The organism is Candidatus Sysuiplasma acidicola (assembly GCA_019721035.1).
GTDB classification, from domain to species: Archaea; Thermoplasmatota; Thermoplasmata; order Sysuiplasmatales; family Sysuiplasmataceae; genus Sysuiplasma; species Sysuiplasma acidicola.
The window spans coordinates 114,961-172,631 of record JAHEAA010000001.1 but is presented as its reverse complement, the minus strand read 5'-3'; the positions used below and the strand labels follow the sequence as shown (position 1 = coordinate 172,631).

Here is a 57,671-nt window from a genome sequence, read left to right as displayed (position 1 = left end):
TTGACGGCTATGCAGTCAGGAGCGCAGATTTGAACAAACGGGGCACGAAAACACTCAGGCTGGATGGAAGTGTACATGCAGGCGAGGTTTCAGGCATAAAAGTGAGGAAAGGAGGTTGTGTGGCTATTGCCACCGGAGCGCCGGTACCCGACGGAGCAGATGCTGTTGTAATGATGGAATTTGCGGAAGTCCGTGGAGACAGCGTTGCAATCTCAGGCGACGTGGAGAAGTGGGAGAACATATCCAGAATGGGCGTGGATATTGTCAAGGGAAGCGTAGCGGCGGAAAAGGGAAAACGCCTCACTGCCGGCATGATCGGCAGTCTGGCTTCACAGGGTATCAGGGATGTCCCTGTGATGAAGAGACCCGAAGTTGCGATTATTCCCGGTGGCGACGAGATTGCACCCCACGGAAGTGAGGCCAGACAGGGGCAGATCTATGATGTCAATTCCCATGTTGTAGCGGCAGTTGTTTCGGATGCAGGCGGCACACCATCAATTCACGATCCGGTAGGCGACACACCCGGAGACGTTGACAGTGCGCTTTCATGGGGACTGAAAAAGGATATCTGTGTATTTGTTTCCGGAAGTTCGGTTGGTGAGCGTGATCTGACGGCGTCCGCGATAGCAGGCAGTGGCAGACTGCTCTTTCACGGTGTCAGAATGAGACCGGGACGTCCAACTATGTTCGGTATTGTGGACGGGAAGCCCGTATTCGGGCTGCCCGGTTATCCTGTTTCCTCATTTGTCGGAGCGCACCTGCTGCTGAGGAGATGCATCATGCGCATGACCGGGGAGCATCCTTCGAATAACAATGTTGTCAGAACAGCATACCGTGGAAGAGAGAGTGCTGCACCTGGATTCATGAGTATCATTCCGGTACGAGTGACAGCGAACGGCGCTTATCCTGTTTTCAAAGAATCCGGGGCGATAACCAGCATAGCAGCGGCATCCGGACTCGTAATGCTTGGCGCAGGGAAGAGAATAAGAAACGGGCAGGTTGTCGAAGTCCGTCTTCTCTGACAGACCGGAGCTACACCTCGATAAGCCTGAGATCCTCTCCAGCCTCACAGTTGACTGCACCCGCGTCCCGAAGTACCTTATGCTTGGGTTTACGGTAACCCGCGGGAAAGCAGAATCTGTAATTGGGACACCTGACAAAGTCACATTTGCGCTGGTCCGGAGATATTATCGAGCCGACAACCGCCTGACGCCTCCTGACTGCAATAAAGTGACTCTTCTCCTCGACACGGACTATCCGGACGCCGTCTTCGTGCACAACGCATTCATCATGGTGCTTCGGCCTTACTTCAACAACGGTGTAATGCTGCCCGGGTTCCAGATTCAGGCAAGCCACTTTGAGCTTGCATTCCCTGCACTCCGGCGCACCGCCGTTGAAGATGAAATTCATTCCTTCTTTCGCTATGTGCTCTCCTATGAGTGTAATGCCAGGCATCCGCTCCACCGACCTTTCCGGCAATGACTGAGCGGCTTCAAGTAATCTTCCAAGGCACGGTCGATGTAACACTGCCGGAGCATTGTCATATTACCAGTGTCCTGCGGGCCAGCCTTCCTGCCGAGACGGGTGTAAGTTTTTTCACATCCAGTATTGTGTACCGATCCCGGCGAATTGTTCGCGCTTTGACCAGCGCCCGTATTATGTCTGTTTCGCTGACACCGAGTCCTTCTGCAGTAACCGGGCATTTCAACCTCATCAACGACAGCCGAATTGACTTCCAGTCGCCACCCTGCAGGGCGGTCATCATAATGGCTCCGACTCCGCATTGCTCTCCATGAAACGCGGAGCCTGAAGACATGGCATCCAGCGCGTGTGAAAACAGATGCTCTGAGCCGCTGGCCGGTCTCGAAGATCCAGCAGCACCCATCGCCAGGCCGGAAGCTATGATCGGCCTGACAGCTAGCCATGCAGATGATTCATCATTCCTGCTGATTTTCGAGGCTGAGGACATTACCGACTCGGCAGCGTATCTTGACAGCGAAGCGGCGGTCGTGCTGAAGAAATCCCGTCCTGCTCTCACGGCTATTTCCCAATCCCTCAGAGCGGTGGAATTGCTTATCACGTCGGCGCAGCCCGAAGCGAGCATTCTGTAAGGTGCCTTGGAGATAAGCTGAGTGTCCGCCACGATTGCCACAGGCATGGAGCCTTCCATTGAAAGCGGAGAGTCGCCGTTCTTGATGGATGCTCTGGGTGACGCTATGCCGTCATGGGAAGCGGAGGTTGGTATACTCACGAAACCGGCATGGCAGTTCTTTGCGACCATCTTGCCCAGATCAATCTTGCTGCCTCCGCCTACACCCAGAACGGCTTCGGGCTTCCATGATGCTGCCACGACATTCAAGCGATTTAGATTTTCTATACTTGCCTCGCTGGTAATCTCCATGCGTACATCCATGCCTAGCTTTTCGAGCAGAGAGCAGACCCTCTTACCTGCTATTGATGAAGTGCGGCCGCCGGTGACGATGAGGCTCCTTCCGGAATAACCCAGCTCATCGACGACAGAGGGCAGGCTCCGAAGAACACCATGTCCTGCGAGCACCAGTCTCGGGAATATCATTGCCTTTGACTTCTTGAACTGTTCACCGATCATTGTAATCAACAATCAAATGCCTGCATCAGCGCATCCTGTACTTGAGCAGTGCCTCATCAATTCTCGCTGCCAGTTCGAAGTCGAGGCTGCTTATGGCACCTACTTCATGAGTGACAAGCGCAATCTTAACTTTGCTATAAACGTTGAACCATTCCGGATGATGATTCATCTTTTCCGCCTCAAGCGCCACTCTTGTCATGAATGAGAAAGCGTCTGCAAAGTTCATGAAGTTCAGAGACCTGGAAAGTTTCCCGTCTTCGACCTTCCATTCCGGATGGGCCGACAGCCAGTCGGCGATCTCACTGTCAGTCATCTTTCTGATTTCAGACATATTGCTTCGATCCCTGTGCTACATCTCACTGACCTATATCGTAAATTAGTATTGCATTCGCAGGCCAATCAGCCGTAGAATGCCGGTTTCTCCTCTTTGGAATCCTTCCTGTTATCCTTCTCCTGTTTTAACACATCAATATAGAATACGGAATTGCAGGGCACTATGCGTACCGTTCCCTTCTGTTCTCCGGCCGTCAGCCTGACCGAAAGAGCGCTTTCATCACCGAACGGGACATACCCGAGGAATGTGCCTTCCGTTTCAAACTGCGCGTCTGAACTGCCGGCACTAACAATCTTGTATACTGACCCCTTGATTAGCGAATATGTCTCCCCTTCCTCCTTCTTCATTTTTTCAACTCCGTAAGTTTCTGTATGTGGTCCACTGTTTTCCTGTATGATTCCATCGCCGCCTGAATGTTGGATTCGGTAAAGTTCCACGCTTTGCTGATATTGCCGTATCTTATTCTATATCCCTTCTTCCTCTGGCCCTCTCTCTCGATATAAACCTCTTCCAGTATGTCAAGACCCTTAAGCTTGTTTATATGCCTGTACACGGTGGCTTTTGTCGCTCCGATGTCCACTGCTATTTCATCCACAATCCATGGACGCCCTGCTCTCAGGAGAAAGTAATCGCGGAATATCCTGAATGGAATGCTGCTCTCGACGTCCGCTGCATCATTTCTGGGTGTATAACCGGGAGAAATATAGCCTATCTCTGCAAGGAAAATTGATAACACTTCGTCCAGATCATTTAACGGAGTAAGGGGTGTGTTTGAGACGACCGAAATTTCAAATGACATCTATAATGGCTAAAGCATTTAGATATAAAAATTTAATAATCGAGAACGGTACCGGTGAACGGAGTGAGCATATGTCCTCAGACCTCTCCTCGGGACAACCGATCGTCGCTGCCTTGACAAAGCACAGTGTTGCGCTTTCGTGCGGAAAAGCCAGAGTGGATAATCATTCTTCCCATAAGTTGTCAGTGGGAACAGATGGTGGCGCTGCATGCACTTCGCGCCGATCCTGTGCGCCTCATTCTTAAAAGTGTGCGATTCATTGTTTCACCGTTCAGAGTGTTGTTGATTCGTCAGACAAATGGTAGACGATCGCCGAAATCTTCCAATGCTCTTATAAACAAGAAATGCATTCACCGGTAGCGGGATGCACTTTGATGGCAATCAAGGGTAAAGGGGACGAGTGGGTCTATGTCTATGCGATAAGGTCCGACGGACCGTCGAGAGTAAGGACCGTAAGCATAGTGCGCGACAGAATATTCTGCGACTGTCAGGCATTTGACAGAATGGGCACGTGCGAACACCTGGAGAAGGCATGGCAGGTGCACTCCAGACAGGAATCGAGAAACAAGTATCTCGGACTGGAAACGATCCCCAAGAAGGAATGATCCGCGAGCGGCATTGAAGGGTAATACATTACTTCATGTGCCGCTCTATCGCCGATTTGATCACTGGTTTCGGAACCGCTCCGATTATGGCGTCCACCTGCTTGCCGCCCTTGAATATAAGCAGTGTGGGAATACTCATTATGCCGTATTCTGAAGGTACAGCACTATTGCTGTCGACATCAAGCTTACCGAAGACTACTTTTCCCTTAAGTTCCTTCGCGAGTTCCTCAACTGTAGGTGCGATCATCTTGCACGGCTGGCACCAGTCTGCCCAGCAGTCCACCACAACCAGCGGATGCTTGCTTATTGTTTCCTTGAAGCTGGCATCGGTCACAACTATTGGCTTGTCAATCGTACCGTTCTCGACCAATTGTTTCACTCCTTTATTGCACGTTTAACCCCGGATGCCATTAATTAACCTTTACGTTGCTACAATACCTACGAAAGTGTCAGTTTCCCGTTTCTTTCCCATTTAAACTTCAGCCTCCTGCGTCCTCTGTAAAGTTTACGCTGAATGACATAGGAAGCTATCAGCGGCAGGCTGACGCTCGCTTCAACGTATGCCGTTGCAGTCGTTGCTTTCTTCTGAATCTTGCCCCATGAGCGCGCCTCATCCAGCGTACTGCCGCTGAGTCCTCCCCAATGTGGGACATCCGTAGTGAGCTGCAGGGCATAGCTGTGACCCTGAATGTCCGTGTTGAATGCATAGCCGGCCATGACCTCTGCGTCGTTGATCCAGTTCTTGGGCGTTCCGCCGCCGATGTACAGGACGCCTGTCTTCTTTGACCTGAGTATCACCTCAACAATCTCGAAATTGTCTTTTATGGAATCGAGGATGAAATGATCCTTTCTGCCTTTCTGCTTCACATGGAGGAGCGTGAGACCTATGCCGATCGAGCTGTCATTCAGCGCAGGGCTGAAGACGGGTATGCCGCGTCTGTATGCCGTGCGCAGGATGGACTCGTCATCGGACAGTTTGGAGGAAAGCGTCTCGATAACTTCTCTTGATGAATAAGAACCGGGCTGCATTTTTTCCACCACGTCGGAAATATAACGATCAGTTTCCTCAAACTTCAGCTCATCTACATATGTGTCGTATATCCTGTCAATAGCCAAATCGCGCAGGACGGCATCATCCGCAAACGGACTGCCGGCATAATGCCTGTAACCCCTCGCCTGGTACATGTCCTGATAGAGCACCGCTCCCGTGGATACGATGACATCTACCAGGCCAAGATCTACAAGGTCGCGTATTACCTTGCGCAGGCCAGCTGCAATAAGAGGACCGGACAGACCCAGGATCACGGTTGGCCTGTCTGTATCTGTGAGCATGTTTTCATAAACCTGTGCTGCCAGCCCTATGTTCCTTGCCTGTATGGAAGTGCCTTTGAATGCTTCAACCAGATCACTCACTGACTTTATGCTGGTCAAGTCCACATTGGACACTGGTTTTGACAGAAGCGCCCTTCTTGAAATTTTCTCTTTAGCCATCTTATCCGTCACCGCATATCGCAGATAAATAAGTGACATCCTCCACCGTATAAATACGGTGGCTTACTACAGAACACATTGTGCTGTCAGCGTGTTCTGCGGCGGTTCCTGCTTCTTCGACCGGACTCGCCTGCCCATGCGGGCAGGTGGAGGTCCAGTTTCCACAGGCGTGAATTCGGGCATGTCCTGCCCTGAATGCTATAGGAGAAGCAACCTATATTCCTGAGGGATAACGGAGACCGGTATCCTCGAAGTAGGGAGGGGCGGCGTTGGCAGCATGCGGGATTGGTCCCGCCAAGCCCTGAATCCGCCCTGAACCACACACGCCGATAGGCATTCTCTGGCCTCTGGGGCCAGCAATAGGTGCATGCGATGCGGTGCGTTACTCCCTGCAAGGGATATGGAAAGGAGATGAAATAAAATGCTGTCCGTAGGGATAGATACGCATCAGAAGATGCATGAAGTGGAGGTGCAGGATGAGGAAGAGAAGACAATGTGGAAGGGAAGGATAGGGAACGACAAACAGGGCCTGGCTTCGCTTGCAGAGAAGCTCGCTGTGATTGAGAGGAGCAACAATCAGAAGATTGTTGGTGTTTACATCAATCCTACGGGCAATTACCATGTGCCGCTGCAGCGTTTCCTTCAGTCGAAGGGATACCGTGTTGTTGCCGTCAACCCCATAATGAGCGCCCATGCAAGGAATATGGACAACATGGGCAGGACAAAGAGCGACAGTGCCGACGCTGCAACGCTTGCTTCCATTCCATGGAAGAAGAGGGGCATGAAGGAAGCACGTTCTCACGAGAGGGACGAGCTCTCCGAACTGACAAGGATGCATGAGGCGGTCGACAGGAACATAACCAGGATTTTGAACACCATCTGGAGCGACCTTGCCGCGGTATTCCCCGAATTTGCACAGCTCATCGATGATCTGAAGTCGAAGACTGCGCTCACTCTGCTCGAGCGGTATGCCGTTCCCGCCAACATTGTGAAGGCATCTGTGAAAGAGCTCACAAGGGTTGTGAGCAATGCAAGCAGGAATCACCTCGGAAGAGAGTTTGCTGAAGAACTCAGGAAGAAGGCGTCGGAGACCATCGGCATTCCAGACACCGGCGGCATATTCGCATTCAAAATCAGGGAGAACGTGAAACGTCTCAGGTCCGAGATGCAGGAGCTGAAGCGGATAGATGATGAAATCAGGAAAAAAGCAGAAGGACGGAAGGACGTGAGGCTCCTGGACGACATGAAGGGTGTGAGCACAGTTGCTGCAGCCTCGGCTGTCTCTGAGATTGGCGACATAAATCAGTTTGAGACTGCAGAAAAGCTGCAGACATACGGTGGCAGATCTCCGAAGACTGAGGGGTCAGGAGGCAAAACGCGTTCATACGGTGTCGACAAAGGGAGAAACAGCCATCTCGCTCACACCGCATACACGGTTGCTGCCTCGCTTGTGAAACACAATGTTCCCGAGTTCAGGGCAATATATGACAGGGAGATTGCCAGAGGGAAGGCGGGCACACAGGCACTGTTCATTGTTTCCAAACGATGGCTATATCATACACACAGCATGTTGAAGAACGGCAAACCGTACCGTGAGAGAATGCCTCTGGGCTCAAGGAGAGGGAATAGAGAGTCCTTCAGTTCCAGTGGAATGGAGTGAAACAGCAGCACAACTCATGGTGTCAGACATAGGAGAAATACTGTTCCCCCTGCACCCCCTGTGATCCAGATAATCTCTTATAGGTACTGCTGCCAAAGCACGGGCGACCACATTCCTGGCCGCATTGATGTCCCTGTCTTCCACATGCCCGTTCGGGCACCGGAAGACACGGTCTTTCAGTTCGAGCGGAGGGTAGGCATACTCTCCGCACGTTGAACATGTCTGAGTCGTGTTCCTTGCAGAGACTTCGACATATCTATGACTCCGCTTGAGCTGTTTGTACTCTGACATCTGTCTGAGCATTCCCCATCCTGCATCGGATATGGATTTGGCGTTGTTGAGTCCCCGTATCATTGACTGCACGTTCAGGTCTTCGAATGCTATGAGGTCATAACCGCTGGTCCACCGTGTTGTGAGTTTGTGTGCAAAGTCCCTTCTCCTGTCACGTATCTTGGCAAAGTATCTTGCCCGTCGCAGCTTTGCCTTCTCCCTGTTGTGCGAGTGTTTGACCTTACGTGACACTTCACGGTCGAGACGCTTGAGTCGCTTCTCCGCTTTGCGAAGGAATCTGGGTGGATCGACAGTTTCGCCTGTCGATAGTGTTGCAATGCGATTGAGACCGAGGTCTATGCCCACGGGATTGACAGGAGACGTGGCAGGTGGCGTGGGAGCATCCGGTATCTCGACGGTCAGGACGGCATACCATCTGTCGCCTTCCCTCTTCACGGTGCATGTCTTGATGCGCCCATCGACAGGCTGTCTGTGGAGTTCGATGGGCACATCGCCGATCTTCGACAGGTGCAGTCGCTTTGTGCCCATTCTGCCTTCAGTGATGGTTACGGCACTGTATGCCTGTGGATATGTCAGTGAAGTTACTTCACTCCTGAAGTGCGGGAAGCCGGGCCTTGTGCCTTCCTTCAGCCGCCTGAAGAAATGTTTGTATGAGTCGGCTATGCGCTGAAGGCACTCCTGTGCCACCTGTGAATGTACACGTCCTATACCGTTCCTGTCATAGTTTCTCCATTGAGTGAGAGAGGCAGCCTGTTCAGTATATCCCACAGACCTCTTCTCAGTGCGCCATGCATCTATACGCTGTTCGAGTGCATAGTTATGAAGGAACTTCAGTTCATCCAGCTGGCGTAATAGCTCCATCTCCTGACTGCGGAATGGATAGAGACGGTATTTGAAAGACTGATACATGGATCACAGCACCGTTACTGAAGGCACACGACTGTTAAGCCACTACACTGCCTGAACACTGTCAGTTCTCACTGAAGATCATGAGGCTGTAACGGCAACGTGCCATGTGCATGCACCAATCCAGTCAAGCGCATTATTTAAACGGCGACAGGGAGAGGTCGCCGAAACATGCTACTTCCGAACAACATTGACAGCGTCAGCTGTACCGCAATCAGGACACTGTCCGCAACTGGCGACTGCAGGTCTGACTGCAGCGGGCAGAGTACGCGGAAGTTGTGAAGCAGCCGGAACATCGGTGAAAACCTGACATGGTGACTGCCCGCTTTCATCCCCTCAATGAATTGAGGGGTCTTTTCGATCGTTTTTATAAGCGCATCTTCCGCGGGTTGACATTTCGACTGCACTCCAGTTCAGATGACAGGAAGACTTAATATATTGCTTGACTGAAGCGTGAGTGAGGAGTTTTTTGAAGAAAGCACGGGCAGAGAAGGCCATCAGAGGTGCATCGAAGAGACCCGATGAGAAGACGAAACCAATCAGCAGGATTACAGAGGCAAAGTTCCCCACGAAATACGGTCGCTTCAAAATAATCGCCTATGAAGATTCAAGAGACAGAAAACTGCATCTCGCTCTGGTAAAAGGGAACGTCGCGGGACAGGAAAAGGTGCTTGTCAGGGTACATTCGGAATGCCTAACCGGGGATGCTCTGTCCTCCATGAGGTGCGATTGCGGAGAACAGCTGCAGACAGCGATGAGCATTATTGAGAGGAGGAAAAAGGGCGTCGTGCTGTATCTGAGACAGGAAGGAAGGGGCATAGGTTTACTGAACAAGATGATTGCCTATCATATGCAGGATATGGGAGCCGATACCGTTGAGGCAAACGTGATGCTCGGATTCGATCCGGACGAGAGAAGTTACGACATCGCTGCATTCATGCTCGGCGACCTTGGCGTGCGGTCCGTCGTGTTGCTCACCAATAATCCGGACAAGATTGAAGGACTGAAGGCAATGGGCATCAGCGTGAGCGGAAGAAAACCGCTCGTTGTCGGACTCAACAGAGCCAATCTGAAGTATATGATTACAAAAAAGAGAAAGTTAAACCATATGCTTGACCTGGACAGAGTAGAGTGAGACGAGAGGAAGTACCTCTCTCTTCAAAGGAACTGCATTATCTCTTTTCCATGTCCGTCTGGCTTGACCGTAGGGAATACCTTTGCGATCATCCCCTTCTCGTCTATAATGAATGTACTTCTCTGGATGCCTATGCTCTTCCTGCCATACATGTTCTTCTCCCTGAGAACACCGTACTTCCCGCATATATCCGAGTCCTCGTCTGAAAGCAGCAGGAAGTTGAGACCGTACTTTGACTTGAATTTTCTGTGATCGTCAATACCGTCCCTGCTTACGCCTATTATGACCGCGTTGCGGCCGCTGATATCCGGCAGCGAGTCCCTGAAACTGCAAGCCTCAGTAGTGCAGCCGGGAGTGTCATCCTTTGGATAGAAATAGAGCACGACCTTCTTTCCGCTGAAATCACTCAAACGGTATTGCCTGCCGTCGTCGCCTTTGACACTGAAGTCCGGGGCGCGGACTCCTTCTTCGAGCATAATTGTAGCAAGGACTCCTTCATAATTAACCCTATCTTTTTTGTATCGCCGGCACGACATATTCACTGTTGTCTATGGGGGAACGTGATAGGACCGTGGAATGCTATCGGATTTCTCACCCGCACGGCAGCTTTGATGCAGCATCTTTTTTAGACCCGGAGACCTTCAGACATCAACGGACGTCGGAAAGAGGCCCGTATGCAGCACAATCTAAATCACAGGAGTATGAGGATTTGACGCTTCTGCGGTCGAATGAAATAGAGGAGAACTGGCAGAGCAGAAAGGTGCATCTGGAGGGCAGCATAAAGGGAAAAATCGCCGACAGCATCATTGAACGCACTATGTATGCCACCAATGCTGGAAATTTTGAACTTGCTCCAGTCGCAGTAGTCATACCGGAAAACGAGGAAGACGTTCTTACGACAACTGCATTCTGCAGAACGTACGGCATACCGCTGACTCCTCGCGGCGCGGGGACTAGCGTTACGGATGCTGCGCTCGGAAGCGGCATTGTGCTTGATTTGAGCAGAAACATGAATTCCATTATTTCGCTGGATGTTTCGAATAACGTGGCGGAAGTTCAACCCGGGATAACGATTGAGGTGCTCAATGCAGCGCTTGCGAAGTATGGAAAGATGCTGCCCCTGTATCCTTTCAAGGGACTCACATGCACGGTTGGAGGGTGCGTTGCAGTCAACGCCGGAGGCATCCTTTCCGGAAAATACGGCAGGTCCGGGGATATGGTTCACTCGCTCAGAGCGATTCTGGCGGACGGAACCGTGTACGAATATAATCCGGAAAAAACCGTGTTACCGGGACAGCAGGCGGAAATGCCGGGACAAACTGCCGCTGAGGCGGGTGCCGGAAACATATTCGCGGGCTCGGAAGGAAAACTAGGAACAATTACGGCGGTAAAGATCCGAGTTGCCGACGTGCCGCATCAGACGAAAGCGAAAGTCTACCACTTCAGACATATTGAAGATGCATTGTCGACCGCTTCGGGCAGTTCGTTCGATTTTGCACTGTCATCTGTAATTGCAGATTCACTTCTGTTGAGCGCCATCTCTTACAGGCTCAAAGGATTCTCCTATCCAAGGGATGCTGAAGCCTCTCTGATCGTGACAGCTGCGGGTGATGTGACGTGGCCAGATCTGAACAGCACAAAGGCAGAATCGGTTGATGACGTAAACGCATCGATGCCGGTGCTCTTCTCTGCCATAGTTGACAGCATACACACGCTGTCCAGACCTGTTCCAAACGGCAAATACACGGTATGTGTTGAAGGATTTTGTGTCGGCAGGAACGCATTGCCATCCTTTGCCGTCAGGCTTGATCGGGAAGCGATGGCATCCGGAACAAGATTCATATTGTTTGCCGAGACGCTCGGCGGGACGGTCTATTTTCGCCCGTTCCTGAATATGAGAAGGGATGAGGACAGGGAGAAGCACAGAAGACTGCTGGCGAAGGCTGTGAGGTTTGCCGTGGAGGGCGGAGGCACACTTTCCACCGAAAACGGTTTCGGAATGCAAATTAATTCGCTAATTGACGGTGTTAAAAAAATGAACGATCTGACGCAGACTGATGCCGAGCGGACCATTGAGCGGTGGAGTTTATCCGGCAGCCTCGATTCGGCGCAATCGGAGCTAGAAACGCTGTACAGGATGCACCAGTCTGATTCTCTTTTTATTGAGAAGCCGATGCTCAACTGGAATACACCCGACCTCCTTTCGGTGGCCGGAAGAGGTGCGCTGGAATTTCAGGATGAAATGGAGGCATGCCACGGGTGCGGTGAATGCAGGACGCTTTCGTTCATGGAAACACAGTGTCCTGTGTACAAGGCTATGGGCGGCGAGGTGACATCCCCAAGGGGAAGAAACAACATAGTCAGGCTGATCAGCAAGGTAAGCGAAGTACCGACGGTCACAGTCTATTCAGAGGATTACAGACGAACCATTTACGACTACTGTGTGCAGTGCAAGATGTGTGTGCTGGAATGCCCGAGCAACGTTAACACAGCGAAACTTATGATGGAAGCCAGGGCACAGTATGTGAGAAAAACTGGCGTCAAGGCAATTGGAAGGGCATCCAAATTTTTCTCCGATTATGAGTTTTACACTGTCGTCGCCTCCAGCATTGCGAGTCTCATCAACAGGCTCATCAGGTCCGGGAAGGCCAGATCCGTGCTGGAACATTCATTCGGAGTGGACAGGAGGAGGAGAATACCAGAGTTCGATCTTCAGACGTTCTCAGAGTGGTTTGACAAACACGACTCGATGTCAGGCAGAAAGGGCGATCTGGTGTATTTTTCAGACGTTTACGCGAACTACTTTGATTCGAGAGTGGGCATATCCGCCGTTCTGCTGCTCGAGGAACTCGGTTACGGGGTGCAGTATCCGAAACAGCGGTTTACCGGCCTGCCACTGATATATCTCGGTATGCTGCGTGAGGCGAAGCGTTACATTCTGGACAATGTGAGCTTTCTATACTCTTATACATCAAAGGGGACGAAGGTGGTATGCACTTCGCCGTCTGCCGTAATGGCGCTGAGGCATGATTATCTGAGCGTTGTGGATGATGAAAGATCGAAAGCTCTTTCCAGCTCAGTCGTGGACATAACAGAGCTGCTGTTTGACACGATGAAGAAAGGAGAGCTGAGACTCAAGCTTGAGCCATTTCGTGGAACGATCTATTATTTTCCCTCCTGCCATTCGAGGGCTCTCGGAAATGACGTGAAGATGCTTGAACTTCTGCGGCTCATACCCGAAGCGGAGGTAAAAATACTTGGCGGAGGATGCTGCGGCGCCGGAGGCAGTTACAGTTTTGCCAAGGAGACTTTCGCGATGTCGATGGAAATGGGAGGACACGTATTCGGCGAAGTGCGTTCACTGGACAAGGATAACAGCATTGTAGTCACGGACGGCGAGGAGTGCGCCCTCCAGATTTTGCAGGGAACCGGGGTGGAGGCGGAATTGCCGATTACGTTGCTTTCCAGGCTGGCCGGTTTCAAAATTGTCCGCATAATGAGGAAGAGTAAGTGAGGACATGCAGCATATTGCACCCGACGTCTTGAAGTGGCAAAGAAGCTCTAGTGTTTCACTGTGAGGAGGATGACAAATGGCCAACATTGCAGTATTCATAGACAGAGACGACACGATAATCCAGGACGTTCCCTACTGCAGTTCTCGTGACGATGTCAGGCTCATGAAGGGAGCGGCCGAGGGTATACGGAAACTCAACGATTCAGGGATACGGGTCATTGTCATTACCAATCAGTCCGGAATAGGCAGGGGATACTTCACGGTTGAGCAGATGGAGGAAGTGAACATGGAGATGGAACGTCAGCTTGCAGTGGACGGGGCCCATATCGACGCGCTGTTCTTCTGCCCTCATAAACCTGAAGACGGTTGCGCCTGCCGGAAACCTGCGACGGGACTCATTGACGCTGCAAGGAATAAACTCCATACGGAAAATGAATTTGTAATCGGAGACAGGGATGACATTGACGGTGAGCTTGCCAGACGCGCCGGGTTGAAATACGCACTCGTTGGAGAGAGGACATTGCTTGAAGTTGTGGAAGAGTACCTGAAAGACATGCAGAATGGGAATTACTGAACATCCCATCAGGGGGTGGTGCTGCCAGACTTGCCGCGGTCCTTCCTGAATTGTGACTCCGGAATGCTGATTTCAAAACGTGCGCCGCTTCCAAACTGCCCCTTTTCGGAGATCGTGCACCCGTGAAGGAACAGAATCTGCCTGATCAGGAAGAGTGCATGCAGCTTCCCGCCTTTTGCCGGTGGAGCAAACAGCCTGGGCCTTACCGAAGGGCTAATGCCCGGGCCGTCATCCCTGTATATTACTCTGAGTGTGTCCCCTTCGTGCTCACAATGCACGCTTATTGCCCGTACATGTTTTCCGTGACAGAGCGAGTTATAGGCGAGATTGTAAAAAACCCTGGAGAGCAGAGGAGTATACGGCATTTCAAAATCATTACAGTCGATGCTTACTTTCACACCTTCCATTGCAATATCGGACAGTCCAGAGCGGACAATATCATCGATCCTGCGCCATTCGACTTTCACGCTGCTCGGTGTGGCTGCCCCCATATTTCGGATGTATTTTGTCATGTCCTGTACTATCGCCGATATTCTGGCAAGATACTGATTCCTCACCTCGGTGCTTTCATCCCTGAAGCATAATTCAAGATAGGAAGAAATGGCTGCGATGTGATTCTGAATGTCATGTTTGGTCATATTATAAGAGAGTTCAAAACGTTGCAGCATTGCTGGATAGCTCCTGAGTATTTCCTCATCAATACCCCTCCTGTCTATAACCATGAATGCAATGCTTCCTGCTTTGCGTGAATCCAGACGTTTCAGAACGATTTCGGCCTGATCGTTTTCCTGAAGTCGCAGCTGAACCCTTCCGCGAAATTCGCCTTTTTCAAAAAAAATACTGAGTATATCAGCCGCATTGGACTCGCCAAACAGTTTTGAAGCAAGAATGGTAATGTCTAAGCCTTCACCAATTTTTTCCATACCTTCAAAGAGACTGACGGCAGCCCGGTTCATGTAAGAAAGCGCGGGAGAAGTCATTAGTTCGTTCTTGACAAAGAACATTACCGGAAAATTGTATGAATCGGCTAATATCTTCAGCGTATCAGGCTGAAGTTCAAAGTCATTACCGATGCTATTGAGTTCTCCCGTCGACACCAAACGTCTCAACCTCCACCATTGCCAACACCACCTTAGTCAGAAACCAAGGGGCTAATGTAATTTTTCATCCGGGAATGCCCGTTTCGCCAGAATCATGAAAGCGTTCCTGGCGTTGGAACCACGCGAGCACAGGGCATAAGCCGGGTCCGCCTGTATGCGGGGCCAAAGAAGTTTTAGCAGGACCCTTCATTATGAGCGTGTGGACGAGGAGCGGAAAAGGCTGCGTATGTCGTTCGATGTAGACCCGTCGACATATGACTTGGCGAGGCCGGGTTATCCCGACCAGCTGTATGATGATATCGTGTTCGCGTGCAGCCTTGAGAAACAGTCCAGACTCCTGGAGATAGGATGCGGGACCGGAAAAGCAACGATGGCTTTTGCAAGAAGAGGATATTCCATAGACGCAGTTGAGATTGGAGAACGCATGGCGAAATTCGCAGTGGAAAAGGCGGCAGGCTACGACGTGAATGTCATGAATACATCCTTCGAAGAATGGCAGACGACAGATAACCATTATGATCTTGCCTTTGCCGCCACATCGTTTCACTGGATTGACAGCCGAACATCGCTGGCAAAGGTTAACAGAGCGTTGAAAGAGGGTGGCCACATTGCGGTGTTCTGGCATTCGCATGTCATGACGGAGAGAACAGCGGACGCATTCGACAGACTGCAACGTGCATATGAGGAAGAGGCGCCCGCAATAGCACATGAGACATTTCGCAAACAGGTGGAAAATTCTTCAATGGAATTCCACGACAAACTGCAGAAATCCGGCCTGTTTGGAGAAATACGGCGAAGCAGTTACTACTTTACCGAATCTTACGATGCAAATGCATACGTGAGGCTCCTCTCCACATATTCCGATCACATCATGCTTGACGAAGAGACAAGGAGCAATCTCTTCAGAGAGATAAGAAAACTGATCTGCAAAATGCCCGGCGGAAGCATCACAAAAGAGTATGAAACAGTGCTGTTCACTGCAAGGAAGACAGGAAAGGTGTGAAAGTGCTTTCAGGCAAAGGGGATGAAGTGCGTATCTCGGACGGAGACAGTGCTGCGATCGTCGACTCTACAGGGGCATGGATAAGAAAACTGGTCCTGAATCGTGAAGAAATACTGAAAGAGAGCACGGACGGGAAAGCGACGCATGGAGGAGCCTGCTCCCTGATACCGTTCGCGGGAAGAGTGAGAAACGCAACGTACAGCGTGGACGACGAGCTGTATACGCTTCCACGGAATGACGGCAACAACAGCATACATGGCTTTACCCGAAATGCGCTCTTCAGCTTCGTACCCGGAAACAGTACGGGCGATGCTGCATTTCATGCAATCGCTGCAAACATCGGATATCCGTCCAGTCTTGATGTAACCATAACCATGCACATAGAATCGGCGCGATTTACTGCAGGCTACGCCGTGAAAAATGCCGGTGCAAAGCGCGCACCCCTTGTAATAGGATGCCACCCGTACTTTCTGTGCAAGAGACCTTGGAAGCTTTTTCACGAGGAACACCTGGAAAGACTCGTGATGACAGACACATATTTTCCTGATGGAACAACGAAGACTGCGGATTTCAACACTGTCCAGGACATGGGAAGCACTGCATTTGACGACTGCTTCCGTGGCGGAGGCATGCTCACGATACGTGATGATGAAACAGAGATACGTCTCAAACGCAACAACATGGATTATTTTCTGCTCTACAACGGGAGATACTGCGAAAACGCATCGGTTGCAATTGAGCCCATGACAGGAGCGCCGGACGCCTTCAACAACGGCATCGGACTGCGTATGCTGGATCCGGGAGAGACGTTCGGGTGCTCATTTGAAATCGAATTGAGAAAGAGATGATTTTAAGCGATGCCGCATTCTCCTTTTCCGCTTACTGGGTATTTGTCATGAGTGCCGCGGAATATAGAAGCGTTTTGGACGAAAACGGGAAGCCGTGCATGCTAAGCAGCAGATGCATGGCGTCTGCAGGAGTCCCTGTTGCCTTTGACTGCGACGGTGTCCTGGTTGACACAAGCTGTTCATACGATGTGGCGATAGCGAAGACAGTTGAAACGCTTCTCGGCATGAGATACGGACGACACAAGTCGATCGGCAATGCTGCCGGAAGGATGATATTTCAGCTGAGGAAAACCGGGGCATTCAACAACGACTGGGACAGCACATTTGCAATCATGCTCTTCACCTCGCTCGCACTGCTGGAGGAGGAAAACGGTTCTGCGAAGGAGATGGACATTGCCGGAAGGACGGAAGAGCTTGTCGGCATGTTCACTTCAAAACCAGTGACGGATGCGTGCCGCGATGTAGTCGCATATGTCGGGGAAATTGCCGGTGGACCGATGGCAACGTATGTGACCCAGCTGGTGGAGTGGCTTTCTTATCCAGGCTCACCTCCTGAAAGCCTCCTGGCGACAGTTTTCGATGAACTCTATTACGGGGAGGAGGGGTTTGCGGAATTCTACGGCAGGCCGGCGAGATACCACAGCGGTGAAGGACTTAGCGGGACGGAAAAACTTCTGTTCGACCGTGACCTGATAGAGGACTTGACCAGGCTGTCAGGCAGGAAACCTGCGATTATAACTGGAAGGCCCGCAAAAGGGACGCGGATGACGCTGGGAAAACTGCTCGACTTGTTTGACCTGGACAGTTCGGTGTTCATTGGAGACGGCGACGCAGATCCGAAAAGCAGAAGCTCTGCTGAAGCGAGTGAACTGAGGAAGCCCGGACCCGGCGCACTGCTCAAATGCATGAAGTCGATGCGTTGCAGATCGCTGATATATGTTGGAAACTCGGCGGAAGACCTGCAGATGTCCGTGGCCGCCAGAAAACTGGGATACACTGTGTGGTTTGCCGCCGTCTGCGGACAGGGTCCCGATGCACAGCCGGCGCTGGATTATTTCAGGAGTGAGGGTGCAGACATGATTATGCAGGACATCTCCCAGCTGCCTTACATGCTCAGACGGGCAGACTCACACGGCCGCTGACTTGCGCGTAGCTGCCTTCAGTCCTGCCACAAATGCTGACAGATCGTCCGGATGTTCCCTTCTGCCTATTCTTGCCACAATGGCGCTTCCTACGACCACGCCGTCGGCTCCGGCCGATGTGACTGCACTAACATGTTCTGGCGTAGCGATCCCGAAACCCACCGATATCGGAAGGCTGGAAATTTCCCTGCAGGACGAAATAAGCGATGCAACCCGGGCTGAAAGTTCTTTACTCTCCCCTGTAACGCCATACCTGCTGACCACATACAGAAATCCCCTGGATCGCGAAGCGATATCCCTGGCCCTCGCCGGATGTGTGGCCGGAGAGATTAACAGCACTCCGTCAATACCGGCTGATCTGCATCTCCTGAAGAGTGCGGCACCTTCCTCAAACGGGAGGTCCGGTACAATTACGCCGCTGACGCCCGCCGCAGACAGCTGCGAAACAAACTCCTTCTCACCCATTCTGTGTATGGTGTTGTAATAACACATGATGACTACTGGCAACCGTCCGGATAGCGAAGAGCACGCTTCGATGACTCCCCTGACGCTGGCAGCTCTTTCCAGCGCCCTCACTGAAGCCGCCTGTATAGTTGGTCCATCAGCAATCGGGTCAGAGAAGGGAATGCCCACTTCCAGTATGTCAGAATGCGCCGAAACTGCAGCTGCATACTCCAGAAAGGACTCCGGGTCAGGGTCGGCACCCATCACATAGGATATGAGAGCCGAACGTCCCTCCGAGGATGCTTTTTCAAACGCTTCCGCTATTGCAGTCAGAATTTCAACCCCAGGTATGATGCGGCAGTCTCGACGTCCTTGTCTCCCCTGCCACTCAGATTTGCCACTATCACTGCGTCGTGCGGCATGTGTTTTGCCTCCTCGAATGCCGCATAGACAGCATGAGCAGATTCGAGTGCCGGTATTATTCCCTCGGTGCGGGACAGCAGCCTGAATGCCTCCATCGCCTGTGCGTCCGTGACAGCAACGTACCGTGCACGTCCGATCTGCTGGAGATATGCATGTTCCGGGCCGACGGAAGGGTAATCGAGGCCCGCACTGATGCTCGAAGTCTCCAGTATCTGACCGTCATCATCCTGCAATATTCTGCTCCTGGATCCGTGCAGCACGCCAGCGGTGCCGGCGATGAGCGGTGCGGAGTGCTTTCCCGTCTCTATGCCCTGTCCGCCTGCCTGGGCGCCGAGAAACGCCACGCTCCTGTTCTTCAGAAACGGATGAAATGCGCCTATCGCATTGCTTCCGCCGCCGACGCAGGCGACGATGAGGTCCGGCAGCCTGCCCTCAGCGGCTACTGTCTGTTTCCTTATTTCTTTCCCAATGATGCTCTGAAAGTCTCTGACGATCGACGGATAAGGGTGCGGACCGACGGCGCTTCCGAGCAGGTAGTATGTGTTCTCGGCGTTTGTCACCCAGTCCCTGAGCGCCTCGTTTATCGCATCCTTCAGCGTCCTGGAACCGGAGTCGACCGGATGAACGGTGGCACCGAGCAGTTCCATCCGTATAAGATTGAGACGCTGCCGTTCGGTGTCCTTCCGTCCCATGTATATCTCTGTCTGCAGGCCCAGTGCCGCACCAGCTATGGCAGTGGCAACACCGTGCTGGCCTGCACCTGTTTCGGCAATTATGCGCTGCTTGCCCATCATGGAAGCGAGTAGAGCCTGACCCATGACGTTATTGAATTTGTGAGCGCCGCCATGCACAAGGTCCTCACGCTTCAGATAGATGCGGGCTCCACCAGCCAATTCAGTGAGCCTGCGGGCAAAATACAGTGGGGTTGGTCTGCCGCCGAAGTAACGGTTATAATAATTCAGTTTTGATCTGAATTCGCCGTCCTTTCTCAGTTTCCTGTATGCCGTTTCAAGTTCCTCGAGCACGCCGACCAGCGTTTCGGGCACGTATCTTCCGCCGAACTCACCAAACCATCCTCTGCTCACATTGAACACCTCGCCTTCCTGATGAACGCCTGAACAAGCTCTATGGACTTTAGCCCGTCTGATTCGACGCCGCCGGAAACATCGACAATCGCCGGCTCTACCGTCGTGATTGCCTCTTCCACATTGGCTGGATTCAGACCGCCTGAAAGCATCAGTTTTGCCGGGTATATCGCTTCCCTGAGCACTCTGCTGGCGGACCAGTCATGAACGGCTCCGGTGCCGCCGCTCGTTTCATTGCGAAACGTATCGACCATGAGAATGTCTGCAAGCGATGCGATGTCCCTCGCTGCCTCTGCGAATGAGCGTTCGGGCTTTGCAAGCGCAATGATGCCTGACGACACTGTTTCCGCTGCGTCGGCTATTTCGGCGGCACTCAGCAGGATGTGTAGCTGGATATAATCGGGTTCAAGCTCACTTGAGACCCTTTCGAGGAAACCGGACTCCGCATCCGTCACGACTGCGACCGTTTTTGCGTATTGCGACGCTTCCCTGAACAGCGGAACGGCATCTCTGATTTCCAGAGATCTACGTGAGCGCGGTGTGCAGATGACGAAACCGAGATAATCGGCATCTCTGGCTAGCAGGATGTCCCCGGAGCTCCTGTTGCCGCATATCTTTACTTCCGTCGTTTAAGCACCGCCTCCTTTATACCGTCCAGCAACGCCGTGCTGCCGCCCATGAGCGATGTCCCTACGAGCACCGCGTCCGCACCGGCATCGAGCATTGACATGACCTGAAGCGGGCTCGTGACGCCGCTCATTCCGATGACCGGCCTGTCTTTTGCAGCACCCGCAAGCACCTTCTCCACCCTCCTCTCTTCCAGCGTGAGGTCGGAGAGGTTCCTGTTGTTGATGCCGATTATATCCGCTTCCGTCTCCATGGCGGCTGCAAACTGCTCTGAGGAATTTACTTCAAGAACAGCCTCCATGCCGGCCGTATGAATATCCTCCATCAGTACATCGATATTGAAACGGCTCCGTTCGAATATGTCCATTATAAGCAGGACTGCGTCCGCGCCCAGCCTGTAAGCGGCATCCACCTGATCCGTTGCTATTATGAAGTCCTTCATAATCACAGGAAGACCGAATGCAGATGCAGCTGAAATGTTTGCCAGCGATCCATCAAACCTGTGCGGTTCGGTGAGTATCGAAAAGCCGCATATACCCGCATTGGCAAAAGCAGTGAGTCGTTCGGTAATGTCTGCGTCCGAGGAAATGTCCCTCACCGAAGGCGTTCTCCTCTTGAATTCAGCAATGACGGGTATCCTGTCCGCAGAAGCAATCGATGACGTGAGTGATTTCACAGGCACTGTCCTCTTCTGCCCTGTCGCATAGTATCCGGACATGACAAGAGAAAACGCGTTTTCGATGAAGCTGTCGAGTTCGTCCATTCAGGCACCACCCTTCAAATGTCCTCCACTCATCGATACGAAATCGTCGAGCTTTGACATGGCTTTTCCGCTCTCTATGGCATCAAGCGCTCTGTCCATTCCCTGTTCGATAGTGCCACACTTTCCTGCGATGTAGAGCGCAGCCCCTGCATTCAGCAGGACTATGCTCCTTTCACCCTCTGTCGCGCTGTTTCCGAGTACGCGCAGGGCATACGATGCGCTTTCTCCCGGGCCCGATACCTGCTGTTCCTTCCATTCGCGCGTTCCGTAACCGGCAAAATCCGAACCATCGATCTCATACCGCTCAGTTCCGCCGTTTTTCACCTCTTCGACCAGTGTCCTCCCCGCCGGGGAAATTTCATCCATTCCTGCCGATGCGTGGACGACGATCGCCCTCTCAGTTCCGAGCAGCGTAAGCGCGCTGGCAACGCGTTCAACATACGCTTCGGAGAAGACGCCGATCAGCTGGTGCCTGACGCCGGCGGGATTCGATATCGGGCCAAGCAGGTTGAATATCGTCCTGAAGCCAAGTGCTCTTCTTACGCCGGCCACATGCTTCATAGCCGGGTGGTAGAGTGGCGCAAATAGGAATGTTATGCCCGCACTGTTGAGCATCTCTGAAGCCTGTTCTGGTTCGATAGACAGATTTACGCCCAGATGCTCGAGCAGGTCGGCACTTCCGCTCCTGCTCGTGAACGATCTGTTCCCGTGTTTGGCAACGGGAACACCGGCTGCAGCAACAACAATAGAACTGACTGTGGACACATTGAATGTCTTGACGCTTGCGCCGCCTGTTCCGCACACGTCCATTGTGCCAGGCGGGGAAGCGACGGCTCTGCACTTCTCCCTCATCACGGATGCCATGGATGCTATCTCCTCGGCTGTTTCGCCCTTCATCCTGAGGGCAGTGAGGAAGGAGGCGGTTTCTGCTTCGCTGCACTTGCCGTCCATCAGCTCGTACGCGGCTTCCGATGCTTCCCGGCTCGAAAGATTTGTGCCCGATGCGAGCTTTTTCAGTATCTCCTTCATAATTCACCCCTCACGATCCTCTTGAAGTTGAGTAGCATCTGCATGCCCGACGGCGTTAGTATGGATTCTGGATGGAACTGTATCCCGTGTATCTGATGCTTCGTGTGCCTGAGCGCCATTATTTCACCGTATTCGCTCATCGCGGTGATTCTCAGTGAGGAGGGGAGCGATTCGTGCTCAACGACAAGCGAGTGGTAACGTCCGCCAATCGTTGGTGAATCTATACCCTCAAACAGCCCTTCGCAGTCGTGCGATACGAGCGATGTTTTTCCATGCATAACCCTCTCCGCATGGACAATATTACCGCCAAACGCATGGGCAATCCCCTGGTGGCCAAGACATACGCCGAGGAGAGGAATGTGTGCGCCCATCACGCGAATGACTTCCAGCCCTACGCCGAAATACTTTGTACTCTCCGGTGTCCCGGGACCCGGAGAAATGACTATGCCGTCCGGATCCAGCTTCTTCATCTCACGGATCGTCAGCGTGTCGTTCCTCGCGACAACGGTCTTCATGCCAAGTTCACCAAGCCGCTGATAGAGGTTGTACGAGAAAGAGTCGTAGTTGTCTATGAGCAGTATCATGTTCGATCCCTTCCGTACACAGACAGCAGTGCACCCATCTTGTTCTCCGTTTCAGTAAATTCCTTCTCCGGGTCGGAGTCATAGACAATACCGCCCCCTGCCTGCAGGAATGCCCTGTCACGCTCGCAGAAGAGCGTTCGGATGGAGATGGCGCTGTCGAGATATCCGTTGAACGAGTAATAGCCGACTGCGCCGGCGTACGGGCCCCGCCTGAACGGCTCGAGTTCCTCTATTATCTCCATGGCCCTGATTTTAGGAGCGCCGCTGACGGTACCGGCAGGGAATATAGAGAAGAGCGCGTCGACGGGCGTCTTTGAGCTGCTTAATCTGCCTTCAACACGGGAAACAATGTGCTGGACGTGACTGTAGCGTTCGACATTCATATATTCTGGAACGCGCACGGTGCCGAAATCGCTGACCCTTCCCACATCGTTTCTGGCAAGATCCACGAGCATGTTGTGCTCCGCTTTTTCCTTTTCGTCGTTCAGCAGTTCGGTGCGCAGCCTGTCATTCTCCTTTTTGTCCTTCGACGCCGGGCGCGTTCCAGCGATGGGGTAAGTGACAATCTTCCTGCCTTCAACCCTCACAAGCGTTTCAGGGCTGGAACCTATGACTGTTCTGTCGCCGAATTTAACGAAATACATGTAAGGGGAAGGATTGACAGCCTTGAGCCGTCTGTAAAAGCTTATCATGCCCTTCATACCGTCAACCACGCGTCTCCTGGACAGAACGACCTGGAAAATGTCTCCGTCGACGATGTACTCCTTCGCCCTGTCTACAGCATCGAGGTAACGGCTCTTCTGCGGATGCGAGCTCATACTGCCGTACGAGACATCTTCGTGCACAGCATCGTTGCCAATCAGTTCCCTCTCCCGGTCGTCGCCCGTTGAAAAGTAGAACAGTTTCTCCTCAAGATTGTCGTAAATGAAGCCGTCCTCGAACAGGCCGAGTTCCGCATCAGGGAAGGAGGAGGGGCTGTGTTTATCGGGAAGTTTTTCAAAAGAACGTATGACATCATAGGAGAAGTAACCGACAAAGCCTCCTGTATAGGGGAACGGTATGCGCCTCCGCATTTTGCGCTGCGCCATCTCCTCTTCGAGAAATCTGTCTATCCTTTGTTTCCTCTTCCTGCCGTCAAAAGAGACGGTGTCGCCGTTGCACACCGCCTTGACCGACGGCGAAGCGCCGAGAAAACTGTAGCGCGCCGAATGAGCCGGGCCCGTCGCGCTCTCAAGCAGGAAGCAGTCCTCTGAAGCAGACATGATCCTCGGAAGAAGTTCTAGCGGTTTCAGTCTTGATAAGCTCTGCCTGAACAGCAATAGCATCAGCCTCCGAAAAAGACGTTGTGAACGGAGCGGGCGGCAACCTGCAGATCCTTCATCGACACAGTGAAGTGATAGGCGACGGTAGAAGCGCCGGCTGACATCATGCCTATGTTGACGCCGACTTCGGAAACGGCGCCGAAAACTTTTGCTGCTATTCCGCGTGTCCTGCCCAGCCCTTCGCCAACGGCACAGAGCAGTGCAACATTCCTCTCCTTCTCAAGCTTGTCCAGTCCGCTGGACATCAACCTGGACAGCGCTTCCGAGGATCTGTCAAGATCCTCGATGCCTATGAGGAAGGAGATACACGTCTGTGATGTCGTCGCTGAAATTATGTTGACGCCCTCTCTTCCGAGATGACCCGAGATGACGGATATCGTTCCAGACGTGTAGCCTCCTCCGGTCACATAGACGCGCAGTATGCCCAGATCCTTGAGACAGGAGACGCTCTTTACAACGCCTGTCGTCTCTCTCTTGCTCGAAGTTATGAGTGTGCCCCTTGATGACGGATTGGCTATATTCCTGATTCTCAACTCGATGTTTCCGAGCCTGGCAGGGTCTACGGCCTTGGGGTGAAGCACCTCAGCGCCGAAATATGACAGTTCTGCCGCCTCGTCGTACGATATCTCATCAATCAGTTTAGCCTGCGGAACAAGGGACGGATCGGCTGTCAGGAAACCGTCCACGTCCTTCCATATGATCAGTTTACGCGCGCCGATGGCGTAAGCGACCACGGACGCGCTGTAATCGGTGCCGTTTCTGCCAAGAAGAGTGACGTGTTTCCTTGCATCCCTGCCGAAAAAGCCAGTCACCACAGGAACCTTGCCGGATCTCAGTGCGGAAAGGAGTTTCTTTCCGGCAATCTTCTTTGTGAGTGAAAGGTCGGCAGTGGCGCTCTCGTAATTGCTGTCTGTGACTATTCCGAGCGAGTCTGCCTCGAAAAACTTTGACCGTATGCCCGAACTCTCGAGGACGTGGGACACCACGCGGGCCGACAGACGTTCGCCTATGCTAAGAATAAGAGCCCTCATGCGCGGTGTGAGCTCTCCTGTGTAGTAGATACCATAGAGCAGCCTTTCCAGATTCTTTAGCAGCTCGTCCATGTCCTTCAGACTGCCGTCAAACTGCGTGCCGGGCGAGACTTCCGAGAGTATGGACACATGCCTCTCCCTGAGTGCGGAAATGAGAGCGGCTATTTTCTTCTCGCTGAGCCTGCCGGTAATCGTCTGCAGTATTGTGTCTGTCACACCGGAGATCGCGCTGACAACGACTGCACAGTTTTTTTCTGCAGACGTGTGTTCAATCAGCTGCCTCAGGCCGTCGGCATTTTTCAGGCATGAGCCTCCGAATTTCATCACGACCGGTTTCAATCAGACACCACCCAGTTTGTGCACAATTTCAGCATTCAGAACCGAGCCGCCCGCTGCCCCGCGTATCGTGTTGTGCGTCAGTATGACAAATCTTACGGCATTGCCTTTCACGCGAAGACGACCGACCGTGGCTGCCATGCCTCTCGCCCTCGAAGGCTCGCCTGCATTGACGTCCAGCAACGGCTGAGGTCTGTTATTCTCCCGTCTTAATATCACAGGCACTGCAGGAGCGGTCGGAAGCGAGAACTCCTGAGGCAGAGATCTGAAATTTGTGAATGCGGCAGCCACAGCATCTTCGTCGACACTGTTTTCCAAAATGACGGTGACGGATTCAGTGTGCCCATCCCTGACGGCAACCCTAGTGCACGTTGCGTTGACATCCATTGATGCATTCCGTATTGTTCTGCCGTCAATACTGCCGAACATCTTAGGTATCTCTTCAGTAAGTTTTTCCTCTTCCGCGTCTATGTACGGAATGACGTTTGAGAGAGCATCGAGTGAAGGAACGCCCGGATAGCCGGCCCCGCTCAGTGCCTGCAGCGTTGTCACCTCCACGCTCCGTATGCCGAACGGCTGCAGCGGTTTCAAACCCATCGCAAGGCCTATCGCGCTGCAGTTTCCGTTCGCCACAATGAAGCCGCCGCCTCCGATGACCATGGAGAGATGCTCATGATTCACCTCGGGCACCACGAGCGGAACATCGCTGCGCATGCGGTTCGGAGAGGCGTTGGTGAATACCCTGCCTCCAGCCTCGGCGAGCTCCAGCTCCAGGTCGCCTGCAACCTTTGTCGGCAGCGCACTGAAGATTATATCATACTTCTCCCTCTTTATTGAAGGCAGATCAATAGCCTCAATCCTGCACTCAAGAAGCTCGTCGGATATCCTCGGCTCTGGAATGGTGAGTACATCACGCAGCTTCCTGCCTCCGCTCTTTTCTGAACTGTACAGATCGGGAGGAGAAAAGAAAGGATGCCCGGACAGCAGTTCGCAGAAGCGCTGTCCAACGACGCCGCTTGCACCAAGCACTGCGGAACGTATGCTGCTACTCACGGCGTGCATCCCCCATGTACTCCCTGCCTTTCTTCATGAGAGAAGTAAATGCATCTGGCCTGCCGCTGAAAGCGCAGTCCCTGACCTCTTCCATCGACTTTATGAGAGTTGAAAAGACGGTGCTCCTGTAAATATTCATATTCTGTATCTCATAATACAGCATCGGATTTTCGTTTGCCACGTCTGATGCAGTCGAAAGCTGGTGCGTGAACGTCGTGCTCGCGAACCTGCTCAGCTCCGCCTTTGAAAAGGCGCTTCCGGCAAGCATGTTGAAAAATGCTATGTTCAGAGCGTGCGTAGCGCCAAGCACATATGCCATCAGTTCATCATGTCGTTCAAGTTCCAGCACGGTTATGTTGAGGCTGGTGTCCCTGAAGAGCGATGATGCATCCTCGACCGCATCCCTGCTGCCGCAGTCGCATATGACGAGATTCTGATCTGCCAGCATTCTTGTCCCGGGGCCGAACATGGGATGAATGCTCGCAATCTTTGTGCCCTTCAGAATGCCCCGCCTTATCTCGGACATGAGGGGTGATTTCAGGCTGCATCCGTCCATTATGGTAGCGTCGCATCCAGCATCTATCAGCGTCGACAGAAGCCCTGCAGTTGCTGAAATAGGGGTGGACAGAAGTATGATGTCGGCCGATTTGGCAGCATGGAGGAGATCTCCGTCGAATCTGTATCCTGAAGAAGGTACTATATCATTTACTATCACTTCATGCCCCTGAACATTGAAGAAGTTCGCATACCATCTGCCCATCTTGCCGCTTCCGCCGACGATGAGTATCTTCCTGGACTTTCCCTCATAGACTGGCGTACTGCTGGACGTCTGTGCGGAGACGGATGCCAGTATGAGGGATTTGGCAATATCTCTGCCGATCTGCCTGTCGATGCCGCTGCTTTCGCAAACCGATTCAGCGCGTTCTATAACCTGCGCTTCGACCGTGAAATCTCTCACCGGTACTCTCCTGTCCCTCTTGATCTTCCCTATTTTCTCAGCCTCCTTTATCCTGCTGCATACCAGCCGCATTATTTCCTCATCGATTTCGCCAATCCTCCGTCTAACGGAGGTGAGTGTTTCTTCCGTCATTTCAATCCGCTCCTGAGATACAGATCCGCAAGAACAATGCAGAGCGCGGCTTCCACGACAATGACTGCGCGTGGAACGATGCAGGGATCGTGCCTGCCCTTGACGACAAGATCCGTCTCCCGCATCGTCCTGAGGTCCACGCTGCGCTGTTTTGCTGATATAGAGGAAGTGGGTTTCACCGCGACCCTGAACACAACTGGCATTCCGTTTGTTATGCCTCCGTTGATGCCGCCGGCATTGTTAGTTGCCGTGACCACTCCTTTTCCGTCTGGTGCAACAATGAAAGAATCGTTGTTCTGGCTGCCCCTCGTTGCCGAACCACGGAAACCGGTGCCGAACTCTATGCCCTTGACTGCAGGTATGGCAAACATGAATCTCGATATCTCTCCCTCCACTGTGTCGAAGAAAGGCTCTCCCAGCCCCGCCGGTACGCCGGAAGCGATGCATCTTATTGTTCCTCCCAGGCTGTCTCCATCGCTTCTTGCAGCCAGAATAGCGTCCCTCATCCTGGCGGCTGCTTCCGCATCGATGCAGCGCACTTCATTGCCGAAGCGGTTACTCTCAACGGTTTCGAACCCATATTCGGTGCCGTCTGCAACTGTTCCTATGGATACCACGTGCGCCGCAACGCGAATGCCCCTGGACGCGAGATATTGTCTTGCGACGGCTCCGGCCGCAACTATCGGAGCTGTCAGTCTGCCGGAGAACTGACCTCCGCCTCTGAAGTCGGATCGTCCGCCGTACTTCACAAACGCAGTGTAATCCGCATGACCTGGCCTCGGAATGAACTGCAGGTCGGTGTAGGAAGCACTTCTGACATCTCTGTTGGCCATCGTGAACAGTATCGGCGTTCCGGTGAGAACGCCGTCCCTGACGCCTGATGCCACACTCACTTCATCAGCCTCATGCCTGGCGGTGCCAATCAGCTGGGCTGGCTTGCGCATTTCAATCTCCCTGTTCAGTGCATTCATGTCGACCGTCATGCCCGCGGGCAGACCGTCGAGCACCGCGCCTACAAGTTCGCCGTGACTCTCTCCGAATACAGTCAGTCTGAGTGCTGTTCCAATGCTATTCATTTCAATGTCACCATCCCGCCCGCTGCCCTTATGTCCTCGACGAAGCCGGGGTATGAAACGGAGAAACATTCTGCGCCGTTAACCCTCACTCCTTTTTCTGAAGAGAGGCCTGCCACACACGCCGCCATCGCGATCCTGTGATCTCCATGCGATTCAACGACGCCTCCTCTTACAGGGCCCCCCCGTATACGAAGCGTCTCGCCTTCGCCACTGAATCGGACGCCCATGCTTTTGAGCATCATTGATGTAGTTTCAATCCTGTCCGTCTCCTTGAGCCTGAGATTCATGGAACCGCGCACAGTGCTTTCCCCGCCGGCAAAGGATGCAACCACACAGAGCACCGGAAAGAGATCAGGACACTGGGAACAGTCGATATCGGCGGAAGTGAGCCGGCCGCTTTCAACGGTCAATGAGCCGGACCGCTCAGTCACTTTGCAACCGAAGAGACGAAGCGTGCCGGCAATGCTTGCATCTGCCTGAGTGAATGTGTCTGAAAGGTTACTCACGCTCAATGTGCCGCCGGTTACAGCCGCGGCAGCCAGCATAAATGCAGCAGAGGAATAATCGCCAGGAATCGATATATTGCGTGGCCTGTATGCGCCGTCGCCTTTGAAGAAGAGACTGTTGCTTTCGAGTCTTGCCTCCCCGCCGAAATATTTGACCATTTCCAGCGTGAGAGCGAGATAGCGTTCCGATTGTATGCCGCCCTCAATCTCGATCTCAGTGCTCCCGCTCTTCAAAGGACAAGACATTGCAAGGGAGGACGCAAACTGTGAGCTGATGTCTCCGCGAATTGTTGCATATTCGCGCTTCAGTTTTCCGCCAAAGACTGCAGGCAGCCTGTCGTTGCCGAGCGTGGAAAAAGCGGTTCCGCCGAGCTGCCTCACGGCGTCCATAATCGGCCCCATGGGTCTACGGCGGAGTGAATCGTCCCCCGTGATCACCGCGTAACCGTCCGTGAGCGCGCAGATGGAACTTGTCAGTCGTGCAGTAGTGCCGGAATTGCGCGCGTTTATGACATCGGATGCCTGATGCATGTCAGACTCAATTGAAAGGGTCTTCCCCCTCTTCACTTCGGCGCCCATCAGCACTGTCGCTGCCAGCGTGCTCTCCGTATCGTCACTCAGGAGAGGATGATCTATCTCCATCCTTCCGCCGGACATCAGTCCAAAGAGCAGAGCGCGATGTGTTATACTCTTGGAAGGCGGAGCCGCCAGAGACCCGGAGAGGGCGGCGGATTTCTCAGAAAATAATTCCATGTTCGGAAACACCCCTCAATCCGCATACAACAGTCCTCCCGTACCCCTTCAGTGCGCGGGCCACACTCCCCGCTCTCCCCTTCTCCACTATTGCAAAAAAGGCAGGTCCGGTCCCTGAAAGTCCGGACACACTTGCACCCGCAAGCATTGAAATGAACAGAGGAGCGGGATTTATTCCCAGCAGATTACAGAGCAGCAGCGTGTTTGACATGGTCGCCTCCCTGTACATGGAGCGGAGTGCAAGCCCGTAGAGCGCTATCATGTCAGTCCTCCTTCTCCTCAGACCGTGGAGCGGCAGGCTGTTCTTGCGTATCTTCCTTTCAGGAATGACGAAGACAGCGGAATACCTGCTGTTCACGAGTTTCCTCCTCACAATCGTCATCCGCCTGTTGTCTGCAAATATGAGACCGCCGAGATGGCAGGCAGCAGCATCATCGAATGCTCCGGTGACAGAAACGCCAGCACGCATAGAGGCGATCGCTGAATAACGGAGCAGCTGCTGTGTCGTCACGTGTGAACCGAACGCGTCAAGCAGAGCACCGATGACGGCGAGGGAGACGCTGCTGCTGCTCTTCATACCCCTGGAAGGCGGTATCTCCGATTCCACCTCAACATACAGGCCTTTCATTCCTGTCCTGTTGTGATGCCGCACCGTGGCAATGCATTGTTTCACAAGAGATGTGTCCTTCTCATCCCCTTTGAGCACGACGGACGTTCCGCCGCCCCTGCTGATCTGCACTCTGGCAATGCTCTTCATGTCCGTTCCGAATGTGACCCCGCGGAAGGAGCCTATGCCGCTGACTATTGTGCCTGCGCCGTGTTCTGTTCGGACGCCGTCGAAGGTCAGTTGAATCCCTCCTTTCTGAGTATCGAGAGCATGTCCTCCAGCGGTGCATCCGTTCCGGTCCAGAGATTGAATGATTCGGCAGCCTGTTTCGCAAGTATTTCGGCACCGCCAATGTAGCGGCATGACTGATCTTCGGCCAGCAGTCGGTATGGCGTCTTCTTCTTCGAATAGACAAAATCCATTACTGTACCGAACGTGCACGAAGCCACTCCTTCCGGTAATCCGCCCTGTCTGCCATCCATTCCAACCGGTGTGGCATTGATGACAATATCATAACTGCTGCCGGCTACGAATGTACCGTTCTCTATTCCCATCGAAAGGGCCATCGCTCTGCTCCGCGCAGCATTCCTGGAAATGACAGTGAGATCAGAATGGTTCAGCGCCGCGACGGCGGATCTCGCTGCACCGCCAGATCCTATCACAAGAGCACGGCGGTGTGGCAGGCTTCCGATAAGCTGCCTGACTGCGGCGTAATCGGTGTTGTAACCGCGCATACGTTCTCCGTCTATGACAACAGTGTTGATCGCGCCGATCCTGCTGGCCTGTACATCTATTTCTGACATCAGCGCCATCGCATCTGTTTTGTACGGCATGGTTATGTTGACGCCTCTTACGCCTGCGGCCCTGGCGCAACGGAAGAAAGGCTCCAGCTCTTCCCTGCTTCCGATGGATAGCGCTACGTACCTGCCGCGGATCCTGTTCCTTGCAAGCGCATAATTCTGTATAAGTGGTGACGGGCTGTGCGACACATCTGCCCCTATCAGCACGTTAACCAGACCGTTGTGCATTTCAAGCAAATCTGAAAAGACCGGCTGGCCGTCAGCAGTCCGTTCCTCATCTGAAAGGGAAGCATAGGTCCATGGCGCCCCGTTCCTCAGCGAAGCGAGCCTGGTCAGCAGCCCTGCAGGGCCGGTCGAAAAAGCCATCACCCTGTGCGGCTCACTGACTGCTTCAGGCGTCGCAAGAATAGACGCTTCGGCAAAATTTCCAAGTGTGCCGACACACTTTGCAATTGCGCCGGATTCCAATTCCGTCCGCACGATTGCATTCAGTTCATCGCTTGATCTCAACGGTCCGTGATGGGACACGACTAGCTTTGACCGCATCCGTTCGGGAAATTTGACGCGACCCGCGTCTTCCATTTCCATGTCCACATATTCGAACGACGAGAACAGCTCCGGGGCGTCGGCCCTCTCCACGAGCTTCAGCGAACGTCCCTTGAGCGTCGCAATCTTGATTGCGCCGACTGCGGAGAGTTTCCTAAGCGACTCGGGGGACGGGTCCCTCAACGAGTCGATCCTGTACTCTAACATGCCTGCGCCTGCAGCGACGGCCCTCGATGCTTTGGCGATCATCTCGTCCGGCGTCGGGCCCTTCAGCGCAACACATATCATCGGTTGTTACCTCTCCACAATCGTTTCCGAGATGCTCATGCCGAAGTGACGTGCTCCTTCCTGGACGTGCACAAGAACGCGATCGCCCTTCTTGAGCTCCGTGGCTGGAATCGGCTCCCCCTCGGTGCACAGATTCACTGTTTCGGCATTCTGCAGCAGGATGCTGCATTCTTTTCCCCTCACTGTTGCTTCGATCAGTATGAGCGGTCTTCTTTCTATCTTGACCCTGCCGACAGTAACATTCCGGACCCTTCCGTCAATGCGCACCGCCGGTACTTCTGTTCCGGCCCTGAGCTCGGAGAGATATCCGGTCTTTCCGCCCTGCAGGAGCAGATAGGAATGAACGGGTCCGGCATTGACCCTGAACGGCCTTGCGTTAACGTACTTTGCCTTCAGTGTTTCAGAATGTATCAGGAACAGCACGCCTGACTGCGAGCCGACGAGCATCCCTTCCCCTTCCTCAAGCATGGAGCATGTATCAACGCATACCCTGTCACCCATGCCTGCTTGCCTCACAGACAAAATCTCAGCACTCTCAAGAGGACACGGAGGAGTTACTGCGCTCAGTATTTCAGCAAAACCAGACAGTTCCTGCCTGGATGAAACAGACGCGAGTATTCCGTCGACACCGACCTCCAGTGTATTGAGAAAGAGAAGGGCTTCCTCCTTTGTGCGCGCAACTGCGACGAGTGTTATGCCTCTGTTCGCACAGAGTGCGATGAGATTCTCCAGTGGAATGACTTTCCAGTCCCTTGCGTCCACCACAAGATAGCCAGGGCGGAGTTCCGACTCCGCTGGCATATCCCTTTCTGAACTTATGCTGATGAAGGTGCCGATCCTGTTTCCGTCGGCAGTCAGCTCGTTACCGCTGATGTGAAGGGCGTGGAAGCGTGCTCCTTTTGCCAGTGCCTCGTCGCCGCTTTCCACGACAATATCGGTGAAACCGAGTTCGACTGCATCCATTACAAATCTCTGCCGTTCCTTCCCGTGCAGATGATCCGCCCTTATCCATATGAATTTTGAAGCGGCCAACGTTATCCCAGCAGCTTGATTGCCTCGTCCGGTTCGGCACCGTTGAATATGATGGATGCGAGGGCACCTGTCATCGCAGTCGGATCCCTGTGCTGCCATATGTTCCTGCCAATGGATATGCCTCTGGCTCCGGCATTCATTGCACCTTTCACCATCTTCAGCACCTCAATATCAGAATCGAGCTTCGGTCCGCCTGCAATCAGAAGAGGTGCGGGGCATCCCCTGACAACCTCCCTGAAGGTTTCCTCTGACCCGGTGTAATTCACTTTCACTACGTCTGCCCCGAGTTCTGCACCCACTCGTGCAACATGCTTGAGGTGTTCGACATCATATGGATCTTTGATGTCCTTTCCGCGGGGGTACATCATTGCTAGCAGGGGCATTCCCCAGTTCCTGCACTTTCGCACGACTTCGCCTGCATCTGCAAGCATCACGTCATCCCCCTCTGCACCAACATTGACATGAAGGGAAATCGCGTCCGCTCCCAGCTGTATTCCTTCCTCGACATCAGTGACAATCACCTTTGTGTTTGGCGACGGCGAAAGTTTCGTGCTCGCCGATATATGAATGATCAGACCCACGTCCTTTCCGTACCCGCGGTGGCCGTATGCCACGAGGCCTTTGTGTATCACGATCGCCGTTGCGCCACCGTGCGAAACTTTATCAATGGTCTCCCTTATATCGGTTATGCCCGAGAGCGGACCCTCCGAAATACCATGGTCCATCGGAACAACCAGCGCGAAGGAAGTCTTCCTGTCAAATATGCGCTCTAACCTGATTTGCTTCCCTATCATTGTTAACCCGTAACATGGTGCTAACCTGACAACATATTTATACATTGTTGTATAGATGTATACAATGAAATACATGTGGGAAGAAATTGTCAGAGAATTCGGTCTCTTTCCCAGCCAGTCGAAGGTTGCGAGGGCCATGCTGCGTCTCGGGCTGAGCGTGAAGGAGAAGAAAATTTACTGCGGGGACATAAGACTCAGCGATGTTGCCGTAGCGAGAGCACTCGGTGTAGACCGAAGAGTCGTGCGTGCGACTGCAGAAACAATACACTCGAATGGCGAACTTTCGAAATTCTTCAGCTTCCTCCGGCCCTTGGCGAATCTCAAGGACGCGGCTCCTCAGCTGGGGTGGAGCACTATTGAGATTTCGACAGCCAATGCGGATCAGCCGGGCATACTGGCGGATGTTTCGAGAATCATTGCGGATGCAGGCATAAGCATAAGACAGGCAATTGTGGAGGACCCTGATTTCACGGAACATCCGAAGCTTTATGTTGTCACTGCCTCGGAAGTACCGGCGGATCTAATACCTCTCCTGAAGAGAGCAAAAGGCGTCAGCGAACTCACGCTGAGATAATGTATTCAGCGTCAGCTGCGCATAAGCAGAAGACGCTCATAGGCCTGACGGACAAATGAAGGATTTATGTCATAACCTATGCCGTTTCTTCCGAGCATGGCCGAAGCTGCCAGCGTAGTGCCGGAACCGGCGAACGGGTCAAGAACAGTTTCGCCGACGTAGCTGTAGGCCTTCACGAGTCTGGACGGCAGTTCGATTGAAAACGGCGCAACATGCTTGCGGCCCGTCCCGCTGCGTTCGGGGTTCATAAGCCATACGTCACTCTTTTTCAATGCTATCCAGAAATCCTTGTCCAGTATCGATTTCTCCTTTTCAGCGCTGCCGACATGCGAATATTTCCTGTACCCTCTGGGCGCGGGTTTCTCAAATTCCAGGATAAACTCGTGTGCGTTGTTGATGAGTATGCCGCCGGGATAGGGGTATGTGCCGAAATGGGCCCTCACGGAGTTGGTCTTCTGCCAGACAATGTCCCGCCTGAAGACAAAGCCAACCGCTTCGCACAAATCTATGCTCTTACCCGCAAGATTCAGCGTCCTGAAACTTCCACCGGTACGCAGGGGAAGATTCATGATATTGAGAAAGAATTTTCTTCCCGGCTGTAGCACACGGAATACCTCAGCCCAGACCATTCCGATCCGGAAGAGCCATTCGTCAAGATCGTGAACATTGCCCAGATCCCCGTCCACCGTCCCCTCTCCTGAATACATCTTTGTGTCAAAGTAGGGCGGAGACGTTATCGCAAGATTCACACTTCCGTCCGCAATCTTAGACATTGCCCGTGAATCTGACGCGATTATCCGCTGCAGAGTACCCTTCACTCTGAGCGAATAACTTCTGCGCATGCGCGTTCTGTTTGATGTCTCGTTGCCTTTTGGATGCTGCAGCTCGGACGTGTCGAACGCTTCAACGTCCGTGATATTGAATCTGTGCTGGCCGCTAGCCGACCTCGAGCTGAGGAGCGTTCCGTTTCTTACGGAGCGATATATGACATCGAGGCCAATGCCCAGCATATCTGATACTTCGCCAGCAGAAAGATATGTTCTAGCGCTGTAATCGCCTGGGCTGCTGACACTGCCGCCCTTGCGTTGACAAGATGTGCCGGAAGGTATCCGCTCCGCGTCTTTTGACCGCTCGTTCACTTTCAAAACCTCCCTATACCGCGCCGTCACGGACAAGCGGGATTATCCCTTGAGGCATCGCGCCAGTCTTCCCACACCACTCCGTTACGACGAGGTACTTCGGAAGTTATCAGTCATGTCGCTTATAAAGGCGAGCGACAAACAGAAAACAAGGCCCGAATACTATCGTGGCAACAGGGCAGGGCTTGCCCGAATTCACGCGAGTAGAGAGAATGCAAGAACGGACGGGACTCTTGAGTCCCTCAAGGATCCCTCGGGGCTGTTCCTGTCGAAGCACGAACTGCCAAGGTTTCTTCGGCAGGAAGCCACCGAATTACGTGGAGGATGCCTAATTCGCATCTGGACCTCACTTGCACTGTCAGTGAGTTGTGACTGCATTGTTTGTCCAGGCAGACGCTGAGAGCGCCGAATGCACGCTCACAGGATCGGGAAAGAGTGACGAAGGGCTGAAATCCGAAACTCCGGACACGCTCGTCATTCCGCCCCGCGGATATCCACCGTAATGCCTTATCAGAAGAGGTGAAAGGAGCATCGGAATGAGCCACGTGCAGTTGAATACCGATGCAAGAGGATTGAACATGGCTATGCCAGTCACTAGCACGATCTCAAAGGTCATGGAATATTTTGAGAGACGGAATATCTCCCTCATGGTCAGCGGAGCCTCGCTTTTCGGCGTAACAGGTATCGTGCGCAGACCCGTGCTCAGGTATGCAAGCATGCTCTTGAATTCGTAGGGAAAAGAGATTGCGGAAACAGCTGAGCTGAGATATCGTGCACGGAGGTACACTGGATAGCGGATGCCGCACCTCAGCCTGACAAGTATGTTAGGTATCGCGGAAAAAATGCTCACTACGAGCAGGTAACGCAGCACAGGCACGGACCAGAAAGTGCCTAGCGGATTCGACAGGAAAGCGCTGAGAAATGCGGCCGTTCCGGCATCGGTAGATGTGAAACCATAAACTGTGAGTATCATGCCAATGGGAAGGAGCATCGTGGTGAAATGACCGAGCGGCGTCTGAAGAAGCAGGAACTTACGATCGGCGCTGAGTGTTGAATTCAGAGAAAGATCGAAGAATTCCATTGATCCCCTTGTCCATTTGTTCTGCCGCTTGATGAAACCGCGCACATTTTCGGGCATTGCCTCATAGGTGTGGAGAGGAACGAAGCGACAGTGCCATCCATTCTCGGCAAGTCTTACCGCTGTCGCGAAGTCCTCTGACACGTACCCTTCTACGAAACCACCTATTTCCCTCAGAGAGCTCATCCTCACCATCACGTTGTGACCGTAGCAGAAGACAGCATCAAGCTCATTGGCAAGCTGCTCTTCCCACACGAACTGACCTATCCTGGACATGGGCGCAAGCGTCCTGACAAATTCCGTGTCAAGATTCCAGATGTTGATCAGCCCCTGAAAGACGGCGACATTGCTGTTTGCTCCGTGTTCGGCATACTTCAGCGCTTCGGATACCCAGTCAGGAGGGAGATAGGAATCGGCATCAAACAGGACCATGTAATCATACGAAGAACCGTACTCTCTGAACCAGTTGTTGATGGCTCCGGCCTTGAATCCCTGTCTCTTTTCTCTCCTGATGACCCTGTACCCCATTGAGGAGGAAATCGAATCGACTGTTGATCGGGCTTCGTTATTTGTTGAGTCGTCCAGAACAAACACGTCGCATGGATAGGACTGGCGGATAGCGCCTAGACACTCGGGCACGACGTCGTTCATCGTGGCGTAGAGCAGAGCGACTCTCCTGTTCGCCGGAGCCGCATCAAGACTCTTTAACGGTCTGTAACGCGAGGTCAGGGCGATTATCTGCCTCGCCAATCCGTAAGACGTGCCTATGAAAATGAACGTCAGAACGAAGAACAGCGCTGCGGAATAGATGTGATTCCACTTGACGACGAAGACGCCGAGGCCGATTTCAAGTGCCGAAAATATAGCTAAGACCGTGGCGTAGAAACGTCTCTTCACGAGCGAAATGCCCGGTTGTGACTTTTCACGGGCTCGAACCTGTTCACCGATAGTCTGAGTCGACACGTCTCCCGCGCTCAAAACATCTTCCTCACAAGGGCTTACGGTGATAGGCCCGTATATGAACTTATTTTGACAAGCGTAGAATATGCAAAGCCGGATTCAAGCACGGCGTTTCTTCATTTCAGGAATGCAGAAAAAGCGATGTTCGCAGCGTCGAGGTAGTTCACACCGGCAGATGATAAGGATGTCGGAATGAACAACGCCGGTCATTCTTCAGAGACGTTCGATGCCAGGCGTACCGTTGATGCCGAATTCTATAGCCTCAGAGATTGCGCGGGCACCGGATATGGTCGTTGCCAGCGGAATATTGATTTCTACCGCAAGCCTGCGCATCATTGCGCCGTCCCTGACACTGCCCGAACTCACCCTGGGCGTATTGACGATGAATGAAACATCCCCGGATCTCATCAGACCAAGCGCATCCGGCTTCATGTTTTCGGATATCCTGTATGCCCGCGTTGCATGAATGCCCCTTTCCCTGAGAAACTCCTGAGTGCCGCGGGTTGCATAGATGTCAAAACCCAGATCCCTGAGTTTTTGCGCTATGGGCAGCAGCGGTTCTTTGTCCTCATCCCTGACGGTAAAGTATACGGCCCCCTCGCGCGGCAGGTGCATACCTGCTGCAGTGAATCCCTTCCAGTAGGCCTCCGCGTATGTCCTGCCCAGTCCCATGACTTCGCCCGTGCTCTTCATCTCCGGTCCGAGCACGCTGTCCACTCCCCTGAGCTTCATGAACGGAAAGACGGAGACCTTGACTGCAACACGATCCGATTTCTTTCCGATAAGGTCGAATTCATCAAGCTTGTGCCCCAGAATGACTTTTGTCGCGATCTTGGAAAGCGGTATGCCCGTGGCCTTTGAAACGAACGGAACAGTCCTGCTGCCGCGCGGGTTGGCCTCGAGCACAGATACCTTTCCTTGTCTCACCGCGAACTGGTAGTTGGCCAGCCCCTTCACATGCAGCGCCGAAGTCAGCAGGTGTGACTGACGCTCTATTTCTGCGATCTCATCAGGCGAGAGCGTGTGCGGCGGCAGAACCATCGTTGCGTCTCCGGAGTGCACGCCAGCCTGTTCAACATGCTCAAGAATTCCGGCAACGAATGTGTCCCTGCCGTCGGAAACAACATCGACGTCCACTTCGATGGCATTGGAGAGATAACGTTCTATGAGCAGAGGCGATTTTCCTGTAACGCTGACGCCTTCGAGATACGATGCGAGCTGATCGTCATCGTGCACAATCTCCATGCCTCTGCCGCCGATTATATGCGAAGGCCTGAGTATGAGCGGATAACCCAGCGACTGTGCGGAGCTCATCACATCATCCTTCGACGAAGCAGAGACGGATTCAGGCTGTTCGAGACCAAGGCGGCGTACAAAGTCGGAGAACAATTTTCTGTTTCCCGCCAGCGTAAGGGACTCAGGTGGTGTGCCGAGTATACGCGCCCTTTCATCGCCCTGAAGCGCCATAGCCGCGTTGAGGGCTGTCTGTCCGCCGAACTGCGTCATAATGCCGTACGGCTTTTCCCTCGTCACAACATCCATGATATCCTGATGTGTCAGCGGTTCGAAGTAGAGCCTGGAACTCAGGTCGAAGTCGGTGGAAACCGTCTCCGGATTGTTGTTTATTATCACCGCATCGTATCCCTCTTCCCTCGTGGATATAGCGGCGTGAACGCAGCAGTAGTCGAACTCGATTCCCTGCCCTATCCTTATCGGACCTCCGCCGATAATCAGTACAGACTTCCGTTCTCCGCGATCGATCTCATCCTCGCCAACCGTTGTGCTGTAATAATAAGGCGTTTCGGCCAGGAATTCAGAGGCGCATGTGTCGACCATCCGGAAGCTCTTCCTGCTACCGACGGTCACACCCGAAATCCGCCTGATGTAGTCGATGCTGAAACCTGTTCTCAGCGCCTCTTCCGCGGCGCCGGCCGAGCCACTGGAAAGAGAGCGTTCGATGTCCACAAGGCGTTTGAGCTTCTCAAGAAAGAAATAATGCCAGTGACACGCAGCGTGTATGGTCTCCACAGGCGTCGAGCGTTTCAGCGCTTCAATGATGCAGTATATCCTCCTGTCGGTCGGAACCCTTATTTCCTCTATCAGCTGTTCATCGGTCCAGCCCGACACCTCCCCGGTGTCCAGGTCCAGCAGACCAAGTTCGAGAGAGCGCAGCGCCTTCAGGAGTGCCTCCTCAACTGTCCTTCCGATCGCCATCGTCTCTCCAGTGCTCTTCATCTGTGTGCCTATCTTCCTGTCGGCCATTCTGAACTTGTCAAACGGCCATCTGGGTATCTTGACAACGACATAATCAAGCGAGGGTTCGAATGCCGCCTTCGTCCGTTTTGTTATTGCGTTTTCGATCTCGTCAAGATGAAGACCGAGCGATATCTTGGCAGCAACTCTCGCTATTGGATAACCCGTTGCCTTGGATGCAAGAGCGGAACTTCTTGAGACCCTTGGATTCACCTCAACTACGCGTAATTCTCTTGTCCGGGGATGAACAGCAAACTGCACATTGCAGGCACCCTCTATGCCAAGAACGTTGGCAATCCTGATGGCTGATGAGCGAAGCATCTGATGCTCTCTGTCGCTCAGCGTCTGCGCGGGAGCAATGACTATGCTTTCGCCGGTGTGCACCCCCATCGGATCGAGATTCTCCATGCTGCAGACTATTATGCAGTTGCCCGCGGCGTCCCTGACAACCTCATATTCATATTCCTCCCAGTCAAGTATGCTCTCCTCAATAATCACCTGGCCGATCCTTGAACTCGCCAGTCCGGTGCCCACGACATATTCCAGCTCCTTTTCAGATCTCACTATGCCACTGCCCGTTCCACCCAGAGTGTAAGCAGATCTGATCATCACCGGATAGCCGCCCAGTTTCTCCACAAAAAGTTTTGAATCCTTCAGCGAAGTGCATGTAAAACTCTTTGCCACCGGAAGACCGGCGTCGGTCATCGTCTCCCTGAACAGCTCGCGGTCCTCGGCCGCTTTTATCGCATGTTCATTGGACCCGAGGAGACGCACGCCGAGTCTAGCAAGAATCCCCTTCTCCGAAAGTTCGGAGCACAGGTTGAGTGCGGTCTGCCCTCCCATCCCGCTGAATATGCCGTCAATGTGCTCTAATTCAATAATCTTCTCGATTGTCTCCGCCGTCATGGGTTCTATGTAAACGGTGTCTGCAATCTCCCTGTCACTCTGTATCGTTGCAGGATTGGAGTTCAGAAGCACAACATGGAATCCCTCCTCTCTGGCAGCCTTGCAAGCCTGGCTTCCCGAGAAGTCGAAATTCGGCGGCCTGGCCGATAACTATCGGGCCAGAGCCAATGACCAGCACTTTTTTCATCTTTCTGTCTGCTGGAATATCATCACCTCCTCCCGTCTTCGACGAGTTTCCTGAAGTGTTCATATACAAACGCAGTGTCCTGCGGTCCCGGTCCTCCCTCCGGGTGATATTGTGTTGTGATGAGCTTCCCGGATTCGTGTTCAAGACCCTCGAGGGTACTGTCATTAAGGCTCCACTGGACGGGATTCAGAGGCGTCCTGTCAAGCGAGTCAGGAAGAACGGAAAAACCGTGATTATGCGAAGTTATGTAAACCCGCTCACCGAGCCTTACAGGATGGTTTATGCCTCTGTGACCGAACTTCAGTTTGAATGTTTTGGCGCCGAACGCAAGAGAAATGATCTGGTGACCAAGACAGACGCCAAGAACGGGCAGTTCTTCGGCCGCCTTCCTTACGACCGGCAGGGACTTCTGTGCAATATCCGGATGGGCCGGATCTCCGGGTCCGCTGGAGAGCACGAGACCCTCCGGCTCCACGGACATTATGTCATCGAGCGATGATGAATACGGAAGAATGTGCACGGTAAACCGCGCCATCAGGTCCCGTATCAGATTCCGTTTGATGCCGAAGTCCAGCACTGCAATGTTCTTTCCTTTACCAAGAGGTCCGATCATGCTGCGCGTACTAACCTCTGAAACCAGATTCTCTTCCCATGTGTTCCTGAGACGCGACAGTTCCGAGACCCTTGCATCGAGGTCGACCTCCGACGGCGGCAACGGTATTATCAGGCCTTTCATCGTCCCTTTCTGTCTCACGCGTCTGACAATGCTCCTTGTTTCGGCAACCTCAATGCCCGGAAGTTCGGACTTCACCAGAAGTTTCTCAAGCGGGGAATCGCGGCCGTTCATTACAGATGTGTTTTCGGACACAACTATGCCGCGTACCTGAGCCGTAGAGGACTGCAGGTCATCCTCGTTGAAACTGTAATTGCCAATCAGCGGATAAGTGAATACAAGTATCTGCCCGCGATATGAAGGATCTGACATGGACTCCTCATACCCCGTCATGGACGTAGTGAAAACAACTTCGCCATAGGATTCCTTTCGGAAACCAAACAGCCTGCCTCCAAAAAAAGTTCCATCCTCGAGCAGCAGAGTAGCGTCGGTTTTCAATTGGACTACCTCTGAAGCATCAACATCCTGTACTTAATTCTTTTCGGGCAGTCTTTGCCAAAGAGCGACGAAAAGATGGAACGAAAGGTCGACGGTGTCATGTCCGCTCCGCTTGCTGCAAAAAAAGAGTCTGCGATCCGGGCGTCGCAGGTAATAGAGCAATATCGCAGTTCGAAGCTTGTACAAGAATGTCCTTATATGGGAAAGAAAATCGAACTATGCGATATTGATATGAATAAGAGTTCGAAAATAGTTGCTGCAGTCATCGTTGCACTGCTCGCGGTGGGCGGAACTGCCTACTACGTGTTCGGCAGCGGAGGCAGCCTGAACATACAGGTGAAGGATCCACTGCCTTCGGGCTGGAGTGCGCTGTACATCAACGTCAGTTCTGTGTCGATACACAACTCAACAGGCGGAAGCGGCGGCGGATATTTGAAAAGCTTTTCGACACCTGTTTCTGTCAACCTGGCAAATGCGACCAGTAAATCTTTGTTCCTCACGAGCCTGAAACTGCCGAACGGACACTATCAGATGATCAGGCTGACCATCACAGGAGCCTATGGAGTGTACAGCGGCAAAACATACAAGATATCGCTTGTGAGCTCCTCAGTCGACGTTGCGGGTCAGTTCACGATATCGTCCGGCTCGACGACAACGGTGACACTTGACTTCAACAGCACCCAGGCTGTGCACGGAGATCCGGCTTCCGGCTTCACGATGACACCGGTTGTGGCTGAAACAGTTGGCTGAATACCGGCAAGCGGCGGATCCAGCAAACCTCTTAACTTACCATATTTTCAGAAGCTGAAAACGTTGTGTGCGGTCGCGATTCGTTCATTGCTCGTCCGTCTGTGCCATGCGCGTACTCTTCTTTCTTTTCCTGGAGGACACCTTGATCGATTTCATTTCCTTCACCATTCTCTCGAGCTTGGAGAGAAGGTCCTGAACGGTGCGCATCGGATCCCATTCAAATGACTTAGCTACAAAGAGTCTGTCAGCAGTCTGCAGTTTTCCGCTCAATGAATACTTAATCTTGCCGAACTCGCTGCCGTACTCGTGGACATGAATATATAGCGAAACAGGACGGGAAATGTTCTCAATCCTTTTCATGCTCTTACCAATCTCACCATACATTGTATCGAGTATTTCGCTGTCTGATACGCCGGTTATCTGCACATATACCGATTCGCGTATCTGGAGCGACGCCACCAGCTGAGCAATATCATACTTCGTGATCACGCCGACAGGCATACCATTTTCGAGCACCGGGATAGAGCCTGTGTCCTCGGAAGACATCATGCGGAACACCTTCTCCATACTGTCTTCGCGTGAGAGCGAAGGGAAGTCCTTTCTGGCTATGCTGCCTACGGTTATTTCCACCGGGTTTGCCCGTCCGGCAATTTCACCTACCGTTTCCCTGGATCTGCCGTTGACGACCAGTGATGCGAGGTCAGATATCAGCAGCATCGACGTTATCCTGCCAGAGTCGTTGATCACAGGCACTGCCCGTATACCCGTTGACCTCAACGTCTCAAATGCCTTGTCGACGTAATCATTTTCGTGCAGCGTGATTGCACCGGGACTCATCACTTCTTCTACCTTTATGCCTCGCAGTTCCTTTACTCCGGACACAAGGCGTATCAGCGCGGTTCTGTCAGCTACGCCCGCAAGTCTGCCGTCCTCTACGACTGGTATCTGCCTGAAACCCGTGTTGATGATCGCATGGGCGAGGTCGAAGACGTTGCTCCACGGATGCAGTTCCGGAGGCTTGGTTATAAGCGAGCGCACCTTGGTAGCAGGTGGTATGTTCTTCCTTTTAACCACAGTCTTCAGGGAGATTATGCCCATGACTTCCTTCCTGTCAATTACTGGTATTTCGTCGAGGTCGAGTTCAACCATCCTGGATATAACATTCCTGACCTCGTCCTCCGGCGACGCAAAGAGGATCGGCCATTTTGACTGAGGCCTGCCCACGGACAGTTTTCCGAGTTTTCCCGCAATAATGCTGACATTTGTCATTGATGCAAAAAGGCCTTCATTCATCGCTTTCACCGTTAACTATTTCTTCCTCATTCACAGCAACCACATCCCCGAGCTTCTCTATGTTCTCTCCCGCCATAAGCCGCGATATAACTGTTTCAACAGATGCTTCAGGCACCCTGATCTGTTTCCTGGTGTCCCTGTCCCTGACGGTAACAGTCCCGTTGGTTTTCCATTCATTGTCCAGCGTTATGCAGTAAGGTGTTCCGGCTTCATCCATGCGTGCATACCTTCTGCCGATTGAAGAGGCATCATCATAGTAAGATTCCAAGCCGCAGTTCTTCAGTCTGGCATACAGAGCCATGGCGCCTTCTTCTAGCCGTGCGTCGGAAATTAACGGTAGCACCGCAGCTTTCACCGGCGCAATAGCGGCGGGCAGATGAAGAACAGTATTTCCCTTCGAGTCATCGAATGTGTGTTCGAGCAGCGCAAAGAAGAGTCTGTCGAGTCCGCTGGCCGGCTCAATGACATGCGGCACTATCCTTCTGCCCGAGACTTTTTCCTCCCGCTCCTCAATGCTGTAGCAAGTGCTGGAAACACTGACGCTTCTGTCTCCGAGTTCAACCTGTATGCTCTCACGGCCCCTGACAGCGGCCACATCCATTGCCTCGAGCTTTTCCGCTATGGCGCCGGCATCCTTCCTGAAAAGAGGACCCAGTTTTGCCCTGTCGGCTTTCACCCTGATGTTCCGTTTCGTGTGGACGCTGCCATCCTTTCGGAAATGGCTCAATTCCGCTCCTGAAGTTGAAGAATGGGATTTAAGGTCGTAGTCGCCCCTGTCCGCAATACCGGTAACCTCGGTCCACCCGCTGCTGAGCAGCGCCTCCAGATCCCAGCAGTCAAGGGCGTAATGCGCCAGCTCGTCCTTCCGGTGCTGCCTGAACCGCAGACGCTCCGGGTCCAGCCCGATAGCAGTGGCAAAGTTGAATGTGACGTTCATGAAATAGGCTTGCGCATCGCTCAGAACGAGTCCACGGTTCACAGCTTCCCTGAATGATAAGCTGAATGTTTTTCCCTCCCTGGAAAGAAACTGTACCTTCCTCTTTGTTACCGGTCCCGTGGAGTGCCACTTCTTCTCCTCAGGATCGAGGAATATCTCCGCTTCCATGATATTGAATTCCCTCAAACGCAGGAGTCCCTGCCTTGGGGATATTTCATTTCTGAAGGCCTTGCCTGTCTGAAGCACACCGAACGGGAGCTTCTCCCTGTAAAAACGGCTGAGATTCTGGAAATTGATGAATATTCCCTGGGGCGTTTCCGGACGGAGATATGCGCTCCTGCCGTTCGAAGGTCCTATGTGAGTCTCGAACATAAGGTTGAAATGCACCGGCTCGGTGAAATCCGCCGCACCGCACCGCGGGCACTTCACTTTCTTGGATTGAATCATCTCCATCAATGCGCCGGACGACGGTGCCTCGACATCCGCACTGACCAGATGGTCTGCCCTGAAAGTATCGTGACAGACTTTGCACTCGACCATTACGTCGGAAAACGACTTGAGATGACCCGAGGCACGAAATACCGCTTCCGGATTTATGCAGGGCGTGTCTATTTCGAAAAAACCTTCTGCCTTGTAAAAACGTCGCCATACTTCCTTTATGTTTTCACGCAGTAGAAGACCGAGCGGACCATAATCGTAGAAACCCGCCTGGCCGCCATATATCTCGAACGACGGCCACACGAATCCCCTGCGCTTCAGCATTGAAGATAGTTTATCGGTGGTGCCGGCGGTCACGGTCTTGCTTATCATGCTGTTCCGGTTTCAATAGTCGTGGCGAAGTTATCAATGTTTTCCTTGCTGGTACAGAATGTCGGCGACAGTATCAATGAACTCCGGAAACGGTTTTTAAGCAACGTCCTGTTCATATACTGACGCAATGACTCTGAGAATCCTGAGAGTGGAACTTGACCTGGATACCATCAAACCGCTGGATAAGCTGCTCTTCAGGTTCTTCATAAACAACGAGAGCATAGAGGTGATGCAGACACTTTTCGCATCGGAGAAGACAATGGTGGAAATGGTTAAGATCAGGAGATCGCTGAATTTCTACACGCCGGGCGATATAGCAATGAAGAGGGATGAACTTTCAAAAAAGTACGGACTGATAGACTTTGAGCTTCTGGAAGCCGATGAGACAAGCGGGACATACAGGGTGATAATCAAGCACAGAACTCCGCCTAAGCTTGCACCGCTCCTGAGGGACTTGGGGGACTCAGTATTTCTCGCTTCCCCGTTGAAGATAAAGAGCGGCAAGGCTCCGATGACGCTGTTCGTTGATGAGCAGAACATGCAGAAAGCGGTGGAAAGGCTGAAAGAGCAGCATGTAAAATTCAGCATTTCCTCCGTCGGGAGCGTCGCGGGCGGAAAGAAGAGAACGGGAGGCATGACTCCCGTGCAGCTTTCGCTGGTCAGAATGGCACACGCAATGGGATATTTCGAAGTTCCCAGAAAGGCAAACACGGAAGACGTTGCGAAGATGGCTGGAGTGACACCTCCGGCTGTCAGCAAGGCAATCAGGAGGGCTGAAAGGCTGCTCATTGAAAAGATGCTCGAGGAAATGACGACGTCATGACCGCATGAAATTCAGAAACTCATCCATTGTCCTCGGCGCCATGGTGTAATTGTTCTCCTTTTCATTTCCGATCGTAGAGGTGGGAGTCTTTCCGTAATCATGGCCGGGAAAAACAACCGTTTCGTCTGGAAGGGCACGTAGTTTAACAAGAAGGCTGGTGTACATATCCCGCGGACTGCTGTCTTCAAGGTCTACACGGCCGCACTCGCCAATGAACAACGTATCACCTGTGAAGAGCTTTCCGTCCACGAGATAGCAGCAGCTGTCGACGGTGTGTCCCGGTGTGTGCATCGCCCTGATCTCTGCGCCGCCCAGCCGAATCCCCTGACCGTCCTGAAGTGGTATGTCGATTTTGAGCGGAGAAACGCTGTCGGCGACAATCTTAGCGCCGGTAGCAGAGGCAAGATGCTCCGCTTCCTGGACGTGATCGAAATGATGGTGAGTCAGGAGCACATATCTCAACGAAAGATTTCGACTGTTGAGCTCTTTAGTGACGGCAGTAGTGTCGAATGAGGGATCAACGACGGCCGCTTCATGTGTTTCACTGTCCCATATGAGATAGGAAAAATTCAGCATTCTTCCGACTTTCAACTGAAGGACTTCAGTCATGAGCCGGAATACTGCAAAAGTGATACAAGGAACTTCTGATTCCAGTTAGGAGCGGTGCCTCATGTGGACAGATTCGAGTCACGGCGAACCTTAGCAGTATACGAAATCAAGCTCTCCTGTAACCGCTCCGCGAAATCAAGAACGGAATAGTCGTCGAAACGACGGCCGCTGACCATAAGACCGACGGGAAGATCGTCGATCGTTCCACCATTGATTGTTATGGATGGTGCGAGGGAAACATTGAAAAGTTCGGTTCTTCCCAGCAAAGCATCTCTGTAATCAAATTCCCTGCCTACGACGTCGGATATCTTTGGCGCTACCGTCGAGACCGTTGGTGAAAGCAAGACATCCACCACGGAAAATGTCTCTTCATATTCATTCTGTATATGTGCCATGGTCTGAAGGGCGCCGATATAATCCACGCCCCTAGTTTCGAGGCCGGAAAGCAGGACCTTTCTAACATCGGGAAAGTAGGCATCTGCCTTGCTTCCGAGCCATTTTCTATGGTAAGCTGCAGACTCCACTGCAGAAATGATCCTGCGTGCAGTTCTTCCCTTCTCCTCGAGTATCGGAAGTGATACCGTCTTCACTTCAAGCCTGGACAGTATACGTTCAAGATTTCCGAGCAGCAGGCGGGAAACCCTGTCGTCGCCGAACAGCATGAGGCCCACACGGGTCGCTTTCGCAGCGGGCCTCACAGATTTAAGTGCTGCATCCGGAACGACAGACTGGAAGACGTGTCTGATTGTTGAGACCTCACGTGCAATGATGCCCACAGAGTCAAGCGTTGTGCTCAGCGGTATGACACCCTCCGAAGGAATGAGACCGGTGGTGGGCTTCAATCCGGCAACACCGCACATGGCGGAAGGTATGCGCACAGAACCACCTGTATCTGTCCCGATGCCCACATCCACCATCCCTGCGGCCACGGCAACAGCAGAACCGCCGCTGGAACCGCCGCTTATCCTGTCGGTGTCAAGAGGGTTTCTGGCCGGTCCGAAAATCGAGGAGGTGTTTGTCGCACCAATGGCGAATTCATGATTGTTTGTCTTGCCTTCCACCGTGCCACCCTCTGATCTTATCCTTGCCACGATGAACGCATCTTTGTCAGGAACAAAATCCATCAGAATTCGAGAAGAAGCTGTGGTTCTGACTCCGCCCGTAAATATGTTGTCTTTCACAGCAAATGTTAATCCCGAAAGTCTTCCAGGAGACGTGGGCGCCATCCGAGTTCGCGTAACGAAAGCATTGTATTCATCGGCAGATTTCAGATATGATGTCAAGATAACATTACTCAATGCCATGAATCCCATGGCAGTAATGAAATTAACCGGCGGAAGGACAGCGCCCGCCCGGGGCACATAAGTACAGAAACAATGTCTTGACACGGTGGATTCGATGCACAACGCTCTCTACAACATCAGACGTTCGGGCATGATGGATATAGATGCACTGGAAGAAATTGAGAAAAAGTGCTTCCCTTACGGTAAATTCAGCCGATCTGTGCTCATCGGTTTCCTAAAGCATCCCTTTTCAGTCACGCTTGTTGCAGAGGACGGACAAATATTTGCGTCTGAAATAATAATGTTTCACAGAGACAGTATTGAGATAGCGTCTATTGCAGTATTGCCGGAAAGGCGAAGAATGGGTGTTGCGCGTTCGCTGCTCAGGGAGGCAGAAAAAATGGGCACGCTGAGAGGCGTTTCAAACATGACACTGCACGTTGATAAAGTCAACAATGGTGCTATCGGACTGTACACCTCCGAGGGATTCAGGATAGAAAACACTGTATCGGACTACTATGGTAACGGAAAAGACGCAAACTACATGGTAAAAGACCTTGCGCCCAATGGTTCGCGTGCAGCTGGACATGAACGGCAGTATCGTCGAAATTCGAAGGATATTGAGCCACGCGACTAAATTAAGCTTAAATATCGATTGGTTTATGAGCAGTTTCAGCCGGTCGTGCCTAAATGGAAGAATCACTTTGCAATGTCGAGTTTCTGAAGACCGATTCGAGTTACTTCGCAAGAGTTCAGAGTGAACTTGGCGGCATCCGCGAATACAAAAGCGGCAGCTTTGAAGAAGTTCTGGAACAGGTAATAATTGATTTGCAGGAAGAGTTTGAAAGCTGAATGCCATAGCCACTGAACTGTGCGATCAGCGCACTTTGACGCGATTCCTGAAATGGAAATTGGTCCGTTTCCCTAAATAGTGAAATATCACCATGTTATAACAAAATGAGAAGTAAAAAGGAGCGATAGCGTATGACTGACCATAACCCTGCTCAGTCTCGAATCAGTGGGCCAAACGACAGAGACGTGAAGGTACCGGGCAACAGCCGGGTGGCGATTGTCACAGGGGCGGGGAGAGGCCTCGGCCGGGCGATGGCACTTGGCCTGGCGCATGCGGGTATCCGGGTGGTAGCGACCGCGGCCCGCGAGGTTGCCGAAATCGAGGCGGTGGCGTCTGAGGCGAAAGAGGGCATGGTCTTTCCTGTCCTTGCAGATGTTACCCGTGAAACGGACACAGAACGCGTGGTTGCGGCGGCACTGCAACAATTCGGCAGACTGGACATCCTGGTCAATAATGCCGGCCGTGGCATGAAATATGTCAGCGAAACCTTCATGACCGAGCCGACACGCTTCTGGGACGTTGAGCCAGACACTTGGCGAATGATTGTAGATACCAACGTCACAGGCCCGTTCCTGATGGCCCGCGCTGTTGTGCCGCACATGGTGCGAGTGGGATGGGGGCGCGTCATCAACGTGTCGATTAACCGTTCTACGATGCACCGTACTGGTTTCTCACCCTATGGCCCGTCGAAAGCGGCGCTGGAATCCGAGACCATCATCTGGGCAGAGGATTTGCGCGGCACCGGGGTGACGGTCAACGCCCTGCTGCCCGGCGGCGCGGCGCTAACCGGTATGATCCCCGATGCTTTCCCGCAGAATGCCAGGAGTGCACTTCTGGACCCGGCAATCATGGTACAGCCGCTGCTCTGGCTGGTTTCGAACGAGACAGATGCGATTTCAGGCTTTCGTGTCATCGCCAATAAGTGGAATCGTGGCAACCCGGAGGCGGCAATCGAAAGCGCCGGCTGGGGCAGCGACAGGGCGGGTCGGCCAGTTACCTGACAGGCAACAGATAAACCTGAGGTGAATGTTGGCACACTCTGGCCGACTACGTTCATGTTGCAACTGTGGTTCTCCCAACCACCATCATCAACACATTACTATCGCGGAAGCCTCAGGAATAACAGTCCGAGTGAAGGTGGAAACAATGTCATAGTTATGTTCGAGTGGGTAGTTGTCCTGTCAGAGCATCGTTCAAAGAATGTACGTTGAAACTTTGAAAAAACGACACTGATGCTGAATTCAGGCACATTCGCAGAATAGATTCCAATGCTGGTTGTCAAGGTGGTCGAGATCGATGTTTGATAAAGGTTTGGGGTATGTGTCGTTCGGTCAATTCCTGAATTTGGCGCGTTTGTGAGTGTCACAAACGAGGTAACGATTTTTGCATTGACGCCGTTGCTCATGGACTCGAAGGCAGGAAGAATTGAAAGGCTTAATCCTGCGGCTGCGAGGGCAATGTAGACATCATTCACAACGTCCGCTGAAGTGCAGCGAGTGGCATACCGTGTTCCAGCAACTACAATGATGAACGAAGCGATAATGGCAAATGTCCTTGACGGGTTCATATGCACCACCCCCTGGACTGTCCTATCGGCATTTCAAACCGAAAATGTCACGTATAAACTTTCCGGCTTTTTGTTTTTAATAACCGATATAAATGTGGTACACAGGCAGGAGTTGACGATTACTATATATAGAAGTGCTTTCATAACTAGACAAGTGGTGATATAAATGGATGATGAGACCAAGAAAGCAGAGAGATACTCGGACGGGCGCGGACTGAGAACAAGGGGATTCGACGACCTCTTCGGGGATATGCAGAGGTTCCAGAGATCGCTGGGAGAATGGGCAAGACCGTTCTTTGCTGACTTTGCACCGATGAGCCTTCTCGATCCCTGGGTATCGGATACACAGGTGCCTCGCCTTGACATACAGGAGACAGAGAAGGAATACAACGTGGTTGTTGAACTTCCCGGCATCAGGAAAGAGGACATAGAGGTTGAAGTTTCAGACGAAAATGTTGTTGAAATATCAGGGAAGAAGACTGAAGATAAGAGCGAAAACAAATCGAATTACCTGAAGCGGGAGAGAAGTGAGCGCAGCTTCCACAGAAGTTTTTCACTGCCCGACGAAATAGATCAGGACAGAATCGAGGCCCAGGTGGAAAACGGTATCCTGAGTCTTAAGCTTCCGAAAAAAGTCGAGACGCCGAGGAAGACAAAGAAAGTCGAGGTAAAATAACCGGATAAACCTTTTTTTACTTTGTTTTTAATCATTTTAATCAATTTCAAAGGAGTTAATGAAGACGACAGGGAGATCTGACAAGTTTCTGAAGGTAGTTGAGGCGAAGCCCAAGGACGTAGGTAGAGGCATAGCCAGAATCGATCCTGCAGTCATAGACATACTGGGAATACAGATTGGCGACGTTGTGCATATAGAAGGAAGAAAGAGCACTGTTGCAATTGTCTGGCCTGGTTATCCGGAAGATACAAACAGGGGCACCGTGCGCATTGACGGAAGCACGAGAAGGAATGCCGGAGCAACCATCGACGACAAGGTTTCTGTCCAGAAGGTGTCTGCAAAAAGGGCAACAAGACTGACACTGGCTCCGACAGAGCCGCTCAGAATCATGGGCGGCGATGAATATCTTTCACAGGTCCTGGAGGAGAGGGCAGTCACGAAAGGCGATGTTGTCGAGATAAACATCATGGGCAGGAAAGTCGATCTTGTCATACTCTCGTTCCAGCCTCCGGCGGAGGCAGTGATCGTAGACCGGGAAAGCGAGATCAAGCTAAGCGAAAAACCCGTAAAAGAAGAGCTTGCAAAGCTGCCAAGAGTGACGTATGAGGACATAGGCGGTCTGAAGGAAGAGGTGAAGAAGGTCAGGGAGATGATTGAGCTGCCGCTCAAGCATCCGGAACTCTTCGAGCGCCTCGGCGTCGAGGCACCGAAGGGCGTGCTGCTCCACGGGCCTCCGGGCACGGGCAAGACGCTGTTAGCGAAAGCAGTCGTGAGCGAGACAAATGCAAACTTCCTCAGCATTACAGGCCCGGAGATAATGAGCAAGTTCTACGGGGAGAGCGAAGAGCGTCTGCGCGAGATCTTCAAGCAGGCGGAGGACAACGCACCGAGCATCATATTCATAGACGAGATAGACAGCATAGCGCCGAAGAGGGACGAAGTCACCGGTGAGACGGAGCGCAGGGTGGTGGCACAGCTGCTGGCGCTCATGGACGGGCTCGAAAGCAGGGGAAAGGTAGTCGTCATCGGCGCAACGAACAGGCCAAACGCCATCGACGGCGCACTCAGGAGACCGGGAAGGTTTGACAGGGAGATCGAGATAAACATACCTGACAGAACGGGCAGGTACGAGATACTAAACATACATACCAGGGGCATGCCGCTGAACAGCGATGTGGACCTTGAGCGTCTTGCGGATTTGACGCACGGATACGCGGGAGCTGACGTTTCTGCACTTACGAAGGAGGCGGCGATGAGGGCGCTCAGACGGGTCATGCCCGATCTTGATCTTGAGCTGGACGCCATACCCGCTGAGATACTGAACACGATGACCGTCACTCAGAACGACTTCTTCGGCGCACTCAGAGACATGCAACCTTCCTCGATGAGAGAAGTGCTCATAGAGAAGCCTAACGTGCACTGGGATGACATAGGCGGGCTGAAGGGAGCGAAGCAGGAACTCAAAGAAGTTGTGGAATGGCCAATAAAGTATGCAGATCTGTTCTACCAGGTGAAGGCCAGGACGCCGAGAGGCGTTCTGATGTACGGGCCGCCCGGGACGGGCAAGACGATGCTCGCTAAAGCCGTAGCGACCGAAAGCCAGGCGAACTTCATCAATGTCAAGGGACCCGAGTTTCTGAGCAAGTGGGTCGGAGAGAGCGAGAAAGCCGTCAGGGAGATATTCAGGAAGGCCAGGCAGGCAGCCCCCTGCATAATCTTCATGGACGAAATCGACAGCATAGTGCCAAAACGCGGAAGCGAGGCTGACGCCAAGGTGACGGAGAGGATAATAAGCCAGATGCTTACAGAGATGGACGGACTCGAAACGCTTCACAATGTTGTTGTGATAGCAGCGACCAACAGACCGGATCTCATAGACGAGGCGATACTGAGGCCGGGAAGGTTTGACAGAGTCGCATTCATTCCACTTCCGGATATCGATGCCAGGAGAGATATCATCCGCATCCACACCAGAGACATGCCGCTTGATAAAGACGTTAATCTCGACGAACTCGCATCGAAGACAGACGGATTCACCGGCGCGGACGTGGCGGGACTGTGCAACGAGGCGGCCCTGCTGAGGATAAGACGTTTCGTCGGAAAGGGCGGCAGGATATCTGATCCGGATGCCAGGAATTTGAAAATAGCGATGAGTGATTTCCAGGAAGCAATGGAAAAAGTCAGGCCGACTTCGCGTGTTGAACTGGAAAAGTATGTTAAGATAGCGCGTGAATTCGAGTACGTGGGATGAAGATGCCGAAAAACCCTGCATCGCAGAACAGAGACGAGTTAATCAGCGGCATAACGGATGTGCTTGCAAAGGCTGGATTCTTCCTTGCGGAATGCCGTGGAGTCCGCAGCATAACGTTTGACGTCATTGCAAGGAGAGACAGGGATCTGCTTCTCATCAAGGTGCTGAGGAATGTTGACGGTTTCAGCCGCGAGAATGGCGAGGAAATGAAACGCGTTGCAAATGCGCTGGACGGCAAACCAATCATCGTGGGCCTGCACTCGGGCGGAGGTATGCTGGAGGACGGCATAGTGTATTCGAGATTTGAGATACCAATCATAACGCCTGCCACGCTGGAAGATGAATTCCTCGAAGGTGTTCCTCCGTTTGTAATGGCGGAACCCGGCGGGCTTTACGTGAAAATAGACGGAGAATTGCTCAGGAGGCTCAGGGAGGAGATGGACATCTCGCTTGGCGCAATGTCGGAGATTGCAGGAGTGTCCAGAAGAGCTATTCAGATGTATGAGAGCGGAATGAAGGCCGTCATAGACGTTGCCCAGAGATTCGAGGAATTTTTCAACATGCCGTTTGTACTGCCGCTCGAGGACTGGAGGGCAGGCGAAGCTCGACATGAACAGTGGTCGAAGGACTTTGACGATTTTGCCGGTTTCGACGGTGAGGTTTACAAGATGCTTTCCGAAATAGGCTGCTCCGTGCTGCCTACAAAACACTCAGTATTTGATGCACTCACAAAGGACAGAGAGAGTCTGTACATTGCGTGGCTGGCTGGCGACATAGGTGATTTCCACGGCAAGATAGAGGTGCTGGACAACATCATACGCATAACAGAGAGGGATGCGATACTATTCGTGGAGCGGAACACGGAGAAGGGCAACGTCAAGGGCATTCCGGTCGTCGACAGGGAGGACCTCATGAAGCTGCAATTCCCGGAGGAGCTTGCCGAATACGCACGGGAAAAGAGATCTGGCAGACTGGCCGGCCAGGACTAGACAATGTCGCAGAGGGAATGGCTCCTCGACATCCGCGGCTCCGGCGTTGTGGTGCTTGGCGTAATTAACGGACTGGCGTCGGAAATTGAGATTGTAAAAGAGGCGCTGGACAAACACAGGCCCGGCGCGCTAGGCATTTGCCTGTCGGCCGGGGAGGTCGAAAGCATAAGGAGCTGGAACAGGGACGGATCAGGCACACTGGACTACACTGAATTCGATGCTCTGTATGTGCGAGAAATGTCAAAATATGGGGAGATAAAAATGCCCTCTCCGACCAGCTCGTATGCGATAGCTGTTTCTGATGCGGCCGGCATTCCCCTGTATCCGCTTGACATTGATGACGACGAATATTCGGAACTCTACCTGAAGCATGTATCCCCTCTATCCCTGTTCATCGGTTCACTGCTGAAGGGAAGAAGTAGAAAGAAGAGGGTGGGCGGGACGGTCGAGGAAGCTGCATGCGCCATAGACAGGCTGGAAATGAGACCGAAGAGTCTGGCAATTGTGGAAAAAGAGAGAGAGAAACGCATTGCGGACGCGATAAAAAAATACAGTTCAGTGCATTCCCCGTTTCTCGCCGTGATCGGATACGAGAGGGTGCAGGGAGTCCTGGAATCGTTGAAAGGCTGAACAGGCAGAGCACGCCGTATCGCTCATTCAGAGCATATCGCGCAGGGTCATGTTCTTCTTTGCCGCCGTGTCGAGACTCTTCCTGATAACTTCTATTTCAGACTTGCCAAGTATGCCTTCATCCGAATTGAGAGCAGAAATCATCAGCGACAGGAGTTTGTCTCTCTCCTTCTCCAGTGCATTCCTGACAGCGTCAGTCTGTTCTGGGCCAAGAATAAGTTGTTTCGAGAGGTGTTTCATCTGCTCCGTGACTACGCTGTCGGAGACTGCAAACAACTGCTTTATCAGCTCCACCTTTCCAGAATTGTGTTCCTTTTTCAGGTAATTTTTGATTTCAATATCTATGAATAGACTGGCCTCCTCGGTCACCTTCTTCTTCTCCTCTTCCATCCGTTTTATTCTCTCCGAAATTATATCGAGGTTTATCAGTGTACATTTATCCGAAAGAGAAGGATCCACGGCGAATGGGACAGATATGTCGACAATAGTTTTTCCTTTCAGGTATTGCGCGTCTTCCGGCGTGACAATGTATTCATCCGAACGCACGGCAAAGAAACAGGATCGGTAATTTCGCCAGTGATGCTTGCCATAGGCTGCTTGAGGGATGCCGAGTTCGGCCGAGACGCGATTTCCCCTGGCCTGCGTTCTGTTTGTTATGGAAACAGAGTGTCCGCGCTTCTTGAGCAATGTAGCGATCTGTCTTCCCATTACTCCTGCGCCGACGACCAGGACAGGATCGGCGCCGCCGGACTGTTCGAACAAATCGACGGACTCGCGTGAAATGCTCCTCTTCAGTCTGCCAATGGATGTTTTTGTTCTGACACGTTTCCCTGCCTCGATGGCTCCCCTGAAGAGCGAGTTGATCTCCCTGCCACACATCCCGGAGTTCTTTGACAGCATCCATGCATTCCTTGTCTGGCCGAGTATCTCATTCTCTCCGACAAGCATGGAGTCCAGACCCGCAGCGACGTGGAAAAGATGCCTTACAACACTGCTGCCGTGAGAAATTCTGTAATTTGAGACTTTTCCCTCCATATACCCCTTCACATACTGGAGGTTGGCATGTGTTCCGGGATAGAAGTATATCTCAAACCTGTTGCACGTCCACAGCACAACGGCTTCCCTGATTTCATTGTTCTTTGCAAGATACCTGTAGATTTCATCAATCTGTTCCGGGCGTACTACCCTGAAGTACATCGAACCAAGGTCGGAATAAGTCACGCTCGCAAGGAAGATGCCCGATTTGCTCAACCTGATAGCGCCTCGCTGTTCTATAGCATCATGAGTTAATAGTTTTCCTTCTTCCGTTCTTCTCAAATTGCGAAATGTTCACTGCAGACTGAGGTCACCCGGATATGCATTAACCTCGCTCCGGCCGGAAGCGGAAGACAAACATTCAAACACAGTTACAATTGAGAATCTATCACAGATTCCTTCCGGCACTGCGGGCAATCGCCGTGTAGCAGGGGCATTTTTGCAGTTGCTGGTTACTCGACCGCCACACCCGGAGACTTGAAGAGTATTTGATGACGTGCCAGATGAGGAGACGGCGCGCTTGAGCCAAACTATTGACTATAGTCCTTTTTTATTCCTGCGAAAGATTCCAGATGCTTCTTCTGAAAGCAGTGAAAAATTCTCCGAGACATCACGGACCGTGTGCCTGAACGAAATGAACATCGTCTCCTCCTGTGACGCGGGTATGAAGATACCCGCATCCAGTGCTGCTGCGAACAGTTTGAGGAAAAGCGTATGATCGATGCGCTGAACGTCGCCGTAATCATGGACGTCGTTTT

The 57,671-nt window shown here is 52.6% G+C and carries 54 protein-coding genes and 1 pseudogene (2 of these 55 only partly in view); 19 read left to right on the top strand and 36 right to left on the bottom strand.

Features of this window, described 5'->3' with window-relative positions; all coding sequences use genetic code 11:
- Positions 1-1,022, top strand: the 3' portion of a protein-coding gene (locus KIS30_00810) for a molybdopterin molybdotransferase MoeA (GenBank protein ID MBX8645290.1). Its footprint begins 166 nt before the window's first position; only the last 1,022 of its 1,188 coding nucleotides appear in the window; its start codon lies off the left edge, out of view; it ends in the stop codon at positions 1,020-1,022.
- A 10-nt stretch (positions 1,023-1,032) separates the two neighbouring features.
- Here the strand turns inward: KIS30_00810 and KIS30_00805 are convergent, their stop codons facing one another.
- From KIS30_00805 to KIS30_00785, 5 genes are all read right to left on the bottom strand, one after another.
- A complete protein-coding gene (locus KIS30_00805) occupies positions 1,033-1,455 on the bottom strand; it encodes a UPF0179 family protein (GenBank protein MBX8645289.1) in 423 nt (140 codons plus the stop codon).
- 85 nt (positions 1,456-1,540) lie between these two features.
- Positions 1,541-2,608, bottom strand: coding sequence for an NAD(P)-dependent glycerol-1-phosphate dehydrogenase (locus KIS30_00800; GenBank protein ID MBX8645288.1), 1,068 nt, complete (start codon positions 2,606-2,608; stop codon positions 1,541-1,543).
- 25 nt (positions 2,609-2,633) lie between these two features.
- Complete coding sequence (locus KIS30_00795) at positions 2,634-2,939, bottom strand: 4a-hydroxytetrahydrobiopterin dehydratase (GenBank protein ID MBX8645287.1); 306 nt, start codon at positions 2,937-2,939, stop codon at positions 2,634-2,636.
- Between the two features lie 68 nt (positions 2,940-3,007).
- Positions 3,008-3,289 carry a hypothetical protein gene (locus KIS30_00790; GenBank protein ID MBX8645286.1) on the bottom strand — a complete coding sequence of 94 codons (282 nt, stop codon included), beginning with the start codon at positions 3,287-3,289 and terminating at the stop codon, positions 3,008-3,010.
- Positions 3,286-3,741, bottom strand: a complete 456-nt coding sequence (locus tag KIS30_00785) for a helix-turn-helix domain-containing protein (protein ID MBX8645285.1) — start codon at positions 3,739-3,741, stop codon at positions 3,286-3,288. The genes KIS30_00790 and KIS30_00785 overlap by 4 nt, the downstream gene beginning before the upstream one ends.
- A gap of 344 nt (positions 3,742-4,085) precedes the next feature.
- On the opposite strand from KIS30_00785, the gene KIS30_00780 reads away from it, so the two are divergent.
- Entirely contained in the window at positions 4,086-4,346 is a 261-nt protein-coding gene (locus KIS30_00780) for a hypothetical protein (GenBank protein ID MBX8645284.1), read from the top strand.
- A 28-nt stretch (positions 4,347-4,374) separates the two neighbouring features.
- On the opposite strand, the gene trxA is transcribed toward KIS30_00780, so the two are convergent.
- Positions 4,375-4,698: a thioredoxin gene (gene trxA, locus KIS30_00775; protein MBX8645283.1), complete on the bottom strand. Its 324-nt coding sequence runs from the start codon at positions 4,696-4,698 to the stop codon at positions 4,375-4,377.
- Between the two features lie 86 nt (positions 4,699-4,784).
- The gene (locus tag KIS30_00770) at positions 4,785-5,837 is read right to left on the bottom strand and encodes a deoxyhypusine synthase family protein (protein ID MBX8645282.1); all 1,053 of its coding nucleotides are present in this window, start codon (positions 5,835-5,837) and stop codon (positions 4,785-4,787) included.
- Positions 5,838-6,258: 421 nt separating this feature from the next.
- Here KIS30_00770 and KIS30_00765 point away from each other — a divergent pair, with 421 nt between their 5' ends.
- Positions 6,259-7,497, top strand: coding sequence for an IS110 family transposase (locus tag KIS30_00765; GenBank protein ID MBX8645281.1), 1,239 nt, complete (start codon positions 6,259-6,261; stop codon positions 7,495-7,497).
- Here KIS30_00765 and KIS30_00760 read toward each other — a convergent pair.
- Positions 7,450-8,697, bottom strand: a complete 1,248-nt coding sequence (locus KIS30_00760) for a transposase (GenBank protein MBX8645280.1) — start codon at positions 8,695-8,697, stop codon at positions 7,450-7,452. The two genes, KIS30_00765 and KIS30_00760, sit on opposite strands and share 48 nt — an antisense overlap.
- 454 nt (positions 8,698-9,151) lie before the next feature.
- Here KIS30_00760 and ribA point away from each other — a divergent pair, with 454 nt between their 5' ends.
- A complete protein-coding gene (ribA, locus tag KIS30_00755; GenBank protein ID MBX8645279.1) occupies positions 9,152-9,829 on the top strand; it encodes a GTP cyclohydrolase II in 678 nt (225 codons plus the stop codon).
- Positions 9,830-9,852: 23 nt separating this feature from the next.
- Here the strand turns inward: ribA and bcp are convergent, their stop codons facing one another.
- On the bottom strand, positions 9,853-10,305 hold the full coding sequence (gene bcp, locus KIS30_00750; protein MBX8645278.1) for a thioredoxin-dependent thiol peroxidase: 453 nt from the start codon (positions 10,303-10,305) through the stop codon (positions 9,853-9,855).
- A gap of 233 nt (positions 10,306-10,538) precedes the next feature.
- On the opposite strand from bcp, the gene KIS30_00745 reads away from it, so the two are divergent.
- Both KIS30_00745 and KIS30_00740 read left to right on the top strand, forming a co-directional pair.
- Positions 10,539-13,343 carry an FAD-binding protein gene (locus KIS30_00745; protein ID MBX8645277.1) on the top strand — a complete coding sequence of 935 codons (2,805 nt, stop codon included), beginning with the start codon at positions 10,539-10,541 and terminating at the stop codon, positions 13,341-13,343.
- 76 nt (positions 13,344-13,419) lie between these two features.
- Positions 13,420-13,917: an HAD family hydrolase gene (locus tag KIS30_00740; GenBank protein MBX8645276.1), complete on the top strand. Its 498-nt coding sequence runs from the start codon at positions 13,420-13,422 to the stop codon at positions 13,915-13,917.
- 8 nt (positions 13,918-13,925) lie between these two features.
- Here the strand turns inward: KIS30_00740 and KIS30_00735 are convergent, their stop codons facing one another.
- Positions 13,926-15,026 carry a HAMP domain-containing histidine kinase gene (locus KIS30_00735; protein MBX8645275.1) on the bottom strand — a complete coding sequence of 367 codons (1,101 nt, stop codon included), beginning with the start codon at positions 15,024-15,026 and terminating at the stop codon, positions 13,926-13,928.
- A 190-nt stretch (positions 15,027-15,216) separates the two neighbouring features.
- Here KIS30_00735 and KIS30_00730 point away from each other — a divergent pair, with 190 nt between their 5' ends.
- The 3 genes from KIS30_00730 to KIS30_00720 are packed head-to-tail and all read left to right on the top strand — an operon-like array spanning position 15,217 to position 18,010.
- Positions 15,217-16,020 (top strand): class I SAM-dependent methyltransferase, encoded by an 804-nt coding sequence (locus KIS30_00730; GenBank protein ID MBX8645274.1) that lies wholly within the window; start codon positions 15,217-15,219, stop codon positions 16,018-16,020.
- A 2-nt stretch (positions 16,021-16,022) separates the two neighbouring features.
- Positions 16,023-16,868 (top strand): aldose 1-epimerase, encoded by an 846-nt coding sequence (locus tag KIS30_00725; GenBank protein ID MBX8645273.1) that lies wholly within the window; start codon positions 16,023-16,025, stop codon positions 16,866-16,868.
- Positions 16,865-18,010 (top strand): hypothetical protein, encoded by a 1,146-nt coding sequence (locus KIS30_00720; GenBank protein ID MBX8645272.1) that lies wholly within the window; start codon positions 16,865-16,867, stop codon positions 18,008-18,010. The genes KIS30_00725 and KIS30_00720 overlap by 4 nt, the downstream gene beginning before the upstream one ends.
- Here KIS30_00720 and trpA read toward each other — a convergent pair.
- The 16 genes from trpA to KIS30_00640 all read right to left on the bottom strand — a co-directional run bounded on the left by trpA (position 17,996) and on the right by KIS30_00640 (position 34,199).
- Positions 17,996-18,895: a tryptophan synthase subunit alpha gene (gene trpA, locus KIS30_00715; protein MBX8645271.1), complete on the bottom strand. Its 900-nt coding sequence runs from the start codon at positions 18,893-18,895 to the stop codon at positions 17,996-17,998. The two genes, KIS30_00720 and trpA, sit on opposite strands and share 15 nt — an antisense overlap.
- On the bottom strand, positions 18,784-19,962 hold the full coding sequence (gene trpB, locus KIS30_00710) for a tryptophan synthase subunit beta (GenBank protein MBX8645270.1): 1,179 nt from the start codon (positions 19,960-19,962) through the stop codon (positions 18,784-18,786). The genes trpA and trpB overlap by 112 nt, the downstream gene beginning before the upstream one ends.
- Positions 19,959-20,576: a phosphoribosylanthranilate isomerase gene (locus KIS30_00705; protein MBX8645269.1), complete on the bottom strand. Its 618-nt coding sequence runs from the start codon at positions 20,574-20,576 to the stop codon at positions 19,959-19,961. Before KIS30_00705 ends, trpB begins: the two co-directional genes overlap by 4 nt.
- A gap of 2 nt (positions 20,577-20,578) precedes the next feature.
- Complete coding sequence (locus tag KIS30_00700) at positions 20,579-21,352, bottom strand: indole-3-glycerol-phosphate synthase (GenBank protein MBX8645268.1); 774 nt, start codon at positions 21,350-21,352, stop codon at positions 20,579-20,581.
- Positions 21,353-22,381: an anthranilate phosphoribosyltransferase gene (trpD, locus tag KIS30_00695; protein MBX8645267.1), complete on the bottom strand. Its 1,029-nt coding sequence runs from the start codon at positions 22,379-22,381 to the stop codon at positions 21,353-21,355. It lies immediately after the preceding gene.
- Positions 22,378-22,965, bottom strand: coding sequence for an aminodeoxychorismate/anthranilate synthase component II (locus KIS30_00690; GenBank protein MBX8645266.1), 588 nt, complete (start codon positions 22,963-22,965; stop codon positions 22,378-22,380). Before KIS30_00690 ends, trpD begins: the two co-directional genes overlap by 4 nt.
- Positions 22,962-24,227 (bottom strand): anthranilate synthase component I family protein, encoded by a 1,266-nt coding sequence (locus KIS30_00685; protein MBX8645265.1) that lies wholly within the window; start codon positions 24,225-24,227, stop codon positions 22,962-22,964. The genes KIS30_00690 and KIS30_00685 overlap by 4 nt, the downstream gene beginning before the upstream one ends.
- Before the next feature lie 62 nt (positions 24,228-24,289).
- Positions 24,290-25,657 (bottom strand): aspartate kinase, encoded by a 1,368-nt coding sequence (locus KIS30_00680; GenBank protein MBX8645264.1) that lies wholly within the window; start codon positions 25,655-25,657, stop codon positions 24,290-24,292.
- Positions 25,658-26,716, bottom strand: a complete 1,059-nt coding sequence (asd, locus tag KIS30_00675; protein MBX8645263.1) for an aspartate-semialdehyde dehydrogenase — start codon at positions 26,714-26,716, stop codon at positions 25,658-25,660.
- On the bottom strand, positions 26,700-27,797 hold the full coding sequence (locus tag KIS30_00670) for a prephenate dehydrogenase/arogenate dehydrogenase family protein (GenBank protein MBX8645262.1): 1,098 nt from the start codon (positions 27,795-27,797) through the stop codon (positions 26,700-26,702). Before KIS30_00670 ends, asd begins: the two co-directional genes overlap by 17 nt.
- Positions 27,794-28,873 carry a chorismate synthase gene (gene aroC / locus KIS30_00665; GenBank protein MBX8645261.1) on the bottom strand — a complete coding sequence of 360 codons (1,080 nt, stop codon included), beginning with the start codon at positions 28,871-28,873 and terminating at the stop codon, positions 27,794-27,796. Before aroC ends, KIS30_00670 begins: the two co-directional genes overlap by 4 nt.
- Complete coding sequence (gene aroA, locus KIS30_00660) at positions 28,870-30,132, bottom strand: 3-phosphoshikimate 1-carboxyvinyltransferase (GenBank protein ID MBX8645260.1); 1,263 nt, start codon at positions 30,130-30,132, stop codon at positions 28,870-28,872. Before aroA ends, aroC begins: the two co-directional genes overlap by 4 nt.
- Positions 30,116-30,889: a shikimate kinase gene (locus tag KIS30_00655; protein ID MBX8645259.1), complete on the bottom strand. Its 774-nt coding sequence runs from the start codon at positions 30,887-30,889 to the stop codon at positions 30,116-30,118. Before KIS30_00655 ends, aroA begins: the two co-directional genes overlap by 17 nt.
- An 86-nt stretch (positions 30,890-30,975) precedes the next feature.
- Positions 30,976-32,373, bottom strand: a complete 1,398-nt coding sequence (locus KIS30_00650) for a type I 3-dehydroquinate dehydratase (protein MBX8645258.1) — start codon at positions 32,371-32,373, stop codon at positions 30,976-30,978.
- Positions 32,374-32,379: 6 nt separating this feature from the next.
- The gene (locus KIS30_00645) at positions 32,380-33,405 is read right to left on the bottom strand and encodes a 3-dehydroquinate synthase II (protein MBX8645257.1); all 1,026 of its coding nucleotides are present in this window, start codon (positions 33,403-33,405) and stop codon (positions 32,380-32,382) included.
- A gap of 2 nt (positions 33,406-33,407) precedes the next feature.
- Entirely contained in the window at positions 33,408-34,199 is a 792-nt protein-coding gene (locus KIS30_00640) for a 2-amino-3,7-dideoxy-D-threo-hept-6-ulosonate synthase (protein ID MBX8645256.1), read from the bottom strand.
- A gap of 64 nt (positions 34,200-34,263) precedes the next feature.
- Between KIS30_00640 and KIS30_00635 the strand changes: the two genes are divergently transcribed.
- A complete protein-coding gene (locus KIS30_00635; GenBank protein MBX8645255.1) occupies positions 34,264-34,773 on the top strand; it encodes an ACT domain-containing protein in 510 nt (169 codons plus the stop codon).
- Positions 34,774-34,784: 11 nt separating this feature from the next.
- Here KIS30_00635 and KIS30_00630 read toward each other — a convergent pair whose 3' ends face one another.
- From KIS30_00630 to carA, 4 genes and pseudogenes are all read right to left on the bottom strand, one after another.
- Positions 34,785-35,783, bottom strand: coding sequence for a site-specific DNA-methyltransferase (locus tag KIS30_00630; protein ID MBX8645254.1), 999 nt, complete (start codon positions 35,781-35,783; stop codon positions 34,785-34,787).
- Positions 35,784-36,270: 487 nt separating this feature from the next.
- Positions 36,271-37,968, bottom strand: a complete 1,698-nt coding sequence (locus KIS30_00625; GenBank protein MBX8645253.1) for a glycosyltransferase — start codon at positions 37,966-37,968, stop codon at positions 36,271-36,273.
- Positions 37,969-38,163: 195 nt separating this feature from the next.
- Positions 38,164-41,241, bottom strand: a pseudogene (gene carB, locus KIS30_00620) (carbamoyl-phosphate synthase large subunit).
- 77 nt (positions 41,242-41,318) lie between these two features.
- Positions 41,319-42,407, bottom strand: coding sequence for a glutamine-hydrolyzing carbamoyl-phosphate synthase small subunit (gene carA / locus KIS30_00615; GenBank protein MBX8645252.1), 1,089 nt, complete (start codon positions 42,405-42,407; stop codon positions 41,319-41,321).
- A 75-nt stretch (positions 42,408-42,482) separates the two neighbouring features.
- Here carA and KIS30_00610 point away from each other — a divergent pair, with 75 nt between their 5' ends.
- Positions 42,483-43,157 (top strand): DUF4382 domain-containing protein, encoded by a 675-nt coding sequence (locus KIS30_00610; protein ID MBX8645251.1) that lies wholly within the window; start codon positions 42,483-42,485, stop codon positions 43,155-43,157.
- Between the two features lie 84 nt (positions 43,158-43,241).
- Here KIS30_00610 and KIS30_00605 read toward each other — a convergent pair whose 3' ends face one another.
- Entirely contained in the window at positions 43,242-44,450 is a 1,209-nt protein-coding gene (locus KIS30_00605) for a CBS domain-containing protein (GenBank protein MBX8645250.1), read from the bottom strand.
- Positions 44,443-46,197: a glycine--tRNA ligase gene (gene glyS, locus KIS30_00600; GenBank protein ID MBX8645249.1), complete on the bottom strand. Its 1,755-nt coding sequence runs from the start codon at positions 46,195-46,197 to the stop codon at positions 44,443-44,445. Before glyS ends, KIS30_00605 begins: the two co-directional genes overlap by 8 nt.
- A gap of 127 nt (positions 46,198-46,324) precedes the next feature.
- Between glyS and KIS30_00595 the strand changes: the two genes are divergently transcribed.
- Entirely contained in the window at positions 46,325-47,020 is a 696-nt protein-coding gene (locus tag KIS30_00595; protein ID MBX8645248.1) for a helix-turn-helix domain-containing protein, read from the top strand.
- On the opposite strand, the gene KIS30_00590 is transcribed toward KIS30_00595, so the two are convergent.
- Positions 47,015-47,629 (bottom strand): MBL fold metallo-hydrolase, encoded by a 615-nt coding sequence (locus KIS30_00590; GenBank protein ID MBX8645247.1) that lies wholly within the window; start codon positions 47,627-47,629, stop codon positions 47,015-47,017. The two genes, KIS30_00595 and KIS30_00590, sit on opposite strands and share 6 nt — an antisense overlap.
- A gap of 59 nt (positions 47,630-47,688) precedes the next feature.
- Complete coding sequence (locus tag KIS30_00585) at positions 47,689-48,933, bottom strand: amidase (GenBank protein MBX8645246.1); 1,245 nt, start codon at positions 48,931-48,933, stop codon at positions 47,689-47,691.
- A gap of 94 nt (positions 48,934-49,027) precedes the next feature.
- On the opposite strand from KIS30_00585, the gene KIS30_00580 reads away from it, so the two are divergent.
- From KIS30_00580 to KIS30_00550, 7 genes are all read left to right on the top strand, one after another.
- Positions 49,028-49,549 carry a GNAT family N-acetyltransferase gene (locus tag KIS30_00580; GenBank protein MBX8645245.1) on the top strand — a complete coding sequence of 174 codons (522 nt, stop codon included), beginning with the start codon at positions 49,028-49,030 and terminating at the stop codon, positions 49,547-49,549.
- Positions 49,550-49,602: 53 nt separating this feature from the next.
- A complete protein-coding gene (locus KIS30_00575) occupies positions 49,603-49,764 on the top strand; it encodes a hypothetical protein (protein MBX8645244.1) in 162 nt (53 codons plus the stop codon).
- A 132-nt stretch (positions 49,765-49,896) separates the two neighbouring features.
- A complete protein-coding gene (locus tag KIS30_00570; GenBank protein MBX8645243.1) occupies positions 49,897-50,766 on the top strand; it encodes an SDR family oxidoreductase in 870 nt (289 codons plus the stop codon).
- A 732-nt stretch (positions 50,767-51,498) separates the two neighbouring features.
- Positions 51,499-52,008, top strand: a complete 510-nt coding sequence (locus tag KIS30_00565; GenBank protein MBX8645242.1) for an Hsp20/alpha crystallin family protein — start codon at positions 51,499-51,501, stop codon at positions 52,006-52,008.
- A gap of 58 nt (positions 52,009-52,066) precedes the next feature.
- The gene (locus KIS30_00560; protein ID MBX8645241.1) at positions 52,067-54,259 is read left to right on the top strand and encodes a CDC48 family AAA ATPase; all 2,193 of its coding nucleotides are present in this window, start codon (positions 52,067-52,069) and stop codon (positions 54,257-54,259) included.
- The gene (locus KIS30_00555) at positions 54,256-55,248 is read left to right on the top strand and encodes a transcriptional regulator (protein MBX8645240.1); all 993 of its coding nucleotides are present in this window, start codon (positions 54,256-54,258) and stop codon (positions 55,246-55,248) included. The genes KIS30_00560 and KIS30_00555 overlap by 4 nt, the downstream gene beginning before the upstream one ends.
- 3 nt (positions 55,249-55,251) lie before the next feature.
- On the top strand, positions 55,252-55,878 hold the full coding sequence (locus tag KIS30_00550; GenBank protein MBX8645239.1) for a hypothetical protein: 627 nt from the start codon (positions 55,252-55,254) through the stop codon (positions 55,876-55,878).
- Positions 55,879-55,905: 27 nt separating this feature from the next.
- Here KIS30_00550 and KIS30_00545 read toward each other — a convergent pair whose 3' ends face one another.
- The gene (locus KIS30_00545) at positions 55,906-57,129 is read right to left on the bottom strand and encodes an NAD(P)-binding domain-containing protein (protein ID MBX8645238.1); all 1,224 of its coding nucleotides are present in this window, start codon (positions 57,127-57,129) and stop codon (positions 55,906-55,908) included.
- 321 nt (positions 57,130-57,450) lie between these two features.
- Positions 57,451-57,671, bottom strand: partial view of an aminotransferase class III-fold pyridoxal phosphate-dependent enzyme gene (locus KIS30_00540; protein ID MBX8645237.1) — the 3' end only. 979 nt of this gene lie beyond the right edge of the window; 221 of the gene's 1,200 nt are visible here — the last part of the coding sequence; the start codon falls outside the window, past its right edge; the stop codon is at positions 57,451-57,453.

What these genes read in the sequence shown, in the direction of transcription:
- KIS30_00805 (MBX8645289.1), bottom strand. Translation starts at nt 1,455, where the DNA reads ATGCCTGGCATTACACTCATAGGAGAGCACATAGCGAAAGAAGGAATG.
- KIS30_00800 (MBX8645288.1), bottom strand. Translation starts at nt 2,608, where the DNA reads ATGATCGGTGAACAGTTCAAGAAGTCAAAGGCAATGATATTCCCGAGA.
- KIS30_00795 (MBX8645287.1), bottom strand. Translation starts at nt 2,939, where the DNA reads ATGTCTGAAATCAGAAAGATGACTGACAGTGAGATCGCCGACTGGCTG.
- KIS30_00790 (MBX8645286.1), bottom strand. Translation starts at nt 3,289, where the DNA reads ATGAAGAAGGAGGAAGGGGAGACATATTCGCTAATCAAGGGGTCAGTA.
- KIS30_00785 (MBX8645285.1), bottom strand. Translation starts at nt 3,741, where the DNA reads ATGTCATTTGAAATTTCGGTCGTCTCAAACACACCCCTTACTCCGTTA.
- KIS30_00780 (MBX8645284.1), top strand. Translation starts at nt 4,086, where the DNA reads ATGCATTCACCGGTAGCGGGATGCACTTTGATGGCAATCAAGGGTAAA.
- KIS30_00770 (MBX8645282.1), bottom strand. Translation starts at nt 5,837, where the DNA reads ATGGCTAAAGAGAAAATTTCAAGAAGGGCGCTTCTGTCAAAACCAGTG.
- KIS30_00765 (MBX8645281.1), top strand. Translation starts at nt 6,259, where the DNA reads ATGCTGTCCGTAGGGATAGATACGCATCAGAAGATGCATGAAGTGGAG.
- KIS30_00760 (MBX8645280.1), bottom strand. Translation starts at nt 8,697, where the DNA reads ATGTATCAGTCTTTCAAATACCGTCTCTATCCATTCCGCAGTCAGGAG.
- bcp (MBX8645278.1), bottom strand. Translation starts at nt 10,305, where the DNA reads ATGCTCGAAGAAGGAGTCCGCGCCCCGGACTTCAGTGTCAAAGGCGAC.
- KIS30_00740 (MBX8645276.1), top strand. Translation starts at nt 13,420, where the DNA reads ATGGCCAACATTGCAGTATTCATAGACAGAGACGACACGATAATCCAG.
- KIS30_00720 (MBX8645272.1), top strand. Translation starts at nt 16,865, where the DNA reads ATGATTTTAAGCGATGCCGCATTCTCCTTTTCCGCTTACTGGGTATTT.
- KIS30_00700 (MBX8645268.1), bottom strand. Translation starts at nt 21,352, where the DNA reads ATGGACGAACTCGACAGCTTCATCGAAAACGCGTTTTCTCTTGTCATG.
- trpD (MBX8645267.1), bottom strand. Translation starts at nt 22,381, where the DNA reads ATGAAGGAGATACTGAAAAAGCTCGCATCGGGCACAAATCTTTCGAGC.
- KIS30_00690 (MBX8645266.1), bottom strand. Translation starts at nt 22,965, where the DNA reads ATGATACTGCTCATAGACAACTACGACTCTTTCTCGTACAACCTCTAT.
- KIS30_00685 (MBX8645265.1), bottom strand. Translation starts at nt 24,227, where the DNA reads ATGTCTGCTTCAGAGGACTGCTTCCTGCTTGAGAGCGCGACGGGCCCG.
- asd (MBX8645263.1), bottom strand. Translation starts at nt 26,716, where the DNA reads ATGCACGCCGTGAGTAGCAGCATACGTTCCGCAGTGCTTGGTGCAAGC.
- KIS30_00670 (MBX8645262.1), bottom strand. Translation starts at nt 27,797, where the DNA reads ATGACGGAAGAAACACTCACCTCCGTTAGACGGAGGATTGGCGAAATC.
- aroC (MBX8645261.1), bottom strand. Translation starts at nt 28,873, where the DNA reads ATGAATAGCATTGGAACAGCACTCAGACTGACTGTATTCGGAGAGAGT.
- aroA (MBX8645260.1), bottom strand. Translation starts at nt 30,132, where the DNA reads ATGGAATTATTTTCTGAGAAATCCGCCGCCCTCTCCGGGTCTCTGGCG.
- KIS30_00655 (MBX8645259.1), bottom strand. Translation starts at nt 30,889, where the DNA reads ATGAAGAGCATTGCCAGAGTGCAGATCAGCAGGGGCGGCGGAACGTCC.
- KIS30_00650 (MBX8645258.1), bottom strand. Translation starts at nt 32,373, where the DNA reads ATGATATGTGTTGCGCTGAAGGGCCCGACGCCGGACGAGATGATCGCC.
- KIS30_00640 (MBX8645256.1), bottom strand. Translation starts at nt 34,199, where the DNA reads ATGATAGGGAAGCAAATCAGGTTAGAGCGCATATTTGACAGGAAGACT.
- KIS30_00635 (MBX8645255.1), top strand. Translation starts at nt 34,264, where the DNA reads ATGAAATACATGTGGGAAGAAATTGTCAGAGAATTCGGTCTCTTTCCC.
- KIS30_00630 (MBX8645254.1), bottom strand. Translation starts at nt 35,783, where the DNA reads ATGCTGGGCATTGGCCTCGATGTCATATATCGCTCCGTAAGAAACGGA.
- KIS30_00610 (MBX8645251.1), top strand. Translation starts at nt 42,483, where the DNA reads ATGGAACGAAAGGTCGACGGTGTCATGTCCGCTCCGCTTGCTGCAAAA.
- KIS30_00605 (MBX8645250.1), bottom strand. Translation starts at nt 44,450, where the DNA reads ATGAATGAAGGCCTTTTTGCATCAATGACAAATGTCAGCATTATTGCG.
- glyS (MBX8645249.1), bottom strand. Translation starts at nt 46,197, where the DNA reads ATGATAAGCAAGACCGTGACCGCCGGCACCACCGATAAACTATCTTCA.
- KIS30_00595 (MBX8645248.1), top strand. Translation starts at nt 46,325, where the DNA reads ATGACTCTGAGAATCCTGAGAGTGGAACTTGACCTGGATACCATCAAA.
- KIS30_00590 (MBX8645247.1), bottom strand. Translation starts at nt 47,629, where the DNA reads ATGACTGAAGTCCTTCAGTTGAAAGTCGGAAGAATGCTGAATTTTTCC.
- KIS30_00585 (MBX8645246.1), bottom strand. Translation starts at nt 48,933, where the DNA reads ATGGCATTGAGTAATGTTATCTTGACATCATATCTGAAATCTGCCGAT.
- KIS30_00580 (MBX8645245.1), top strand. Translation starts at nt 49,028, where the DNA reads ATGCACAACGCTCTCTACAACATCAGACGTTCGGGCATGATGGATATA.
- KIS30_00575 (MBX8645244.1), top strand. Translation starts at nt 49,603, where the DNA reads ATGGAAGAATCACTTTGCAATGTCGAGTTTCTGAAGACCGATTCGAGT.
- KIS30_00570 (MBX8645243.1), top strand. Translation starts at nt 49,897, where the DNA reads ATGACTGACCATAACCCTGCTCAGTCTCGAATCAGTGGGCCAAACGAC.
- KIS30_00565 (MBX8645242.1), top strand. Translation starts at nt 51,499, where the DNA reads ATGGATGATGAGACCAAGAAAGCAGAGAGATACTCGGACGGGCGCGGA.
- KIS30_00560 (MBX8645241.1), top strand. Translation starts at nt 52,067, where the DNA reads ATGAAGACGACAGGGAGATCTGACAAGTTTCTGAAGGTAGTTGAGGCG.
- KIS30_00555 (MBX8645240.1), top strand. Translation starts at nt 54,256, where the DNA reads ATGAAGATGCCGAAAAACCCTGCATCGCAGAACAGAGACGAGTTAATC.
- KIS30_00550 (MBX8645239.1), top strand. Translation starts at nt 55,252, where the DNA reads ATGTCGCAGAGGGAATGGCTCCTCGACATCCGCGGCTCCGGCGTTGTG.